The 57,671-nt window shown below is 36.9% G+C and carries 59 protein-coding genes, 1 tRNA gene and 1 pseudogene (1 of these 61 running past the window's edge); 27 read left to right on the forward strand and 34 right to left on the reverse strand.

The features are described from left to right. Positions 1-666 (forward strand): hypothetical protein (locus tag PVV64_RS04830; protein WP_273760007.1); only part of this gene is annotated, 666 nt, incomplete at its 5' end. Between the two features lie 1,406 nt (positions 667-2,072). On the opposite strand, the pseudogene PVV64_RS04835 reads toward PVV64_RS04830, so the two are convergent. Next, a pseudogene (locus tag PVV64_RS04835) lies at positions 2,073-2,255 on the reverse strand (hypothetical protein); the annotation flags it as partial. A gap of 307 nt (positions 2,256-2,562) precedes the next feature. Here PVV64_RS04835 and PVV64_RS04840 point away from each other — a divergent pair. Together PVV64_RS04840 and PVV64_RS04845 are read left to right on the forward strand one after the other, a co-directional pair. After that, positions 2,563-3,036 (forward strand): hypothetical protein, encoded by a 474-nt coding sequence (locus PVV64_RS04840; RefSeq protein ID WP_273760008.1) that lies wholly within the window; start codon positions 2,563-2,565, stop codon positions 3,034-3,036. 72 nt (positions 3,037-3,108) lie between these two features. Next, entirely contained in the window at positions 3,109-3,543 is a 435-nt protein-coding gene (locus PVV64_RS04845; RefSeq protein ID WP_273760009.1) for a hypothetical protein, read from the forward strand. Between the two features lie 70 nt (positions 3,544-3,613). Here PVV64_RS04845 and PVV64_RS10505 read toward each other — a convergent pair whose 3' ends face one another. The 6 genes from PVV64_RS10505 to ssb form a co-directional block, all read right to left on the reverse strand. After that, a complete protein-coding gene (locus PVV64_RS10505; RefSeq protein ID WP_273760010.1) occupies positions 3,614-3,823 on the reverse strand; it encodes a type II toxin-antitoxin system RelE/ParE family toxin in 210 nt (69 codons plus the stop codon). A 2-nt stretch (positions 3,824-3,825) separates the two neighbouring features. Then, positions 3,826-4,053 (reverse strand): DUF6290 family protein, encoded by a 228-nt coding sequence (locus PVV64_RS04855; protein ID WP_273722081.1) that lies wholly within the window; start codon positions 4,051-4,053, stop codon positions 3,826-3,828. 84 nt (positions 4,054-4,137) lie between these two features. Next, complete coding sequence (locus PVV64_RS04860; protein ID WP_208441671.1) at positions 4,138-4,470, reverse strand: type II toxin-antitoxin system PemK/MazF family toxin; 333 nt, start codon at positions 4,468-4,470, stop codon at positions 4,138-4,140. Further along, complete coding sequence (locus tag PVV64_RS04865; RefSeq protein ID WP_273754509.1) at positions 4,470-4,727, reverse strand: AbrB/MazE/SpoVT family DNA-binding domain-containing protein; 258 nt, start codon at positions 4,725-4,727, stop codon at positions 4,470-4,472. The genes PVV64_RS04860 and PVV64_RS04865 overlap by 1 nt, the downstream gene beginning before the upstream one ends. A gap of 94 nt (positions 4,728-4,821) precedes the next feature. Then, positions 4,822-5,316, reverse strand: a complete 495-nt coding sequence (locus PVV64_RS04870; RefSeq protein ID WP_273760011.1) for a hypothetical protein — start codon at positions 5,314-5,316, stop codon at positions 4,822-4,824. A gap of 48 nt (positions 5,317-5,364) precedes the next feature. Then, entirely contained in the window at positions 5,365-5,808 is a 444-nt protein-coding gene (ssb, locus tag PVV64_RS04875; protein WP_273760012.1) for a single-stranded DNA-binding protein, read from the reverse strand. 190 nt (positions 5,809-5,998) lie between these two features. On the opposite strand from ssb, the gene PVV64_RS04880 reads away from it, so the two are divergent. Together PVV64_RS04880 and PVV64_RS04885 are read left to right on the forward strand one after the other, a co-directional pair. Then, positions 5,999-6,280: a type II toxin-antitoxin system RelE/ParE family toxin gene (locus tag PVV64_RS04880; protein WP_273719271.1), complete on the forward strand. Its 282-nt coding sequence runs from the start codon at positions 5,999-6,001 to the stop codon at positions 6,278-6,280. A gap of 16 nt (positions 6,281-6,296) precedes the next feature. After that, positions 6,297-6,596, forward strand: a complete 300-nt coding sequence (locus PVV64_RS04885) for a HigA family addiction module antitoxin (protein WP_273719272.1) — start codon at positions 6,297-6,299, stop codon at positions 6,594-6,596. A gap of 34 nt (positions 6,597-6,630) precedes the next feature. Here the strand turns inward: PVV64_RS04885 and PVV64_RS04890 are convergent, their stop codons facing one another. The 4 genes from PVV64_RS04890 to PVV64_RS04905 form a co-directional block, all read right to left on the reverse strand. After that, positions 6,631-6,957, reverse strand: coding sequence for a hypothetical protein (locus PVV64_RS04890; RefSeq protein ID WP_273760013.1), 327 nt, complete (start codon positions 6,955-6,957; stop codon positions 6,631-6,633). Positions 6,958-7,137: 180 nt separating this feature from the next. Then, a complete protein-coding gene (locus tag PVV64_RS04895) occupies positions 7,138-7,518 on the reverse strand; it encodes a hypothetical protein (protein ID WP_273760014.1) in 381 nt (126 codons plus the stop codon). After that, on the reverse strand, positions 7,502-8,641 hold the full coding sequence (locus PVV64_RS04900) for a YdaU family protein (protein ID WP_273760015.1): 1,140 nt from the start codon (positions 8,639-8,641) through the stop codon (positions 7,502-7,504). The genes PVV64_RS04895 and PVV64_RS04900 overlap by 17 nt, the downstream gene beginning before the upstream one ends. Continuing rightward, positions 8,634-9,110, reverse strand: a complete 477-nt coding sequence (locus PVV64_RS04905; RefSeq protein WP_273760016.1) for a crossover junction endodeoxyribonuclease RuvC — start codon at positions 9,108-9,110, stop codon at positions 8,634-8,636. The genes PVV64_RS04900 and PVV64_RS04905 overlap by 8 nt, the downstream gene beginning before the upstream one ends. 482 nt (positions 9,111-9,592) lie before the next feature. Here PVV64_RS04905 and PVV64_RS04910 point away from each other — a divergent pair, with 482 nt between their 5' ends. From PVV64_RS04910 to PVV64_RS04945, 8 genes are all read left to right on the forward strand, one after another. After that, on the forward strand, positions 9,593-10,210 hold the full coding sequence (locus PVV64_RS04910; protein WP_273721907.1) for a S24 family peptidase: 618 nt from the start codon (positions 9,593-9,595) through the stop codon (positions 10,208-10,210). A 210-nt stretch (positions 10,211-10,420) separates the two neighbouring features. Continuing rightward, positions 10,421-10,837, forward strand: coding sequence for a hypothetical protein (locus tag PVV64_RS04915; protein ID WP_273760017.1), 417 nt, complete (start codon positions 10,421-10,423; stop codon positions 10,835-10,837). 87 nt (positions 10,838-10,924) lie between these two features. After that, entirely contained in the window at positions 10,925-11,617 is a 693-nt protein-coding gene (locus PVV64_RS04920; RefSeq protein WP_273760019.1) for a hypothetical protein, read from the forward strand. A 10-nt stretch (positions 11,618-11,627) separates the two neighbouring features. Further along, a complete protein-coding gene (locus PVV64_RS04925) occupies positions 11,628-11,999 on the forward strand; it encodes a hypothetical protein (RefSeq protein ID WP_273760020.1) in 372 nt (123 codons plus the stop codon). A 77-nt stretch (positions 12,000-12,076) separates the two neighbouring features. Next, entirely contained in the window at positions 12,077-12,925 is an 849-nt protein-coding gene (locus tag PVV64_RS04930) for an ERF family protein (RefSeq protein WP_273760021.1), read from the forward strand. Position 12,926: 1 nt separating this feature from the next. Next, on the forward strand, positions 12,927-13,550 hold the full coding sequence (locus PVV64_RS04935; protein ID WP_273760022.1) for a lambda exonuclease family protein: 624 nt from the start codon (positions 12,927-12,929) through the stop codon (positions 13,548-13,550). A 109-nt stretch (positions 13,551-13,659) separates the two neighbouring features. Then, entirely contained in the window at positions 13,660-13,911 is a 252-nt protein-coding gene (locus PVV64_RS04940) for a hypothetical protein (RefSeq protein WP_273760023.1), read from the forward strand. Between the two features lie 2 nt (positions 13,912-13,913). After that, positions 13,914-14,951 (forward strand): tyrosine-type recombinase/integrase, encoded by a 1,038-nt coding sequence (locus tag PVV64_RS04945; RefSeq protein WP_273760024.1) that lies wholly within the window; start codon positions 13,914-13,916, stop codon positions 14,949-14,951. Between the two features lie 56 nt (positions 14,952-15,007). Here the strand turns inward: PVV64_RS04945 and PVV64_RS04950 are convergent, their stop codons facing one another. The 3 genes from PVV64_RS04950 to PVV64_RS04960 form a co-directional block, all read right to left on the reverse strand. After that, entirely contained in the window at positions 15,008-15,307 is a 300-nt protein-coding gene (locus PVV64_RS04950) for a HigA family addiction module antitoxin (RefSeq protein ID WP_273760025.1), read from the reverse strand. A gap of 18 nt (positions 15,308-15,325) precedes the next feature. After that, on the reverse strand, positions 15,326-15,607 hold the full coding sequence (locus PVV64_RS04955) for a type II toxin-antitoxin system RelE/ParE family toxin (protein WP_273760026.1): 282 nt from the start codon (positions 15,605-15,607) through the stop codon (positions 15,326-15,328). A 199-nt stretch (positions 15,608-15,806) separates the two neighbouring features. Further along, a tRNA-Gln gene (locus tag PVV64_RS04960) sits at positions 15,807-15,881 on the reverse strand. Between the two features lie 1,010 nt (positions 15,882-16,891). Here PVV64_RS04960 and PVV64_RS04965 point away from each other — a divergent pair. Further along, positions 16,892-17,494, forward strand: coding sequence for a superoxide dismutase (locus PVV64_RS04965; RefSeq protein WP_273760027.1), 603 nt, complete (start codon positions 16,892-16,894; stop codon positions 17,492-17,494). Between the two features lie 71 nt (positions 17,495-17,565). On the opposite strand, the gene PVV64_RS04970 is transcribed toward PVV64_RS04965, so the two are convergent. After that, positions 17,566-19,662, reverse strand: coding sequence for a S9 family peptidase (locus PVV64_RS04970; protein ID WP_273760028.1), 2,097 nt, complete (start codon positions 19,660-19,662; stop codon positions 17,566-17,568). A gap of 813 nt (positions 19,663-20,475) precedes the next feature. On the opposite strand from PVV64_RS04970, the gene PVV64_RS04975 reads away from it, so the two are divergent. Further along, positions 20,476-20,913, forward strand: coding sequence for a MucR family transcriptional regulator (locus PVV64_RS04975; RefSeq protein WP_273760029.1), 438 nt, complete (start codon positions 20,476-20,478; stop codon positions 20,911-20,913). 99 nt (positions 20,914-21,012) lie between these two features. Here PVV64_RS04975 and PVV64_RS04980 read toward each other — a convergent pair whose 3' ends face one another. Both PVV64_RS04980 and PVV64_RS04985 read right to left on the reverse strand, forming a co-directional pair. Beyond that, positions 21,013-21,423, reverse strand: coding sequence for a SufE family protein (locus PVV64_RS04980; protein WP_273760030.1), 411 nt, complete (start codon positions 21,421-21,423; stop codon positions 21,013-21,015). Positions 21,424-21,540: 117 nt separating this feature from the next. After that, positions 21,541-21,918 (reverse strand): DUF5330 domain-containing protein, encoded by a 378-nt coding sequence (locus tag PVV64_RS04985; protein ID WP_273760031.1) that lies wholly within the window; start codon positions 21,916-21,918, stop codon positions 21,541-21,543. Positions 21,919-22,855: 937 nt separating this feature from the next. Between PVV64_RS04985 and PVV64_RS04990 the strand changes: the two genes are divergently transcribed. After that, a complete protein-coding gene (locus PVV64_RS04990; RefSeq protein ID WP_273760032.1) occupies positions 22,856-23,692 on the forward strand; it encodes a peptidoglycan-binding protein in 837 nt (278 codons plus the stop codon). Between the two features lie 426 nt (positions 23,693-24,118). Here PVV64_RS04990 and ppdK read toward each other — a convergent pair whose 3' ends face one another. The 3 genes from ppdK to PVV64_RS05005 form a co-directional block, all read right to left on the reverse strand. After that, a complete protein-coding gene (gene ppdK / locus PVV64_RS04995; RefSeq protein ID WP_273760033.1) occupies positions 24,119-26,785 on the reverse strand; it encodes a pyruvate, phosphate dikinase in 2,667 nt (888 codons plus the stop codon). A gap of 182 nt (positions 26,786-26,967) precedes the next feature. Continuing rightward, positions 26,968-27,624 (reverse strand): DsbA family protein, encoded by a 657-nt coding sequence (locus PVV64_RS05000; RefSeq protein WP_273760034.1) that lies wholly within the window; start codon positions 27,622-27,624, stop codon positions 26,968-26,970. Between the two features lie 83 nt (positions 27,625-27,707). Beyond that, the gene (locus tag PVV64_RS05005) at positions 27,708-28,205 is read right to left on the reverse strand and encodes a DUF721 domain-containing protein (RefSeq protein ID WP_273760035.1); all 498 of its coding nucleotides are present in this window, start codon (positions 28,203-28,205) and stop codon (positions 27,708-27,710) included. A 209-nt stretch (positions 28,206-28,414) separates the two neighbouring features. Between PVV64_RS05005 and mutY the strand changes: the two genes are divergently transcribed. Further along, positions 28,415-29,473 (forward strand): A/G-specific adenine glycosylase, encoded by a 1,059-nt coding sequence (gene mutY, locus PVV64_RS05010; RefSeq protein ID WP_273760036.1) that lies wholly within the window; start codon positions 28,415-28,417, stop codon positions 29,471-29,473. A 401-nt stretch (positions 29,474-29,874) separates the two neighbouring features. Here mutY and PVV64_RS05015 read toward each other — a convergent pair whose 3' ends face one another. Next, entirely contained in the window at positions 29,875-30,963 is a 1,089-nt protein-coding gene (locus PVV64_RS05015) for a site-specific DNA-methyltransferase (RefSeq protein WP_404978414.1), read from the reverse strand. 372 nt (positions 30,964-31,335) lie between these two features. Here PVV64_RS05015 and PVV64_RS05020 point away from each other — a divergent pair, with 372 nt between their 5' ends. From PVV64_RS05020 to PVV64_RS05050, 7 genes are all read left to right on the forward strand, one after another. Then, positions 31,336-32,031: an HAD family phosphatase gene (locus PVV64_RS05020; RefSeq protein WP_273760038.1), complete on the forward strand. Its 696-nt coding sequence runs from the start codon at positions 31,336-31,338 to the stop codon at positions 32,029-32,031. 972 nt (positions 32,032-33,003) lie between these two features. Continuing rightward, positions 33,004-33,345, forward strand: coding sequence for a hypothetical protein (locus tag PVV64_RS05025; protein WP_273760039.1), 342 nt, complete (start codon positions 33,004-33,006; stop codon positions 33,343-33,345). 192 nt (positions 33,346-33,537) lie between these two features. Next, positions 33,538-33,897: a hypothetical protein gene (locus PVV64_RS05030; protein WP_273760040.1), complete on the forward strand. Its 360-nt coding sequence runs from the start codon at positions 33,538-33,540 to the stop codon at positions 33,895-33,897. A 154-nt stretch (positions 33,898-34,051) separates the two neighbouring features. Next, the gene (locus PVV64_RS05035; protein ID WP_273760041.1) at positions 34,052-34,423 is read left to right on the forward strand and encodes a hypothetical protein; all 372 of its coding nucleotides are present in this window, start codon (positions 34,052-34,054) and stop codon (positions 34,421-34,423) included. 628 nt (positions 34,424-35,051) lie between these two features. Beyond that, entirely contained in the window at positions 35,052-36,449 is a 1,398-nt protein-coding gene (gene thrC, locus PVV64_RS05040) for a threonine synthase (protein WP_273760042.1), read from the forward strand. 78 nt (positions 36,450-36,527) lie between these two features. Then, on the forward strand, positions 36,528-37,802 hold the full coding sequence (locus PVV64_RS05045) for a pitrilysin family protein (protein ID WP_273760043.1): 1,275 nt from the start codon (positions 36,528-36,530) through the stop codon (positions 37,800-37,802). A gap of 445 nt (positions 37,803-38,247) precedes the next feature. Continuing rightward, complete coding sequence (locus PVV64_RS05050) at positions 38,248-41,139, forward strand: EAL domain-containing protein (protein ID WP_273760044.1); 2,892 nt, start codon at positions 38,248-38,250, stop codon at positions 41,137-41,139. A 39-nt stretch (positions 41,140-41,178) separates the two neighbouring features. Here PVV64_RS05050 and PVV64_RS05055 read toward each other — a convergent pair whose 3' ends face one another. Beyond that, positions 41,179-41,763, reverse strand: a complete 585-nt coding sequence (locus tag PVV64_RS05055) for a YqgE/AlgH family protein (protein WP_273760045.1) — start codon at positions 41,761-41,763, stop codon at positions 41,179-41,181. Positions 41,764-41,833: 70 nt separating this feature from the next. Between PVV64_RS05055 and PVV64_RS05060 the strand changes: the two genes are divergently transcribed. Continuing rightward, positions 41,834-42,685 carry a protein-disulfide reductase DsbD domain-containing protein gene (locus tag PVV64_RS05060; protein WP_273760046.1) on the forward strand — a complete coding sequence of 284 codons (852 nt, stop codon included), beginning with the start codon at positions 41,834-41,836 and terminating at the stop codon, positions 42,683-42,685. A 394-nt stretch (positions 42,686-43,079) separates the two neighbouring features. Here the strand turns inward: PVV64_RS05060 and rnhA are convergent, their stop codons facing one another. The 4 genes from rnhA to cyoE all read right to left on the reverse strand — a co-directional run bounded on the left by rnhA (position 43,080) and on the right by cyoE (position 46,694). Further along, positions 43,080-43,547, reverse strand: a complete 468-nt coding sequence (gene rnhA, locus PVV64_RS05065; protein WP_273760047.1) for a ribonuclease HI — start codon at positions 43,545-43,547, stop codon at positions 43,080-43,082. Positions 43,548-43,552: 5 nt separating this feature from the next. Then, a complete protein-coding gene (locus PVV64_RS05070; RefSeq protein WP_273760048.1) occupies positions 43,553-44,512 on the reverse strand; it encodes a homoserine kinase in 960 nt (319 codons plus the stop codon). Then, positions 44,512-45,567, reverse strand: a complete 1,056-nt coding sequence (gene ispH / locus PVV64_RS05075) for a 4-hydroxy-3-methylbut-2-enyl diphosphate reductase (protein WP_273760049.1) — start codon at positions 45,565-45,567, stop codon at positions 44,512-44,514. The genes PVV64_RS05070 and ispH overlap by 1 nt, the downstream gene beginning before the upstream one ends. 191 nt (positions 45,568-45,758) lie before the next feature. After that, on the reverse strand, positions 45,759-46,694 hold the full coding sequence (gene cyoE / locus PVV64_RS05080; RefSeq protein ID WP_273760050.1) for a heme o synthase: 936 nt from the start codon (positions 46,692-46,694) through the stop codon (positions 45,759-45,761). 415 nt (positions 46,695-47,109) lie between these two features. Between cyoE and PVV64_RS05085 the strand changes: the two genes are divergently transcribed. Further along, complete coding sequence (locus tag PVV64_RS05085; protein WP_273760051.1) at positions 47,110-47,649, forward strand: invasion associated locus B family protein; 540 nt, start codon at positions 47,110-47,112, stop codon at positions 47,647-47,649. Between the two features lie 105 nt (positions 47,650-47,754). After that, positions 47,755-49,179 (forward strand): metalloprotease TldD, encoded by a 1,425-nt coding sequence (tldD, locus tag PVV64_RS05090; protein ID WP_273760052.1) that lies wholly within the window; start codon positions 47,755-47,757, stop codon positions 49,177-49,179. Positions 49,180-49,496: 317 nt separating this feature from the next. Here tldD and PVV64_RS05095 read toward each other — a convergent pair whose 3' ends face one another. The 8 genes from PVV64_RS05095 to PVV64_RS05130 form a co-directional block, all read right to left on the reverse strand. Next, positions 49,497-50,750 carry a class I SAM-dependent RNA methyltransferase gene (locus PVV64_RS05095; protein ID WP_273760053.1) on the reverse strand — a complete coding sequence of 418 codons (1,254 nt, stop codon included), beginning with the start codon at positions 50,748-50,750 and terminating at the stop codon, positions 49,497-49,499. After that, on the reverse strand, positions 50,747-51,493 hold the full coding sequence (locus PVV64_RS05100; protein ID WP_273760054.1) for a TlyA family RNA methyltransferase: 747 nt from the start codon (positions 51,491-51,493) through the stop codon (positions 50,747-50,749). The genes PVV64_RS05095 and PVV64_RS05100 overlap by 4 nt, the downstream gene beginning before the upstream one ends. Before the next feature lies 1 nt (position 51,494). After that, on the reverse strand, positions 51,495-53,417 hold the full coding sequence (gene dxs / locus PVV64_RS05105; protein ID WP_273760055.1) for a 1-deoxy-D-xylulose-5-phosphate synthase: 1,923 nt from the start codon (positions 53,415-53,417) through the stop codon (positions 51,495-51,497). 244 nt (positions 53,418-53,661) lie between these two features. Further along, positions 53,662-53,916, reverse strand: a complete 255-nt coding sequence (locus PVV64_RS05110; protein WP_273760056.1) for an exodeoxyribonuclease VII small subunit — start codon at positions 53,914-53,916, stop codon at positions 53,662-53,664. Between the two features lie 7 nt (positions 53,917-53,923). Then, complete coding sequence (gene ribB / locus PVV64_RS05115; protein WP_273760057.1) at positions 53,924-55,030, reverse strand: 3,4-dihydroxy-2-butanone-4-phosphate synthase; 1,107 nt, start codon at positions 55,028-55,030, stop codon at positions 53,924-53,926. A gap of 3 nt (positions 55,031-55,033) precedes the next feature. Further along, positions 55,034-56,134, reverse strand: a complete 1,101-nt coding sequence (gene aroC, locus PVV64_RS05120; protein WP_273760058.1) for a chorismate synthase — start codon at positions 56,132-56,134, stop codon at positions 55,034-55,036. 149 nt (positions 56,135-56,283) lie between these two features. Then, positions 56,284-57,102 carry an enoyl-ACP reductase FabI gene (gene fabI / locus PVV64_RS05125; RefSeq protein ID WP_273760059.1) on the reverse strand — a complete coding sequence of 273 codons (819 nt, stop codon included), beginning with the start codon at positions 57,100-57,102 and terminating at the stop codon, positions 56,284-56,286. A gap of 122 nt (positions 57,103-57,224) precedes the next feature. Further along, positions 57,225-57,671 carry the 3' end of a J domain-containing protein gene (locus PVV64_RS05130; RefSeq protein WP_273760060.1) on the reverse strand. It continues 456 nt past the right edge of the window, so 447 of the gene's 903 nt are visible here — the last part of the coding sequence; the start codon falls outside the window, past its right edge; its stop codon occupies positions 57,225-57,227.

A 57,671-nucleotide genomic window follows, 5' to 3' on the forward strand; every position in this document is an offset into this window, starting at 1 on the left:
GAAGGTGACCTTGGTGGCTTTATCGAAAAGGAAGCAAATCTCTCTCATGATGGCAATTGCTGGGTATATGATGATGCTTGTGCCTATGGTCATGCGCGCGTTTCTGACAATGCAAAAATACGTCATTATTCTCAAATCTGTGGTCAAGTCTATGGGGATTGTGAGGTCTATGGGAGGGCTTTCATCTCTCAATATGCAAATATTTATGACAATGCTTGTGTCTATGGCAATGCCCATGTTTATGGGAATGTGTATGGCAATGCCCATGTGAGTGGGGGCGCCTTTGTTCATGCTGATGCCCATATTTATGACCATGCTCATGTTTCTTATGATGCTGTGGTTTTTAGTTATGCAAGAGTTTATGGGCGTTCCAAGATTTCTGGCTTTGCTCGCATTCATAGCCATGCAAAAATTTATAATTATGCGGTTGTTAATGGGCGTGCCAAAATTTATGGCAAGGTCTATGGCAATGCTAGTGTTGGTGGCTCTTCTGAGGTCTATGGCTCTGTGTATGGCAATGCTAAGGTAACTGATTATACTAAGGTGTGGGGTAAGGTCTATGGCAATGCCAAATTAAACAAGCAAAGCAAAGTAAAGTTGGTACCAAAAAATTGCGAAGTTTATGAAAATGATCATATCGTAAAGATTGTTGATAAAACAGAATAAAGAGCGGCGTGGGGGACGTCTTTTTTGAGAGCTATAAACGCATCATAAAAGAGAGAATTCAAAAAGAAAGCCGTATCAAGTAATATGACGCGGCTTTCTAACCATCCACAATGGAGTGATAAATGCATATATACAAAACGTATCATATTGCAAGCGTTCTATTGTTTTTATGAAAACTTATCAAAAGGATCATAAATAATTGGGTATCATCTTGATAGCATTCATTTGAATGAGAGAAAATATAAACGCTTTATAGCTTTATCAAACCAATCAAAAGCAAATGTGTATTAAGTGAAATTGTCTATAACAAAACCCGTTTTTATATTTATGCGCGTTGGTTTTTAAAGCAGCCTTTCATAAGACAAATAAACAAACGTTTTTATAGAATTTAAGGGTTTCAAGATTTGCTCTGCTGTAAAATCTAGATCTTTGTTTTTCGTAAATGAAACGTTCTTAAGAGCAAATGATAACTAAGTTTATAGCTGTTATAAAACATCAGTTTCAAACGTTTAAACGTTCATTTAAAAAGGTTATCCATAAGCGTATTTTTACTTTTCATTAAAACCTAATTTCTTTAAAAATTAGCCGGCTCAAATTTGAGCTGGTTATCTTTAAAATAGAGATTCTTTAAACATTTCGCTTTTTTCTAAAAATTGAGTAAAACCCTATGCGTTTAGATTTTACAATGGTTTTGAATTTTGCTTGCTTATCTTAAAGAGCTGCCCCCAAATTTGGGGTCACTAAAATTACTCAATCCAAATTTGGATTGCCCCCATTTGGCTTCATATTTTTTAACGATGACTTTTAAAACGTTTGTTGCTCGCTTGCATACGTCATAAAAAGGCTTTTGATTTCATACCTGCTATTTCGCACCTTGGTAAAAAAATACCGCTGTTATAAAATCAATCTTGTCTCTAAATCTTTTTATGCAATCTTATAAATGAAAACCTATAAGCTTATGACAGTTTCAAACGATTACCCTCTTATAGGTAATAAAATATTGCTATAGCATTTTTAGATTTTACGCTTCTCAATTTTAAGAATCATAATCTCATACTTGATAATGCGATTACCAATCCAATCGTTAAAACAAGCTGTGATCTTTAAACGTATGTTATCGATCATTCCAAACGACTAAATTTAAAAACAATGCGATTTTTGAGTGATAAAAACGTATCATAAAATTTATGAACTGTTTAAATGGTAGCTGCTTTTCATTTCATTTGAATACACACATGCGTTATAATATTTACATCATGATTTGCTTTTTATGCTCTATTCATACGTGCCAATCTTTTATAGAAAATGGTCAAATGAATCATGCATAAAAGTATGGATTCTTAAGTGGATTCATATAAAATAATTACACGCAACATATTGACTTTATTGTATTTTTAGGTATTATACCTTTCCAAATAAGAGATCAACCCTTCCTTGCCATACTTATTGCCTGCCAATTCAGCGGCTTTAATAATTGCTTCTTTAAGAAGACGTGTATTCTTATTCGGTACCCCTTTGACACGCCCTTGCCCTGCTTTCGGTGGCATTCTTTTTGGCTGCGAAGTCAACTCTGTATTTTCTGTTGTCATCCAATATTTTCTCCAGATAACAAAAAACCCCGCAAACGCAGGGCTCTAAACAATCATATCATTATAAAAGGGGTTTAACGAGAAACGATCTACTGTAATTTTGGACGCAATTCGACCAGTACAGCGCAGCTATAAAACACCATTATTCACACTATGTCAACAAAAAAAATCATGATATTGTATCTTTTTTTATTTTCTTGCCTAAATCTAGTATCTTTAACAACCAACCACTCACAATTGTATCTTCTAAACGAATCAATTATATGGACGCACAAAGTTATTGATTAGCAAAAAGTGGGGGGAATTAATGTTATTTTTCAAAAAAGCTGCTTTATGCAGAATTAAAAAGAGATTTACACTAATTTTGTTTTTACCGTTCTTTGCTATAATTAGTCTTATAATACTTGCTTTTAATCCCTTCGGATTAGATGACCAACAAGTAGAAAAATTAGTCGTACCAATATTTGTAGCATTTGTATCGTATTTTTTGATACTAAGTGCATGTGCAAGAGAAGAAAAGCTAAGTTTAAAAGATGAAAATATTGACAGCGCATTTTATGAGCTCTTGTCCCTCCAATTCCAAACAGGATGCTATACAGCTATGGCAGCAGCCTTTGTATTTTATCCTGTATTAGGAATAGCATTTTTAGGAGTGTTAATTTTTATTGCTATAATACAAAATTTAGATGAAATTGTAGGGATCGTAGCGATTATAGCATTGATATTAATTTGTCTTATAGCGTTGATAGCGTTAATCAAATTTATTTGGAAAATTGTCTAACGATCAAAATATTTACTAAGCATTTTTCCTTAATCTTTAATATACACTTAAACTCCAGCCATAAAAGAAATAATGAATTATTTATCAGCAAAAAAAATAAGTTACTTATTCGTCATAGTAATCAGTGTGCTTTTTCTTTCTGATTACGCCAATAGTGAACTCCCTATTCATTATCAATCTGCTAATATTGAACAAAGTTTATATGAAAGAATTAAAGTTTTACAAAAGCAGTACGAAGCAGAAAAGATTTTATCAGATAGTGGAATTAATCAATATAACATTTCATTTTCCACTGTCTCTGATTATGAAAAACCTCGGAGGCGCATAACATTCGATGGTTTCATCACTATATTCTTCATTATAATAGGAATATTCATATTTATTAGTATAATGTCCATCATCATTAACTTACTTTGGCGTTTTAAATTGAAAATTCCTGCTTATTTCTTTTTATTAACAACTGCTCTAATTAGTTGCGCGGTATTACTCCTTTTAATCCTTGATTAAGAATCAAAGTATTTTATAAAAGATTTCCCTTAACCTTTATATATATTCTTTCTATGTCCAACAGCCAAAACTAACACGACAAGCTCTTTATCATAAAGATCACACAATATCCTGTAATCTCCACACGATACCTCCATAAACCTGATAATTGACCTCTTAAGGGCTTACCTATTGCACGCACATCCTCAAGAAAAGCAACCTGTTGATCTAAAAAATCAACAATCCGACGCGCTTCTTTTTTATCGCATTTTTTTAAAAAACTAAGAGCTTTTTTTTTCATATCTAATCGTCCAAGCCAAGCTCTTTCCTCACCTCTTCAGAGCTATAAAAAGTAGCCTCTCCCCTTCGAACGCGCTCTCTTACTTGTGAAGCTAAATAATAATCCTCTGCTTCCTCTATTCCACGTTCAATAATCTCACGCAAATAAAAAGACTTTGTACGTCCTGTCTTAGAAGCCAAATTATTCAAACGTGTTTCAAGATCACTTGGCAAACGAATAGATATTGTCATAACGCAATCCTCATATTTGTATTCACTGTAATACAAAAACAACGTATTGTACAGAAAAACGTTTCACGCCATGCCGCAAAAAAACTACGTGAGAAATGTTGCGAGCTTAGCAAGAACCTCGTTCATAACCATGGGGGGAACTGTTTCCATTTTCTTACCCTGACGCGCTCCAATATCAAGAGCACGTGGCTGGTCACAACGTATCACACCTGTTGTATGCAATCCTACTCCCATTAATGAGACAGCAAAACCTGCTGTTCTAGCAAAATTTCCTCCGCTTGTAATAGGTAAGACAATGGGTGTTTTCGTTACACGATTAAACGCTTCTGGTGATACAATCAGTACAGGACGCGTCCCTTTTTGTTCATAACCCGAAGTTGGATCAAGAGATACAAGCCAAATTTCGCCCCGCTTCATCACAAGAGCTCTCTACCAACAGGTTGAGCATCAAACCACTCTATATCCTCATCCGCAAAATCATCTGAAGGATTACATTGGGCTAATAATTCATCAAGAGTGTAACTTGGAAATGTTTGTGGCTTTACAATCAATTGTCCATTATCAACAGCCAAACCTACTTGTGTGTTTTCAGTAAGATGGAGAACATCAAGCAAGGCAGGTGGTATAGAAAGCATCACTGACCCTCCAACTTTACGTAATTTTGTTGTATGCATAAAACACCCTCTCTAAAATATTATATAAAAATATAACATCTTAAAAACTATTTCAAGAGCTTTTGATGCTTTTATAAAAATACTCGTAAAACATTTACCATTTCTTTTTTTGATCAAAATATTTCTGGAGAGCATTCAGAGCAATTCGCAATGAATTCACAAGATGTGGTAATGTTTGGTCTTCTATAACAATATATTGTATCGCTGCATAAAGATTATACTGTCTATAGAGATGTTGTGTTTCTTTTATCACCTCTTGCATATTAGAAAACTGTTCTGTTGCAAATTCAACCCATTTTTCTCTTGCTGTCTCATCAGAAGATGATGGTATTTCATCATACACAGCGCTTGGTAAACCTTTTGCACACGAATAGTCATTTTTTACTTCAAGATATTTTTGTGCAGCATCATACTGATCTTGAGTAAGCACCCCTTGTAAACATAACCGCCCAATATAAGTCCCAGAAAGCGGATTTTTAGCCTCTTCTATGGTCAAACAGAAGCGCTTTGCACGCATTTCAATTGCCAATTGATTAACAGGATCTTGACGTACTTTTACTTGTGAAATGTCAGCATCTTGCTTTCTCATACATCCCCTCATCTATGGAACTTACATTTTTTCTTTTTGCTATTTAAATCAAAATGGCATGCTGTCATGCGCAGATATGCCATAATCATCAGCACCTGAAGCGATAGCATAACTTTGAGAAGTGACAGATGAAGAAGTGGATGGCTCTTTCTTGGCATCAAGTAAATGCAATTCGCCTTTATATTGTGACAAGACAATCTCTGTTGTGTAACGGTCATGCCCACTTTTATCTTGCCATTTACGGGTTTGTAATTTGCCTTCTACGTAAACTTTTGAACCTTTGTTTAAGTATTGAAGAGCGATTTTTGCCAAATGTGGATTAAAAATCACTACGGAATGCCATTCTGTTTTCTCTACTTTTTGATGAGTATTTTTATCTGTATAGCTTTCAGAAGTTGCCAACCGAAAATTGACCACCTCAGCTCCAGAAATCATTGTTTTGCTTTCGGGGTCATCCCCTAAATAGCCAATGAGTATCACTTTATTCAACATGTTTGTAAGTTCCATTCGATTTGCATTTTATATACGTAAAACCCTATCATAATTTGTTTGTTTTTTCAATTATTTCAAAAGGATATTATTTTTTATTAACATATAACATTATGTTCCACATAACAAATTAATAAATAATCGATTGACATAAGTGTATGGTGTATCGTATCAAGTAGCAAAGGGTAATATTATGGCAATCGTTAGTTTTAAGCATAAAGGGTTGAAGTTATTTTTCGAAAAAGGAATTTGTAAAGGAATACAACCTGCACATGCTAAAAAACTAGCTAACATTTTGGTAATTTTAGATACGATATCTGCTCCTGAACAAATGACGATTAGATCCTATCGTCTCCATGAGCTTACAGGCGATTTAAAAGGCTATTGGTCAATGCGTGTTAATGCAAATTGGCGTGTTACTTTTCGCTTTATCGGAACAGATGTTGAACTTGTTGATTATCAAGACTACCATTAATTTTTGAGGTGTTATCATGATGTACAATCCCCCACACCCTGGTGGTATTTTGAAAGAAGAATTGCTTGATGAATTAGGCTTAACAGTAACAGAGGCTGCAAATCATCTTGGTGTTGCACGTTTAACTTTATCACGTGTTTTAAACTGTCATGCTGCAATTAGTATTAACCTTGCTTTACGCTTAGAAAAGGCTGGTTTAAATGATGCGGAATTTTGGCTTAAATTACAACAAAAACATGATCTGTGGCAAGCACGGCATAATAATCCCATACCGGATATTTCGTCTTTAGAGCAAGTAAGCCTCCTTAGCAATTAAGACTTGGCTTGACCGATTTTTCGCTTAAAATACATCAAATGGCTTTTGATAATTTTTTGATTTTCTTGTTGATTTCATCAATGAGCGGTTCGTAATTGAGAACGCTTTTAGGTAAGTTGCCACCATAAACCCATGCTTTTACTTGTGCCTTGGTACTGAAATCCGCATTCTTTGGTATGGTGTAATACTGACCGCCATCAAATTTTTCACACTCTCTCCTGCCATCTTCATATTCGTAGAGGTTGTAAAAATACTCTGCTGCTCCATCTCCCCATGGAACATATCCAACAGCCGTTGCCACAAACTTTTTTTGCATGGGCTGTTTACGGTTTATTAAAGATAAATGTTTTAAAATTGGCATTCTTTAATCCTAACTTTACCAATTGGTCCATTTGCCTCAAATTTGATCATACAGAGCGTTTTATATTGCAGATGTGGATTTCATCATAAAATCTTTAAATCGCTCTGTACGGTGCCATTTTATTGATTTAAACGCATATCTATTCCCAAAATGATCAGCACTTTTCACTATTTTGCTGTTTTAAGCCGCTTTTGAATTGTTATGATGCTCTTCATCGGGCTTACCTATCCTCGTGAATGAAATGCGTTTACCACCCAATGCCTTGTTACGAGTATTTTCAATGGCTATAAAAACTTTCTCAGCAGCTCCAAAAAGCCCGCTTTCTAAATCACGGCAATACTGCACAAGATCAGCACATGAAGGGACAAAGGTTGTTGACATGCCTTTGGCTTCTCCACGTATAAGATTTTTAACAGCCTGCAACAAAGCCCAGAGTGAAATGCCGTTAAGAGCAGCGATATAAGCCTTTGCACGTGCTTGTGCATTGGAAACTTTTTGCATTGTCAAACCACCTTCAAGCACATCAAGAGCCTCTGCAATGTCTTCAACAGACGCTTTCAAGGTAAGTAAGTTTTGGACTGTCTGATAGGTTGTGAAAGCTTGTTCCTCTAGAGCTGGTGTCAATTTCACGCCACTGATCAAGGTCCATGGATACTCCCTTGTGACGTATTGCGCCATCTGTTGTGCAATGTTTTGAAGCGGATTCACTAAATCCTGCGTCACGGATAAGGTTACGGATTGCCTCTCCGGTACCACCACGAGTTTTTTGATCTTTTGAAAAGTTTCCATTGTTTCCACCATTATTGTTTGTGTTTTTTGTTTTTTCTAAATCATCAATCGCCTTGCGTACCCAGTTACGCCATGTTGCTTTCCAATCGGTTTTGCGTGCGTCCTTGCCTGCTTTGGCTTTCCAAAAATCTCGAAACTTTGCGATCTCGATTTTGATACGCTCTGGAGGCAAGCCCTCTGCAAGTGCAAAATCATAATCGGGTTCAAAATCCGCAGGCAATCGACAACCTCGATCAGTGTTAACCTGCTTGGCTTTTTTCGGAACGTTTTCTTGCTCGTGAAGGGGAGGTTGGGTTTCTGATGATGTTGCGTTTTGTTCTGATTGGCTTTGGAGGGTATCAACCTCTGTTGGTTCTTCAACCAAATCGTTTGTTTCTAAATTTTCAGAATTAATTTCTTTTTTTGCTAAAACGATAGTTTTAGTTTTTTTATATATATTATTCTTATTCTTTATAGCTTGATTTTGCTTAACGTTTGCTTCAGCAAAAAAAACGTTTTGCTTGTCATTTGCTTCAGTAAAATTGTTAACATGTTGTTTTATTGCGTTTTTTGCTTGCGCACCTTTTTTACCAGCTTCACTACGAACTTGTGATATGTGGTCTTTTTTATCAGCAAAATCTTTTAGCTCTTCTTCAACGCGCGTATTCCATAACCCACTATCTGTCTCAATAAGTTTATCATTCTTCATGAGATATTCGACAATAGCTGCAAATTTTTTCTGCGAACAATGACAAATGCGTGCAAGTGTTTGAAAGTCTGTTTTAAGTGGTTCTTGTTTTTCATACATGCAAACGAGAAGGGTTATATAAACCCCCCGTTGTTCAGATGTCATTCCATTTGTACCACTTATCCAGTCATACAAATGGAATCTTATCCATGGCATTGTATTAGACATGCGCACCCCCTTCTTTCTTTAAATATAAAATTGCTAAAGCATCTGCTTCATTATCATCTTTAGGCGCGTGCCCTTTTGCACGCATTGCCTGTATCATTTCTTCTTTTGAAGCATTACCCTTCCCCGTTGTCGCTTTCTTAATCGTACCAACTGGAATGCCTTCATACGGTATCTGATGATGTTCACACCAAGCCGTTAAAGTTGCTAGAAAGCCACCGTAAACATGCGCTGCATCAGTCCCCACATGCCGGCGTACTTCTTCAAAATACACCGCGTCAATGCCATCTGCTGTCTGCTTTATGTCTGTAAGCCATCTCTTAAAGCGTAAATAACGCATCCCACCGCCTTCAAAACGGCGTGATTGAAAATGTTCTGTATCGCTTGTTATGTGACCATCAGCACCACATATAGCCCAGCCAGTCTTGCTACCTAGATCAAGACAGAGAATGATTTGTGCATGCGTGATCATAATCCCCCCTTAAGGCTGTTGCGTATTTATCTGCACGCCATGATGACATGCATAGTGATTAAGCTTTTAAAAATTGTGCTGCTGGTGCTCGTTATTATCTGTAGGATTGGCTGTATTAAACTTCTCCATTAGATGGCGCATATCTTTTTTAGATTTTGTCATTAGATGAGTACCCCTATGGTATTTATTCGCATAATTATGAAGAAACCAATCTAATGTAACCCAAGATAGGCCTTTGGATTTAGACACTTGGATAATTATGTTCCAATATTTTGGAGAAATACTATTGCGGTCACGCATTTTACGCGCAGCTTCATAGCTACATCCGATTTCTTCAGCAAATCGGCGTATAGATCCCCAAGATTCAATCAAATTTTTGACACAAAAATTATTAACCATGGTAATAATAGTACATTACGTACAATTTTAAATCAAGGTAAAATAGTACACAATGAATGAAAAAAATAGTGGATAATGTACGAATGACTTATTTGCCAAAAGATAGACTTAAAATAGCACGTAAAAACGCTGGATATGCAACACCAAGCGAGGCGGCACGCGCTATACCAGCTCTTAATCAAAATACTCTTATTAGTCACGAAAATGGAAATCGTCCTGTTTCGCGCCAAAAAGCCGAGCTCTATGGACAAGTATTTAATGTAGATCCTGGATGGATTTTATATGGCGAATCTCCTCAAGAAAATCCTAGCCTCAATATAAATATTCCTCTTATTTCATGGATCAGTGCTGGAGAATTGAGTGAGCAAGATGGGATAATGGATTTTTCAGATTATCCTATGACAGAAGCTGTTAACCTTCCTGCTGGTGAATGGATTGCGTTACGTGTAGATGGTGCATCTATGAATAAAATTAGCCCTCCAGACTCTATAATATTTGTAAATATGCAAGATAAAAAGCTTGTGCCTAATGCCTGCTATGTAATTGCAGATGAATCTGGCCGAGCAACATATAAACGATACAGACCCAATGATAATCCTCCTTTTCAGCCTGCTTCATACGATAAAACAATAAAAGCCCCAAAACTTGAAGGTGCTATCTCTATAATAGGTCGTGTACGACGTACTATTCTTGATATGTAAGCAGTACAGCTTTCTGTTTACGTTATTAATTAGATACTATCAACGGCTTATGGCGGGGTATTGATTCTCAAGATACGTACTGATTCGCCATTTTTTTATTTTTTAAAAAAAATAGTACAATTTGTACTTGACTATGTATCGTTCATAATGTACTAATATATCCATAAATTAACACAAGCAATTGCCAAGAGGCGTTGGGGAGGGGAAATTATGGAAAAGCCAATTCTTATAAATTCTAATGAAATTTTATTAGTTACCTACGATGATGATCAAAACATTGCAGAGTCTGGACCGCTTGATGCAAGCCAAATTCTAAGCATTGTTGATGAGGGATATGATGCTATCCAAATCTTTCGCATAAATCCTTCTGAAAAGAGTTGTGAAGATATCTCTGAAGAAATCGCTGAATTCTATGTAAACGAAAACAGAGAGCACCTTAATGAGGACTCTAAGATTCATAGCTTTATTCGCGAAAGTGAAGCTTTCAATCAACTTTTAGATGACTTAGCTAAAGAAGAATACATTGATAAAGTCTACGGCACTTATGAAGAGCAGAACCGTTTACGCCCTTCTGATGTCCTTCCTAACTATCCAAATTACTCAATATACTCAAAGCGCCTCTCATAGCGCATCCTTTTGCAAAAAATTACAACAAACCAATGCCGTTCTTTTCAAGAGCGGCGAAGGGGGAGTCTAACTTAAAGGAAATAAATCATGGAAAAAAAATACGAACTCACTGATGAGACAATCAAAATTAATGGAAGAACACTTCACCGAATTAGAGCATTAAGAGACTTTGGAGATATTAAGACTGGTGATATAGGCGGTTATATAGAAAAAGAAGACAACCTATCCCATAAAGGTGAATGTTGGGTTGGAAATAGTGCCAAAGTTTTTGACAATGCTGAAGTCTGTGACAATGCACTAATCAACGATAGTGCATTAGCGTATGATAATGCAAAAATCTCCAATGATGCTAAAATTAGTGATGGTGCACGCGTTTTTCAAAATGCACGCGTTTCTGGTAATGCCCATATTCAAGTTCTTGCAAAAATTTATGGGAACGCAAAAATCTGCAATAACGCAAATATTTCTGATAATGCCAAAATATACCATGATGCACAGATTGATGGTAGCGCAATAATTTCAAAAAATGCAGAAATTTTTGACGATGCTTACGTTTTTGAATTTGCATGTATTTCAGATGACGCACGTGTTTTTGGAAAAGCTAAAGTTTATGGCTTTGCGCGCGTTCACCAAGGCGGACATGTTTCTGAAAAAGCTAAGGTTGGCGGCTGCGCAGAGGTCTCTGGTAATGCCCGTGTTTTTGGTGGTTCTATTGTTTGTGATAGTGCCAAAGTAACCGGAGATACAAAAGTATCCGGAAATGACACCGTTTTAAGGTAGGGCGATAATCATGTATAGCTATGAAATTAAACCTACTTGGTGTGTACAGACAGTTGTGAAAAGTGCTCAAAACCTCGGAGAACTTTGTATTACTATCTCTGGATATGAAGATGACCCCTATGTAGATACCATAATTCCTAAAGACGTCATGAAGGACCTTTTAGGTGAAAATAATTTTAAGAAAATGATATCAAATCACACACCTAAATGTACATATTCATCGTACGTAGGCAAAGCATTTAGATGTACTGGACTTGAAATAGAACGATTTTCTAATGCTAAAGAAAAAATCTTTATTGCACTTAAGTCTAATGATGGACGTAGATTTATATTAATATTAGAAGTTGATGACATCATACCGCCTCTGAAATTCAATTTTTAACAACCAAACAAAACAACTTTTAACACATGCGTGATTCACGCCACGGGTGAGTTGCGCTTTAAATGGAGGAAATCAAGATGAATGAACAAAGTACCACACAAACGGAATTAATGGAAAAAACAAAAGCTTGTAAAACCAACTCTACAGCTATGGAACTTATTTTAGAAAGAGCTTTACAAAGTGATGTTGATCTGGAGCGTCTCAAGAGTCTTCTCGAATTGCGAGAAAAGGAGATAAAACGACAAGAGCGCCAAAACTTTGTCCATGATCTTTCCACTATGCAAATGGAATATAAAGAAATACAAAAAAACGCTACAAACACCCATACAAATAGCCAATATGCTAAGCTTGATCAGTACATTGATGTCGTAAAGGTTACTCTCTCAAAATACCGTTTTGCTTTGTTTTCTCGTATCAAAGAACAGGATTCAAATGGCATAACCATGGAAATGACTTTAAAGCATATATCGGGACATGAAATATCAACACAAGGAACATTTCCCTTTGACGCTACAGGGAGCAAAAACAGCATACAAGCGGTTGGCTCCACTATCACCTACGCACGCAGATATCTCTTAGGCATGCTTCTTAATGTCGCAAGCAAAGAAGACGATACAGATGGAAACCCGCCTATTAAAAAGGCTTTTCCGCAGCAAATCAATGAAATCAGAAGACTCATAGTGCAAACCCAATCAAAAGAAGCAAAGGTACTTAATTATGTTAAAGTCAAAAATCTTACTGATATGTCTGAGGGACAAGCCCAAATCGTTTTGCATCTTTTGAAAGATAAACAAAACAAACAAAAGGCTCCAAAAGAACAATCTCTTCCACAACAAGAGCAAACAGATGCCTCTATACAAGATGCCGAATATATTCATATCCAAGATATTGAATATGCACCAAAACAGCAAGAAAAGGCGGTGTGAAATGGAACAAAGAACAGCAGAATGGTTTCAAGCCCGTTTAGGTAAAGTCACCGCTTCAAATGTTTATAACGTACTCAGTAAAACAGCCAAGGGAATGCCTACAAGCAAATATGAAGACTACAAAATAAAGCTTATGACAGAGCGATTAACAGAGGAAATAAGCCAATCTTATACGACACCGGCTATGCAATGGGGCATTGAACATGAAGAAGATGCCTTGAGAGAATATGAATTCATTTATGATACAGAGGTCACAAGGTGTGGTTTCATTCAACATCCCACAATCCAAATGGCTGGTGCAAGTCCTGATGGGTTTATTGATGAAGATGGTTTAGTAGAGGTTAAATGCCCGCAACCACCAAACCATTTACGCTTTTTTATAGATGACACTATCAAGCCTGAATATATCGCACAAATGCAATTTCAAATGGCTTGTACGGGACGTAAATGGTGTGATTTCATGAGCTATAATCCAAACTTTGTAGGCAAATCTACTGGTTTGAGAATGAAGATCAAACGCGTCAATCGTGATGAAGAACAAATCGAACAAATCAATCAAGAGGTCGAAATTTTTTTAGCAGAAATAGAAAAAGAGATGCAAAAGATTTTGACGAAAGCCGCTTGATGTTATGGGGGTGCTCTCTCCTCCCAGCACCCCCACCCTTTCATAATCATTTTAATCAATACGTGATTCACAACACGGGTGAATTGCACCTAAATTAAGGGGAATAGACATGGCACACCGCCCACCTACCATAACACAACCAGCCATTGCACGCGCTTTAAGAGAAGCAAAAAAACAAGGCGCAGAGGTTGTAGAAATAAAACCTACTGGAGAGTTATTCATTCATATCAATAAAACTATAACACCAACAACAACAAGGAGTAATGCTTACAGTATTGAAGATTTTCCACCTCTTGAAAACGAACAAGAAGAATGTAGTACAAATCCATCCTGCCCCTCTGTTGACGGCATAGAATTCTAACCATGCCAAAGCGTCGTCCACCCTATCTTGTTCGTGAACGTACACGCCATGGTAAAGTCATATGGTATGTCCGTATTGGTCATGGACCACGGTTTCGCATTGAAGGAACTTACGGAACACAAGAATTTGTTGACAATTATACACTTGCCCTTAAGCACGTGCAAAATGGCTCTTCTAAGATAATGAAACGCACTAGGCTTACGGAAGGGTCTTTTGACTGGTTATTGCATCAGTATTTACAAAGCATGCAATGGCATAATCAATCAGAGTCAACGAAAAAAGTTAAATATAGAATTCTCAACAATATTTCTAAACATATTGGTGATCGCGCCTATAAAAGCATAGAAAAACAACATATTCTTGATGCTGTAGAAAGAAGACGCAATACTCCCGCAGCAGCAAGACACTTTTTAACGGCTTTAAATGGTCTTTTTAATTGGGCGGTTGATAATGCTCTTTTAAACAGAAATCCTGCTTTTAACATAAAACCACCAAAATCCTTTAACGCAGAAGGTTTCGCCCCATGGTTGGAAGAAGACATAGATAAATATTATCATCATTGGTCTGTCGGTACCCATGAACGCGTTTGGATTGATGTTCTTTTGTATACCGGCTTGCGCCGTGGTGATGCCGTTCGTATCGGTTGGAAAGATGTCAAAGATAATATCATCCATCTCAAAACAGAAAAGAGCCAATTTAAAACAGACGTTTTTCTCCCGATTTTGCCAGAACTTGCAGAAACCCTTAAAATTGGACCTATTGGAGATGAAACATTTATTTGCGGAAAAGAAGGTAAAAAACTGACTAAAGAAAGTTTTGGCAACCTATTTCGTAAAGCTTGCAATGCATCAGGGATAAAAAAAACAGCCCATGGATTGAGAAAATTAGCAGCAACACGTGCTGCTAATGCCGGTGCTACAGTTTCACAAATGAAAGCGCTTTTTGGCTGGACAGAAGATAATATGGCATCTCTTTATACCAAAACAGCCGATAGAAAACGCTTAGCAATAGAAGCGATTAAAAAACTTCAAAAAAGTTAGGGACATGGTTGACAGTAAAAAAACAAACCAAAGCCCCGTCAAAATTATGAATGAAATTAATGCGGCGTTTGAGATGCATCAGAAACAAGAGGAGAAATAGGTGGTTGTGCCTGTTGCATTGTTTGCCATAAATTATAGTTTGTTTGTATATCCAACCAAAATTTTGCTTTACTAAAACCAGCTAATTCTAATTTAATTGCAAGATCGGTACTCATAGAAGCATGACCGTTAATCACTCTTGAGAGAGAAGCTCTTGTCATATGGAGATGATCAGCTAATTTTTGTATTGTTATCCCCATTTCTTCTAAGAAAGCTACTTTTAGAACTTCGCCCGGATGTGCGGGGTTATACATCATTTGTTTTCGTTCCTTTCATCAATGGTAATCTTGATAATCAACAAGCTCTACATCTGTTCCTATAAAGCGAAAAGTAACACGCCAATTTCCATTCACCCATATGGAATAATATCCCGTAAGTTCACCTTTAAGAGGATGTATTTTAAAAGCAGGTGCTCTCAACATTTCAGGCGTCGTAGCGCTTGTTAAAGCTGTCAAGATAACGCGTAATTTTTTTACGTGATCTGGTCGAATAGCTTTTGTGGAACCTGTTGTATAAAATAATTTTAAGCCCTTATGTTTGAAACTCACAATTGCCATTACCGCCCCTTATCGTATACCATGACTATACGATCAATAAAAATAAGAGTCAAGCACCCTGCTAGCAAATCGAGTTATCTAGATAAAATGATCGGGTATAAGCTATAAAAAAGTTAGGGATAGGTGGAAAATAAGTTAAAATAATCAACGGAATCAAAATTCCCGTACTTTCTGATAACTCATTGATTTCATTAAAGTATGGCTGGGGTACCTGGATTCGAACCAGGGAATGCCGGTACCAAAAACCGGTGCCTTACCGCTTGGCTATACCCCAAAAGAAAAAATGTGCTTACAAATATTTCTGCACCTTATAGCGATTCCTGTAAGAGTGTGCAATATCTGAAAATCAAAGCTTTTACTTTTTTATCATAAAGTTTTGAAATCTTATTTGTTGTTAATGCAAAAGTTATAACAAAAAACACATTGGCTTACCATTTTAACATAAAGAATAACTCTGAATCCATCAGTTATTTTGCATTTCTCGTATTTTGCTATTTTATTTAGTTTTTATGGCTATAACAATGCTAATTCTGTACTTCTCTGAGGTATTTATGGATTACCATGAAATTATATGTCTTCTTGATACAGCCAAATCTAGGCTGTTTAATAAGAGAGGAGCCAGAGGAACTCTGTGTGTTGATGCTTTTTACCTTCTTAATCACATTCTCGATTTTGAGTCCTTCAATGTACAGTAATCTTCTTCTGCTTACTGTACATTGCAGCATAATGCATGATAAATACAATGAGCTGATTATAGAAAAACGCATTTGGGCATCAATATTTGCAAACGAGAAAGTGTCATTGAACTTATAAAACTTTTAAAGTCTGAATCAAAAGACAAACTCTCTGCAAAAAATAATCACAAGCGTTTCTATTAAACTCACTATGAGAGAAGTGCCTATACAGCTTATAAAGAGAATAGCAAAAATTTTACAAATATCGAAGACATTTTATATCGCCCTGAGAAGAATGTTTTAGATAACAAAACAAGGTTTTATAACTATCTCAATTCCTCTTTACGATCCTTAATGAAGAGGTCTCTCACTGTTAAAAATAATCATTGGATTTTTTTATGGGTTATAGATGGAAAAAAATCTTCAAAAGTCGTATATAGATTAATGCTATTTTGCTTACTCGAGTACGCACACTCAGAAACACCTTTATGAAGGAATAGTTATCAAAATTAAAATACAAATAGATACTCAATATTTGCTTTTAGTTTTTGTAAATGGCAAATTAGGTTTGTGGAGTGAGCTTAACAATTAGAATCAAGGAGACTTTTAAATGGCTTTTGAATTGGCCCCATTGCCTTATGACTATGATGCCCTTTCCCCTTATATGTCACGCGAAACGCTTGAATATCATCATGATAAGCATCACCTTGCTTATCTTACCAATACCAATAACTTTGTGAAAGAGTTAGGCTTAGAAAATGAAAGCCTTGAAGATATCGTCAAAAAAAGTTTTGGAAAAAATATTGGGTTGTTTAATAATGCAGCACAATATTACAACCATAACCATTTTTGGCTTTGGATGAAAAAAGGCGGTGGTGGTCAAAAAATTCCGGAAAAGTTAGCAAAAGCTATTGATGCTGATCTTGGTGGTTATGATAAATTTCGTGCTGATTTTATAGCTGCTGGCATGGCACAATTTGGTTCTGGATGGGCGTGGGTTGCTTTTAAAGATAGTAAACTTGAAATTATGAAAACACCTAATGGTGAAAATCCTTTAATTCATAATGCTCAACCTATTCTAGGTGTCGATGTGTGGGAACATTCCTACTACATTGACTATCGCAATGCTCGCCAGAAATATCTTGAAGCTTTTGTCGATCATCTCATTAATTGGGATTATGTTTTAAAACTTTATGAAGATTGTGAATTTTAAACCTCGTCTTCCTTTTATTAAAAGCTCCATAATCCAAGAATTATGGAGCTTTTTAAAAAGATAAAGATGTTTCAACTAACCATCGCTTTTTCCGCTATTTTTAAGATATATGCATAGATATATGCAATTTCTTCTAACTTTGAAAAACGTCCAGCTGCTCCTGCATGCCCTGAATCCATATTAATGCGTAATAAAATCGCATTATCGTCTGTTTTTAAATCTCGTAATTTTGCTACCCATTTCGCAGGCTCCCAATAGGTTACACGAGGATCTGTTAATCCCGCGATTGCGAGTATAGGGGGATATTTTTGAGCTTTAACATTATCGTAGGGTGAATAAGAAGCAATAAGTTTATAATCCTCTTCTGACTCAAGAGGATTGCCCCATTCTGGCCATTCGGGAGGCGTTAGTGGCAATGACGCATCTAACATGGTTGTTAAAACATCAACAAAGGGTACACTCGCCACAATTCCAGCAAAATCCTGTGGAGCTATATTGGCAATAGCCCCCATCAACATCCCTCCTGCTGAACCACCATGAGCAATGAGGCGGTCGTGTGAAGTGAATTTATTCTTTACAAGATAACGTCCACAAGCAATAAAGTCTGTAAATGTGTTGTATTTAAAGGAGTGCTTTCCTTTCTCATACCATTCAAATCCCTTTTCTTTTCCCCCACGAATATGGGCAATAGCATAAATAAAACCTCTGTTAACCAAGGAAAGTATATTGCTATTAAAACTGGCAGGAATAGAAATTCCATAGGCACCATAACCGTAAAGTAGACAGGGAGCATTACCATCAAGAGCAGTGGTTTTGTGATATAAAAGAGAAATAGGTATTTTCTCGCCATCATCTGCTATTGCTGTAATACGTCGTGTTTCATACTCATCTTTATTATGCCCAGAGGGAATTATTTGTGTTTTTAAAAGCACTTGTTTGCGATTTTTTAACTCATAATCAAATACTTGATCAGGTGTTGTCATGGATGAATAAGAAAAGCGAATGGTTTGACTGTTATATTCTGCAGCACCTTGTAGACCTAAAGAATAAGCCTCTTCAGCAAAAGCAATGGAATGGATTTGTTTCGTGTTACGCTCCATTACTTTTATACGAGGCAGCCCCTCAAAACGTTCGAGCCAGATAAAAAAATCCTGATAGGCATCATGGGATAATATAAGGCACCCAAGCTGATGTGAAATAAGTTCAGACCAATTCTCTGATTGTGGAGATATAGCTGGTGCCACCATAATCTTGAAATCTTTTGCGTCGTCTAGGTTGGTTAAAATATAAAAGACATCACCACCTTCTGTCAGTGAATATTCTATACCTTTTTGTCGTTTCCTTACACATTGGGGAGCAGTAAGAGGTGCTCCAGCAGGGATCAACCAAACCTCTGATGTTTCATGATCATGAATATTAACATAAATAACATCATTAAGCTTCGAACCACTTACATATAAAAAAAATCCTGGATTATCTTCACGGAAAATGAGTTTATCTTGCGATTGGTTGGTGTTCAATCGGTGATAATAAAGCTCTGAAGGTCGATGGTTTTCATCCATCTTCGTATAGAAAAAACCTTCAGATTTAGCATCCCATACAATCTGGCCGGATGTGTCCGTAATTATATCCATATGGTCGGACAATGTTTCAAAATTACGAATTTTAGCTGTGTAGAATTCTGATCCTTTGTCATCATAGGTCCATACAACATATTTATGATCAGGAGATTCTTGAACTGAACCAAAGTGAAAATATTCTTTACCTTCAGCCAAAATATCACCATTGAGATAAATATTTTTTTCTCCACCATTCCTTGGTGTCCGAAAATAATGTGGTTGTTGACCTCCAGTAACATAAGAGAATCCATAAGCAAAAGGCCCATTTTTTATGGGAACTGAACTATCATTCTCTTGAATACGATTTTTCATTTCAGTAAAAAGTAAATTTTGTAATGGCTTTGTATCAGACATTTGAGCAGCCTGATAAGCATTTTCCTTTTCAAGATGAAGTCGAATATTTGCATCAAGACAATTAGGGTTTTTAAAAACATCTTGCCAATTAGATGCGCGTAACCAATGATAGGGGTCATCACGACAAATACCGTGATGCATTTCTTTATAAATAATTTTGGATGCTTTGGGAGGAAATACAAAAGAGCCAGTCATATATAATCCTATGTTAAAAGATATTGAGGATTTCGTCTATATGTTAGAATCATATTATTTATGCAAGTGTGTACTTGCATAACTCCCGCTTATAGCTGCAACAATTTCCACAATGACATTATATATTTCCGTTATTATATGTCAGCAAGATCCTCTTCTATGAAGAGCATGACACTGGTACAGAAATGTAAAAACTAGAGAAAATAAGGCTATTTAGTAGCAGAATTGAATTTTTCTTTAAATAATGAAACTGGCTTTAAGATATATAAAACATTAGTATTATAACCTAAAAAGAAAAAGATATTTCTATATTATGCTAACATGTGCCCCTTCATTTTCTTTAGTTTATTTTTGAATTTTAAAAATTTTTTAATTTACTTTTTATATCCATAGTCTAATCTTTATGAAAGGTAATTATAATTCTATAAAATAAATAATAATTTATATATTTATAATTTAAAAATACTAAAATAAAGTTATATTTTAGTATTTTTATTTATTTAAACTCTGTCAAATACATAACTTTGTGCTATATATTTCTATTGTTATGATATATTTTATTTTATACGTAAAATTTTGTAGAATAAATCTATATTCTAACAGGTGCGTTATTCGCTCTTCTTATTGAAGATTATGACTAAAAAGAGGTATTTATTTGATTTTTTTGTGTTTTAGCAATTTTATAGAATAATTGAATTGACAAAAAAGATTTTTGTACAATATGAAGCCTGTGTGCATGAGATCTCTATATCATGAGTATATGTGCTGTATCTCGATTTTTAATTACTCGATTTTAAATTAAAGGAAACAAGAATGGAACATCGTCCAGTCTTAGAGACTGAAAGCAATTTAGTTATTACATTAGTTGCTGATATTGTTGCTGCCTACGTGAGTAATAATTCTATTCGACCGACTGAAGTGCCAAGTTTGATTGCTGATGTTCATGCCGCTTTTCGTAAAGCGGGGAATGCAGATCTCATAGAAACTGAAGTTGAAAAGCAAAGACCTGCCGTTAACCCAAAACGTTCGATCTTTCCAGATTATCTTATTTGCCTTGAGGATGGGAAAAAGTTTAAATCTTTAAAACGTCACCTCATGACACATTATGGAATGTTACCAGAGGAATATCGTGAAAAGTGGCAGTTGGACAGTTCTTATCCTATGGTGGCACCTAATTATGCAAAAGCACGCTCAGCTTTAGCAAAAGAAATGGGACTTGGGCGCAAAAGTAAACGGAAAAAAAACAAGTAAGTGTGCTTTACAAAAAAGTGGATGACTCTGGTACATAAAGTTTTTTATCAGATATTTTTTCTATGAGAATTTTTGCATGGGTTTGCTACGAGATGTTTTTTATACATAACTTTCATTACGAATTCGTTCAATCATCGATTTAAGTCCATTTGATCGTTGTGGTGTAAGATTTTCATTTAAACCAAGTGTTTCAAAGAGTCCTTCAGCATCAGCCTCGCGAATTTCGGAGGCTTTTTTCCCTGAATAGAAGGCAAGAAGAATATAGATAAGTCCGCGTACAATATGCGCATCAGAATCACCTTGAAACGTTATTATTGGATTTTCTGAATTATTACGTGAAGACAAAAGCCATACTCGGCTCACACAACCAGATACTTTATGCGCATCGTTTCGGGCACTTTCAGGAAAAGGCGGTAATCCATAGCCAAGTTCAATCACATAACGATAACGATCTTCCCAACTATCCAAGAGAGAAAAATTTTCTATAATATCATCGATCGTATCTGTCATAATCTCAGTCCTATCTTGTCTCGATAATCCTATTAAATGCAATTGCTTGATGGATATGCTCATAAGTACTTATTCTTCTTAGCATAACAGCAAGGGTAAAGATTGAAAGTTTGTATTTCAAGGGAGTGCTTGGGGCGGGTGTTTTTGCGTAGGCTCCCATGTTTCTGTCTTAGGAGTCATATCTGAAGGAGCTATTTTATCCTTGTTATCCAGTACCCCCCCTAAATATTCGTAAGTTGCTCTCGCACCATAATAGGCGCGTTCGCCAAGTGAACTTAAAAACGACTTTCCAACTTTGCAAGCTTCTATATTACGATCACAGAATTTTCCTAAATCCTTCAAAGCTTCCTTAAAAGCAATAACCACCTCACTTGTTGTTGTCTCGCTATTTCTTTGCGTAGAGGAATGGTTATTGCTCGGCTTTGCTACAAAAAATGAAATGATGACAAAAACAGCAAACAAAAATAATAATAATTTTATCAAAAAACGTATCATAGGCAACCAATGTACCGTAAATGTAAACGAAATAGCAGTCTATATTCTTCTTCTTTATAAAAAATTTATAAAATAAGCATTTTATGAAATCGACCATTTGTTAAGAAAATTTACAGGATTCATGATGTGGATGTACAATAATTAAGAAGCATTCTCTTTTTATATAAAAATTAACGTCAAAATTGCACAATCAAAAAAAGCGTTGAAAATAGGGATTTTACACTTCCATGATATATAATGAAGACAAATGCGGCAGGAAAACTATGTTGTGATAACCAGATAATAGGTGAGAGAGACGATACTGTACAAAATATGTTGCCATTTTTTGTTTTATAAGAAAGTGCAGTTATCAAATTATAAAGATTAAGCTGCTAGCTTATTCTCTTACAGATATTTTTAAAATTACTTTTGTTAAAATTTATAAAATGTTTATAGGAGGATTTAGACTCAAACATATATAAAGTTGGGAAATTATGTGCATAACACCACTCAAATATACCCTTCCTGTACATATGAGATATTTGGAAAGGATACACACTGCTATGAGCTCTACAGGGTGATAAGAAAATGTGTTTTTATTCGATTTCAATGTTGCCCCATATTAATATATTGCACAAGAAAAATGAGGAAATGACGGAGCAGCTTTTCGTTTGATACACGATGTAATGATATGATTTATGCGTATAAAAAGTGACATCGCTTAAGGAGAAGTCCTTGTTATGCATACTAAAAATGCTAGAGAATATAAACTTTAAGAAAATTGGATGAGGGCTACAGTTAATTTGTCAGCTAGTACATTTAAAGGATAATTTTACTCATTTTCATAATTTGTAAGGAAGAAACAACGATAGAGATGTAATCTCCTCTCATAACATGAGAGTAATTTACATTTGTTGCTCCGTAGGAAACAATCACAATTGGAATAAAAATAAAAATAATGACAAAAAAACGAAAGACGCACAGAATAAAAAATGTGAAAAAGCGTAAACACTATAGTAGTTTTATTATAACCCTTTTTCTTATCAGCGGTCGTTTTCTTTTTTGGATAGTAAAAACATTTTATTTTTATACACGAAAAAATACTTTGTTTTTCATTGGAGCTTTTCTTTTTATCATTAGTTTTGGCTTTGTTTCATTTAATGCTTTATTTTTGCAAATGGCAATGCATCAAGATATCTTCACTAAAATGAAATTCCCCTATGTTCAAAAGATAGAGAAAAAGTCTATTTTGTCTGAAAAAGAAACAAACCTTTATGCAGGTTCTCGTGTTATTTCTGTAGCGTCTCCAAACGACCTCCGCAAAAGTTCATCTTCGCATTCTACATCAGAAAACATACTAAAATTACAAAAGACGTTAGTAAAGCTAGGACTTTATGATGGTCCTTTAGATGGACTAGAAGGTCCTAAAACACGTCGTGCCATAGCATTATGGAAACAACAATCGGCTCAGAAACTGCCAAGTAATCTTTTATCCAACTCTACAACAGATGAAATTGCGATATTAATTCAACAAAGCGAAATGGAAATGGACAATGAAACAAAAAATATTCCGCACTCAAAAAAAACTGTTTTAGAGCCTCTTGTGGAAGATATTATACAAGTGCAAAAAGCTTTACGTATTTTCGGTAACAGGGAAGTTGTTGCCACAGGTATAGAAGATCAAAAAACGAAAGAAGCCTTAGAACAATTTCAAAAAATGTTCGATCTTCCTATAACAGGGAAAATTGATCAAATCGTTTTGATAAAAATGCGCGAAGTTGGTTTGTTGCATTGAAGGTAAACATTTATCTTGTAAAGCAAATACTGAAAATATGGTAATATTGTATGATTTTATCCTATGCTTGCTCTCAGAATTTTATCAAAGTCATGCTTTCCTTTTTCCCATACATACACAACTCGTAGTCTCTCCTAAAACTTCCACTTTTTTAGAGAAAGAAATGCAGGCTAGATACAATTTATGCTCCATATCTAAGTTAAAATATTGATTTGTAAAGATACCGTCTTAAATCTGCACGAGCTTACCTCATACAGTAGAATTCTTTGACCATCACCCCCTGATTATAAATAACAAAAAACATCTTCTTGCAGGTTACAAGAGGGAGGAACCTATCCATAAAAATATTGAGGAAAGCAGCAATATCCTCTTATGAAGCATATAAATATAAGAATAACTGCCACACAATGAAATAACTCAAAACTTTTATATCTTTTTTGTAATAGCCGCCTGCGCTGCTGCTAAACGGGCAATTGGGACTCGAAAAGGAGAACATGATACATAATCCAGAGCATTCTCTTCGCATAAGGCAATGGAAGCAGGATCACCTCCGTGTTCACCACAAATTCCCAATTTTATTTTTGCACGCTGTAAACGACCACGCTGTACAGCAGTGGCAATAAGCTCCCCTACTCCATCACGATCAATGGATACAAAAGGATCTTGTTCTAAAAGTCCTTTTTGAAAATACGTTGCCAAAAAAGGAGCAGCATCATCACGTGAAATTCCAAAAGTGGTTTGTGTCAAATCATTTGTTCCAAATGAAAAAAACTCTGCAGTTTCTGCAATTTCACCTGCTCGAAGAGCGGCCCTTGGAAGCTCAATCATTGTTCCAACCATATATTGAATATTGCTTCCCTTTTCCTTCATCACTTCATCAGCGACCTGATCAATACGCGCTTTTACAAAATCAAGCTCAGCTTTAAGCGCAACAAGTGGCACCATAATTTCAAGTATAACAGGAGATCCAGATTTTTGAGCAGCTTCTGCTGCTGCTTCAAAAATAGCTCGTGCCTGCATTTGTGCAATTTCTGGATAAGTAATAGCTAAACGGCATCCTCGTAAACCAAGCATAGGATTAAATTCATGCAACTGCTGTGCACGTTCAAAAAGTACATCAGCAGCAACGCCCATAGCCGTTGCAACTTCAAGAATTTCTGCATTCGTTTTTGGTAAGAATTCATGCAATGGTGGATCCAGCAAGCGAATAGTGACAGGCAACCCAGACATAATTTCAAACAATTCACTAAAGTCTGAACGCTGCATAGGTAAAAGCTTGTCTAATGCTTTACGACGACCACTTTCATCATTACTTAAAATCATTTCACGCATGGCAACAATACGTTCACCAGAAAAAAACATATGTTCCGTACGACAAAGTCCAATGCCTTCAGCTCCAAAGGAACGCGCCATACGCGCATCAGACGGTGTTTCAGCATTGGCGCGAACCCTTATACGCCGCATTCCATCCGCCCAATCCATCAATTTTGCAAAATCTCCACAAAGCTCAGGTTGCAGCATCGCAACCTTGCCTTTAAAAATTTCCCCACTTCCACCATCAATGGTAATGATATCACCCTTTTTAAAACTTTGTCCTGAAGCAAACATTGTGTTTGTATTATAATCAATTCGCACACTACCAGCACCAGCAATACACGGCTTTCCCATACCACGCGCAACAACAGCAGCATGACTTGTCATACCGCCACGCGTCGTTAAAATCCCTTCTGCTGCATGCATACCATGAATATCTTCTGGACTCGTTTCTACCCGTACCAAAATAACTTTGCGGCCTTCTGCAGATAGATTTTCTGCCTCTTCTGAAGTAAAAACAATTTCACCCGTTGCCGCTCCTGGAGAAGCAGGTAAACCACGTGCGATGATAAAACGCTCTGCCTTAGGATCAAGTGTTGGATGGAGAAGTTGATCAAGCGATTTTGCATCAATGCGCTTCACCGCCTCTTCACGGCTTATCAGCCCCTCTTCAACCATTTCAATCGCTATCTTTAAAGCCGCACGAGCTGTTCTCTTTCCTGAACGCGTCTGCAACATCCATAATTTACCTTTTTCAATGGTAAATTCGAGGTCTTGCATGTCCTGATAATGCTGCTCCAGCTTTTGTGCAATCTGACATAGCTTCAAAAAAGCCTCTGGCATAATCTTCTCCAAAGATGGCTTATTTGAACCAGCAACAATACGTGCATTTTCTGTGATATTTTGTGGGGTTCGAATACCCGCTACCACATCTTCACCTTGTGCATCTACGAGAAATTCACCATAAAGTTCTTTTTGTCCTGTTGATGGATTGCGTGTAAAAGCAACACCCGTTGCTGAATCTTCCCCCATATTACCAAAAACCATAGCTTGCACATTAACTGCCGTGCCCCAACTTTCAGGAATATTATGTAAACGGCGGTAGGTCACTGCACGCGCTGTCATCCAACTTGAAAAAACTGCTCCAACCGCCCCCCACAACTGTTGTTCAGGATCTTGCGGAAAAGGCTCTCCTAACTGTTCTTCCACATATGCCTTATAAGAAAGAATAACATCTTTCCAATCATCCGCTGTCATTTCTGTATCAACAGTATAACCATTACGCGCTTTTGATTCATCAAGTATCTCTTCAAAATACGAGTGCTCTAACCCTAAAACAACATTAGAATACATTTGAATAAAACGACGATAACTATCATAAGCAAAACGTTCGTTCTTCGTTTGTAAAGCAATTGCTTTTACAGTCGCATCATTCATACCAAGATTTAGTACTGTATCCATCATTCCTGGCATCGAAGCTCTAGCGCCTGAGCGCACAGAGAGTAAAAGAGGCTTTTTTTCATTACCAAATTCACGCTCTGTTTGTTCACCAACACGTTTTAGTGCTTGCTGTACCACTTGCTGTAATTCTTCCGGATATGATTTGTTATGTGCATAATAAAAATTACAAACTTCTGTAGTAAGAGTAAATCCAGGAGGTACAGGCAAACCAAGATTACTCATTTCCGCCAAATTAGCCCCTTTGCCACCGAGAAGATTGCGTTCACTCGCATTCCCTTCTGCGCTGCCATCCCCAAAACTATAAACCCATTTTGCCATCCCACAAGTCCCTCTTATATCAGCATCACAATATTATGTGTCCCAGATTCACCATTAAAAGCAATGATTCGATTCATCATGAGCCCAACCAAAGCAAATATCGCTTTATCAATGCACAAAACTAATTCTTTCAAAAGGGCAATGACAATAACTATTCATACCCTTCTTCACATGGAGAAAATTTAGTTTTTAAGAAAACTATCAATTATCGAAGAAAACTCTTCTACCGACATAATACCTTCATACTTATTCCCATTGATAAAAAAAGTAGGAGTTGCTGTAACACCAAGCTCTTTACCACGCTCATAAGATGCATTCACTTCATCTAAAATAGTCTGATTTTTTAGACAAGAGGTAAAACTCTCATCTGTAAAACCTGCCATGAAGCTAATGGCCTTTAATGGTGTTAGAGCATCTTTTGCCCAAACCCACTCCTCTTGTTTTTGAAATAAAACTTCTATTAAAGGAAAATAGCGATCTTCTGGTGCACATCGTGCCAACATAAAGCCTGCTGTTGCTCGGGGATCAAAAGCATATTCTCGAAAAATAAGTTTTACTTTTCCTGTTTTTATATATTTTTTACGAATTTCTGGAAGTACATCATTATAATAATGTGCACAATGAACACAAGTCAACGAGGCATATTCAACAATTGTTACTGGAGCATCATCCTCTCCCTCAAACCGATCCTTCACTTTTCTCGATTGAAGGACTTCAGCCATATCAACAGTTGAAACGAGTTTAGCACCACTCGCTAACGTGATCGTTGCACTGGTTTGTACAGTTATCGTTAAGAAAAAAATTATCCAGAAAGACAAAAAAGAACGATAGTTTATCATAAATAATACTTTTCTGTTGTTATTAAACGAATAAGAATCCAATACTCTCTCATATATTAAAGGAAAATATATAAAATATCTTGTTATTTATTTTTTTCTGCAAAAATGCAACAGCCAAGTTTATAAAGTGATTGGCGTAAACTCTTATTTTCAATCTTCTCAAGCATTTTAGCTATATGTTTTTTGTCTTTTTCATTCAAATTTGATTTCAACGTCAAATGATTTTCTGGAATAGATATAGATCTTTGCTCAATCTTGATACGATCAATAGCAATATAGCCAAAAAAAACATTAATTCTATGGAGCAACTCTTTTGTTTCGTGCATTAATTTTAATGCTGTGAATCCTTCACATGCTATAACAAGTGTTGCAGGTTGAAAAACTTCATCTTGAACCGCACGACATTTCCAAATAATTTTAAGGGGCATTGTATATTCACTCATATCATCACCTACAATCTGTGGCCAATGCTCTATAAGAGCAACATTTAACCCTGTCCGTTTACGTAAAACCGGATCAAGCATTTTGGATACCGTCTCAGAAAGAGAATAAAAATGGCGTTTTTTAAATTGTTTGCTCATTTCCCTAGATTACATCTTCAGCCATGGACTCAATTACAAAATTTCTGTTATCTCAAAACTATTTCCCAAAACATTTCATCCAATATTTAAAAATTCCAATTCTCTCCTCACCAAAATTTCTATAATAAAAAGGCAAAAACGGAATATAAATTGCAAAAAACACGCTTTTTTCTTTTGCATTTTATATCTCCCTATGGTTGAAAACAATCATGCATGAGATTTCTTTGCGCCTTCTCTCTTGGTACGATAAAAATCACCGGCATTTGCCATGGCGTATTACTCCTGCCCAACAAACTCAAGGTATTCGCCCTGATCCTTATCGCGTTTGGCTTTCTGAAATCATGCTTCAACAAACAACTGTTGAAGCTGTAAAACCTTATTTTCAAAAATTTATAAAAGTTTGGCCTAGCCTTTCCTCCTTAGCAAAAGCCTCACAAGAGGATATCATGAAAGCATGGGCTGGACTTGGCTATTATTCACGCGCACGTCATCTTAGCAATTGTGCTAAGCAGCTTGTGGAAAATTATGAAGGACAGTTCCCACAATCTATAAAAGCATTGCGTACTCTCTCAGGCATTGGAGATTATACTGCTGCAGCCATTGCTGCAATTGCTTTTAATCATCCCGTAGCAGTTGTTGATAGTAATGTTGAACGCGTGGTAACCCGCCTCTTTGCTATCGCTTCCCTATTGCCAAAAGCAAAAGTTGAAATCAAAGAAAAAACACAAGAAATTACTGATTTAAATCGCCCTGGTGACTTTGCTCAAGCAATGATGGATCTGGGAGCAACCATTTGTACACCACGCAAACCCTCTTGTTGCCTCTGCCCTCTTCAAATTTTTTGCCAAGCAGCCAAAATGCAAAGAACAGAAGCTTTTCCAGTTAAAGCGCCTAAAAAAGAGCGCCCTTCAAAAATGGGGGCTGCTTTTGTTGTCCTTAATGAAAACAAACAAATATATCTGGAAAAACGACAAGGCAAAAAACTCCTTGGTGGAATGACGCAAATTCCTAATAATATTGGAAAGAACAACGAAAACGATCTGCAAAATGCCCCCTTCACCGCCAACTGGCAATTTAAAGGACAAATTACACATGTCTTTACCCACTTTTCTCTGAAACTGAATGTTTATTATGCTCATAATGTCCCCAAAATGAACCATGAAAATGGCTGGTGGTGCGATATCCAAAATCTTGCCGAAGAAGCTCTTCCCACTGTTATGAAAAAAGCCATTTCCGTAGCGATTCCTCATTCCTTTAGATTAAAATAATTCTCATCACACGCAAAAACGAATTGTTTAATTCAATACATCGTATTTGTTTTATAAAACACATTGATTTATAATGATAATATATCGTCTCGTTTCTTGAACGAAAACCTTCAATACAGTACGTTTTCTCGTTTCAGATTATCATGTCATCTTGCTTGCGTTCAATAGTTACAAAACCATGTTGCAAAAGTTTGGCAACAACAGCTGTTATTTGGAACCTCAAACGGAAGCTAGAATCATATCATAAGCCTACAAGATGAATCAAAAAACATTCTCTTATACATCACAAGAAGGATGCATGTATGCATAATGAACAAACAAATACGTCTCTTTACAAATTACCTCATATAAAAACGTAACATTTAAAAGCTTAATCGATATAATAATATTACCTGCTCGGTTTATAAAATACCTGTTTTTAACATCTGTGAACGTATAATAATTCTTAAATTATCGATAGGTTTCAACCGTCCATTTTCCTCATAATACCAAAAGGTCCAACCGTTACAGCTTTGCGAATCTTGGGCCTTTCTGCCCATTGCATGAATAGAACCAGCTTCACCACCATGCATGATCGTACCATCCGCCCTTACAATAGCAGATACTTGCTTCTTGCGATCATAAAGCACTTCTCCAGGATAGAGTAAACCTGCTTCAAGCAAACTGTTAAATGCTACACGCGGTTCGGCTTTTTTTCTATCCAAAATTGCCAATTCTGGTTTGTCTAAAGGTGTGATCGCTGCAATCCTCTCACATGCTGCATCAATATAATCCTGCTCACGTTCAATCCCCACAAAATCACGTCCCAAAAGTTTGGCCACAGCGCCTGTTGTTCCCGAACCGAAAAACGGGTCAAGAATGACATCACCAGGCTTACTAGAAGCCATAATAATACGAGCTAATAACGCTTGTGGTTTTTGTGTTGGATGCAATTTCCGCCCTGCCTGATCTTTTAAACGTTCAGCTCCCGTGCAGAGAGGGAAGAGCCAATCTGAACGCATTTGTAGATCTTCATTTGCAGCTTTTAAAGCATCATAATTAAATGTGTATTTTTTATCCTTTTGATCTCGAACAGCCCAAATCAGCGTCTCATGAGCATTTTGAAAGCGTCGTCCCCGAAAATTAGGCATGGGATTATTTTTGCGCCAAATGATATCATTAAGCACCCAAAAACCTAAATCTTGTAATGCCGTACCAACCCGAAAAATATTATGGTAAGATCCTATAACCCAAAGCGTCCCATTGGGTTTTAATACACGACGACAAGCAAGCAACCATGCACGCGTAAAAGCATCATAAGCAGCAAAACTTTCAAACTGATCCCATGCATCATCAACTGCATCAACAAGTGAATGATCTGGACGATAGAGCGCACCATCCAATTGCAAATTATAAGGAGGATCCGCAAAAATCATATCAACTGAGTGTTTGGGAAGTTTTTCTAGTACCGCAACACAATCTCCTTTGAAAATTTTATTGCGCCATGGCATTTGGGAGGGTGTACGAATGAAATCTTTTTGAAGATGAATAACTGTCATGAAAAACCCAACAAAGTGAACTGAACTTACCCTATAATCAATCAAAATGGTTTATAGGCCCGCATTATCAGCGTATATTTACAAAATAGAGTAAACGTATCGTTAAACTTCTAAAAAATTGATGTTCATTTTTGTTTTTTTTAAGTAAAAAAAATTCCTATTGATACGTCCCTCTTTTCTTCCCTTCAATGCACGACCCCCATACTTTTTCTCTATGAAAGCAATAAGAATTACTTTCAAAGTATATTTTTATGAAATAAAGTGTTCTCCATGGTATTTTCATAAAAATTTTCAAGCTATCAATTGGATGTAAAGGAAACTCTCATGCCTCAGATAGATCTCATTATTTTTGATTGTGATGGAGTTCTCGTAGACTCTGAATATCTCGCAGCAAAAATTGGATCTCAGTTACTGAAACAAACAGGATATGAAATATCGCCTGAAGAATTGAGTAAGCGTTATGCGGGACTCATCTTTCGCGATATTCTTCAACAAATTGAACAGGAAACAGAAAAACCAATTTCTGCTCAACTCATAGATCAAATGTCAGATCTTTTTCGAGCACAAATAAAAACTGAACTCCGTGCTATTGATGGCGTAAGAGAAGCGGTGGAAATCATTAAAACGCGCTATCCCTACTGCATCTGCTCTAATGCAAAAAGTAAAGATATAAAAGAGATGCTCACTGCCGTTAATCTCTACGATCTATTTCATGATAAAATATTTTCTGCCCCTGAAGTTGGAACAACAAGAACAAAACCCGCTCCTGATGTTTTTCTTTTCGCTGCACAACAATTACGTGCGAAGCCAAAAAACACCATTGTTATAGAAGATTCACTGCATGGCGTCCATGCTGCATCAGCAGCAGGCATGCGTATCATTGGTTTTTCAGGGGGCTCACACAGTTATCTTGGACACTCTAATGCACTCGCAGAAGCTGGTGCTGAAACAGTTATTACCCAACATATTCATTTAGGAGAAGTTTTAGAAGCAATGGCAATATGGCAAGATCCATCATAAAATATCGCGTAGACATACTTCAATGCATAAACTCTCTGCATAACCTTTTTATCAATATATTTTTACCTCTGTTAAGGCACATCTATAAAAGCTAGGATATAATCCCATTGGTTAAGTCTGATAAATGACTCGTGTGTCTCTAAATAACTCGTGTATATCCATTATCATAATTTATGAAAACTTATCTCTACTCAATATGCATTCTGCTTATTGTATATAAAAACTACACACTTTTCTACATATCTTCAATAAAATATCCTTGATAAAATTAAAAATGAAATCTTCCCTTGTAATCGTATAACTAAACATAAAATTGAGATAATATAAAAACAGATTTTATAATATGCTTCCTTAAAAAAACATCATAGTGAATAAAACTTCATCAAAAAATAGCATTTTATTTTAAATAATATATTTTTTAAAATATCATATCAAAAGTTTTTATATCTATGTCTTAATACATATTGAATAATAACTAATAATCTATAAGTTTACTACTAGCTATTTTGCAATATGTCTTACAAAATCATTTTTATAAATGATAATCAAGATTCACAATTATACGATATAAGTTATATTTTTATAGTGTAGTTTAATTATATATTATTAGTGTAAGTGAAAAAATATTTATAAAATTTTAAATGATAAAAAAACATAATAGATATCCTCTGATATTATATCCAAATGAAGATTTTTTATAATTTATATCACTTTAAATACATAATATGTATTTAGTAAGTTTATAAGACACTTATCTTAATAAAATTAAACTTACACTGCTTATGCTTTTGTAGTAAAAAATACAAAATGCTTATATTTTTTATTGACTATAAATTCATAATGAAGTATATAACCGCAGATAATGCAATCTGTGATCACGCTTTGTATTCATTATGCTATACGCAGCAGATATTTTCAGATGTATTTCTCTATTCGTATCTATGATAGTAAAAAGTATTTGAGGTAAAAAATATGGTAAAAGTATTCAATATTCTTATTGCAGCTACTTTTTTTCTTTCACAAGCTGTGAATGTAAATGCAAGTCATTTAGGAAATGCTCCTCATGAAGAGGAAGTAGCAAATTATGCAAGGGAACAAGTGAACGATACAATATCTACAGCAATTCGCATGGCTGCTCTCCATGTTCCGGCAGTAAGCTACAGCACGACGACTGAAACCGCCAGCGAAGGAAAATTTGAAAAGGTAGTGGATCCCATGACTATCACAGCAATGGTCATGCTAGGTGGATTTGTATTAAGCAGCATCACTTCAGTAATAGGATGGGTTAAAGATATAGTCTCAATCTTTAAATAAAAATTCCTATAATTAATCTTCAGAAAAGAGATTTATTATGTTTTTTAAGAGATCAATAAAATACATAATAGAGTAATTTTTCTCACTCTAAATAGCAAAACACTACGAAAGACATTCTATCCTCTCTCTTCACTATGACGCTGATAGATCACCCTATTAGCGGCGAGGATAGAATGTATTTGAGGTGAAATTATGACAAAAATGTTTAAAAATTACATATTAAATATTTTTATCGTAACAGTTTTTTTCCTTTCACAAATTATAAATGTTGATGCAAATTATCTAAAAAATATCTCTCAAAAAGAAGAAATTGCTCATTGTGTAATGGAAAAAAATAAAACGTCCCGTATCATTGCATTTGATTTTCTCAATTCAAATCATAAAATAAAAAATAAAGATAATTTTGAGGTCAAAATTGAAAAAGTCCTTGAACCCGTTACAATAGGAACCTTTGGGATTGGAATTGCACTTGGTTATGCATCAGGAACATTAGGATTGCTCTTAGGATGGTTCATAAAAAAAATAGCAATGATTTTTAAATCATCTCGTTAAAATTAAAACTTTATTATAAATCGTAAGAATACGATAATCTATCTATTCATGAATTATCTATAATAAAAGTTAAAATATTAAAAATCATTTATATATTTTTAAAAATTACTTTCCTTATGATTGTATTAATAAAAATATAAATTGAGGTCAAGTTATGATCAAAATAGTTAAAAATAACTTACTACGTGTTTTTATAGCAGCTGCTTTTTTTCTTTCACACGTTGTAAATACTCATGCAAATCATTTCAAAAGTGATCATCAAAGAGATAATATTGCTGTTGCTGTCATGGAACAGGGAAAGAAAAAAGCTATCAATATTGCCTCTCTCTTCTCTGCACCAAATGTCTTTCATGAAACAAAAAATGACGTTACTTTTGAAGGAAAAATAGAAAAGGTTTTTGAGCCTATTACGTTGGGATTTTTAACGACAGCAGGAGCTCTTGGTGTGGGTTTTGTAACCGGACTTCTTATGTCCGTAGTGACTGGGATAATCGGATGGGCAGTAGGTATAACTAAAACTAAATAAGCAAAAATTATTTGCTTACTTTTCTCTACTTTCAAAGTAGCAACTAAATTGCAGTCTGTCTTATATAAATAGGCAGACTGTTTTTGTGCTTTCTATGTATAATCTAACCTCTTACAAATAATATTGTGGAGTAAATATAATATCTTCTAAGATGAAAAATGATCTTGAGATGGCACAAAAATTGCTCTAGATGCATAATTTATGTATAGAATGCCATGAAGTTACCTCATAAAGTTTCCAAGATAAATCATAAGATACTCTTTAAAGAAATTAATTTCATATAAATTGTTAATTAAAGTAAGAATAAACAATACTTATGAACAATTGTGTTTTGGCAAGACAAGTTCTCGATGAACGCTTACCTAAATATTGATCTTATGTTGGTAAGTGTGATGGTGAGTATCAACTGCAAAACAAGCGAAGGAAAATAGAAAAATATTTCTCATCCATGACAAAATTTTATGAATATTCAACGTATTATGTCTTAATATTTGAAAGAGAAAATCCTACTGATTTGTTTATAAAAATAAGAACACAAACTTCTCTTCATTTCATAATTTAAATATTATTAAAAACATGAAATAAATAAATCCACCAAATTTCTGGAACTAACCGAAGGAAAAAAACTATGAAATATATCAGCACGAGAGGTGAGGCTCCTGCTTTAGGCTTTACTGAAACTATTATGACTGGGTTGGCTAGTGATGGAGGGCTTTATCTTCCAGAAAAATTTCCCCAATTATCCTTTGATGCATTACGAGCGCTTCGTGGTCAATCCTATGCGACAATTGCTAAAACCATTCTTTGGCCTTTTGTGAATAACGAAATTGAATATCACTCTTTTGAAAAGATGATTGCTGAATCTTATGCTGTTTTTCGTCATCCAGCAGTCTGTCCGTTACGACAAACTGGAACAGATGAGTTCATCCTTGAGCTTTTTTACGGCCCTACTTTAGCATTTAAAGATGTTGCAATGCAGTTTCTTTCTCGACTCATGGATGACATTCTGACTAAAAAAAAGAAACACGCTACAATTATCGCTGCCACATCAGGCGATACAGGAGGTGCTGCGATACAAGCCTTTGCAGGAAGAGAAAACTCAGATGTTTTTATTTTATTTCCCAAAGGATGCGTATCACCCGTTCAACAAAGGCAAATGACAACCAATCAAAGTACCAATATTCATGCCATCGCCATTGAAGGAAATTTTGATGATTGCCAAGCGCTCGTCAAAGCAATGTTTAATGACCATAATTTCCGACAAAAAAAAGCACTTTCAGGAGTTAATTCTATAAATTGGGCGCGTATTATAGCGCAAATTGTTTATTATTTCTCATCTGCACTTTCCTTAGGTGCTCCTGATAGAGCTGTCTCCTTTACTGTTCCTACTGGAAACTTTGGTGATATTCTTGCAGGTTATGTTGCTGCCCGTATGGGATTACCCATTGCCAAACTCGTCATTGCAACAAATGATAATGATATTCTTGTGCGCACATTAACCAGTGGTATTTATAAAATACAACCGATAACCCACACAACATCACCTTCTATGGATATTCAAGTCTCTTCTAATTTTGAACGTTTACTGTTTGAGAGTGGTGAACGTGATCCATTGTGGATCCGCAAGGCAATGGAAAACTTGAAAAAAACAGGATGTTTTAATCTTCATGAAAAGCAGCTTAAAAATATTCGTTCTCTTTTTTCTGCTGGGAAAAGTAATATAACGGAAACAGCACAAACAATTGATAGTATTTATAAGGAAAGTGGTTATCTCGTTGATCCACATACAGCTGTTGCGCTTAAAGTGGCACGCGAAAATAAACAACCCCATATTCCAATGATCATTCTTGCTACCGCACATCCTGCTAAATTTCCTGATGCTATTAAAAATGCCTGTGGATTCAATCCCCCTCAGCCTCCTTGTCTCAACGATTTAATGGAACGCGAAGAACATTTTATAGGTCTTGCTAATGATGAAAAAATAATAAAAGATTACATTTCTCTTAAATCGCGTGCATCTTATTAAATTTAGCTGCATTAATTCAAGTCAATAATATTCCAATATTCTTAAGGTATTGGTTCTGTTTAATGGAGTAATGAACACATGGGTGTAGATATCAGTCGCCTTAGTAATGGTTTGACTATCGCCACACATACAATGCAACAAATTGAAAGTGTAGCACTGGGGATATGGGTTAAAGTTGGCTCACGCAATGAAAACTTCACACAACACGGTATCGCTCATCTGCTTGAACATATGGCTTTTAAGGGAACGGAAAATCGTACAGCTTTCCAAATTGCAAGTGAGATTGAAGATGTTGGTGGTGAAATTAATGCCACAACCAGCACTGAAACAACAGCCTATTTTGCCCGCGTACTCAAAGGCGATATCCCACTTGCTATTGACATTCTCGCTGATATTTTGATGCATTCAAAATTTGACGAAGAGGAATTAGAACGAGAAAAACAAGTCATTCTTCAAGAAATTGGTGCCGCTCATGATGTTCCTGATGATATTGTTTTTGACCACTTTACTGAAACAGCCTTTCGTCACCAATCACTTGGGCGCTCGATTTTAGGAACGCCAAGAACAATTCAATCATTTACTTCTGCGGACCTTCATAATTTTATGAATAAACAATACAGTGCAGACCGTATGATCATCGTAGCGGCAGGAGCTGTGCAGCACGAAAACTTTTTGCGAGAAGTGGAAAGCCGCCTTAGTACTTTTCGCCCTCATTCAACAGCCCCTCTTACAAACCTTGCCAATTACGTTGGCGGGGACTTTCGCGAATATCGCGATTTAATGGATACACAAATTGTTCTAGGGTTTGAAGGACGTGCTTATCATGCACGCGACTTTTATGCTACACAAATTCTTTCCATTATTCTTGGCGGTGGCATGTCCTCACGCCTCTTCCAAGAGGTAAGAGAAAAACGCGGATTATGCTATTCTATTTATGCTTTTCATTGGGGATTTTCCGATACTGGACTGTTTGGCATTCATGCTGCCACCGGACAAAAAGGACTCAAAGAACTGCTTCCCGTCATTCTTGATGAGCTCTCTCAGGTAGGAAAAAATATTCATGCCAATGAACTCCAACGTGCACAAGCACAATATCGTGCAAACCTTACCATGTCGCAGGAAAATCCATCTAGTCAAGCACATCTCATTGCCCGTCAAATGCTTCTTTATGGTCGACCAATTCCCATATCCGAAACAATTGAACGCTTAGATCTCATTACTCCTGCAAGATTAACAGATTTAGCACATCGCCTTTTTATCAATTCCACGCCAACATTAGCCGCGGTAGGTCCCGTTGGGCTCCTCATGAATTTTGATGATTTAACATCAATCCTTTCCTACAAAATAAAGTAAGATTAATAATATTCTCAATGGGTCCGCGATATGAGATCTATAGAAAATGACTTTTAAAAGCAGCAGCATAATAACATACATAGATTTTATGTTAAAAATTTTTCACAAAAGCTCTTTTTGCTAAATAAGTTTGGGAAATATTTATCAAACAGCTGTACCAAACTACCCAACCCCCACTTCATGTGATAAAGTATTTAATAAGCAAAAGTATATCTATGAAATTTGATAACTCATAGCTTAATTTTGCCCTACAAAAATGTAAATTGCCATAAGCTTCAAACTTCCTTGAAGCAATAAGTGGGAATTTGTTTTTGTATCAATAGGACAACTTTTCAAAAGAAAATAATAACCGTTTATTATGTAACACAAATGATAAAAGGTGGATGTTTTTTCTCGAAAATCTAATTTAAAATGAAATATCCTAAAATATTGAGAGTGGGACATTGTGAAGAGTTTGCGTAAAATCATTGACATCATTTTCATTATCGTCATCAGTTTTTTTGTCCACCTTACATCAGCACAAGCAATTGAGCCCGTTAAAATTTCTCCTCAAGATGCTGCTCTTGACCTTTCAAAAGCAATCGAAATCTACCATACAAATAGTTCTATCTTTCAAACCAGTACAGCACCAGGACCAGACGGTGTTGTGTGGCGCATTGAGGTGCAGGCAAAAAGTGAAAAATTTTCTGGAAACTGGGCTGTATTTTCTCTTGCAAACCCAACGGATGAACAAATCGATCGTCTTATCGTTGCCCCCCATTATCGCATGGCTCATTCAGGCTTTCTTTGGCCAGACCTTGGTTCGGCACGAATTCAATCCATCACTCCCAGTGAAGGTTTTTCTCTCGACCGCCAGCCTAGTGCAAACTCTGATATTTTTCGTATTACCCTTAACCCTGGTGCTGTCATTACATTTGTTGCCGAACTTAACTCTGCAAATCTACCACAAATCTATTTATGGCAACCTGAAGCCTATAAGGATTCCATTAATTCTTATACGCTTTACCACGGTATTCTGCTTGGCATATCGGGTCTTTTAGCTCTTTTGTTAACTGTTCTCTTCGTCGTTCGTGGAACAGGACTTTTTCCCGCAACAGCGGCTGTTGCTTGGGCCGTACTTTTTTATATTGGCATCGACTTTAACTTTTTAAATAAATTCTTTGCAGTGACGCTCACAACACAACCAATCTGGCGTGCTGCTACAGAAGTAGCACTTGCCGCTACACTCTTTATTTTTCTTTTTACCTATCTATGTCTTAACCGTTGGCACTATCACTTTAGTTATGGTGCGATTGTATGGACTATCGCTTTTTGTGGTCTTGGAGCATTTGCTATTTATGATCCAACCAGAGCAGCGGGTATCGCCCGCCTGTCATGTGTCCTCACCGCTGTGCTTGGTATCATTTTAATCAGCTATTTTTCACTCCGAAGCTATGACCGCGCCATCATGCTTATCCCTACATGGCTGCTCATTAGCTTTTGGTGTGTGGGAGCTTATGCCTGCATCGCAGGATCTTTAAACAACGATATTATTCAGCCAGCACTCGCTGGGGGATTAGTGCTCATTGTCCTTCTTATCAGCTTTACTGTCTTGCAACAGACTTTTTCCAATGATGCTTTCCACGAAGGAATATTTTCTGACCTTGAGCAACAAGTGCTTGCCGCAAAAGGAGCTGGGAATATTATTTGGGATTGGAATGTTGAGCGTGATCGTATTGTCGTACACCCAAATATGACAACCCTTTTTGGGATTGAAACCCATAAACTCAATGGTCCTATGCGTAATTGGATATCAGCCTTGCACCACGATGATCGTGAGCGCTTTCAAGCCATTTTGGATATCATTCTTAAAAATAAAAAAGGACGTATTGATCAAATTTTTCGACTGTCTTCTGGTGGTGGCTATTACCATTGGTTTTCCCTTCGCGCACGCCCTGCTATGCAAAAAGATGGGAAAATTACACGTGTCATTGGAACCATTGTCAATATTACCAACCACAAAAAAGCCGAAGAACGCTTATTGCATGATGCTATTCACGACAGCTTAACGGGACTGCCTAACCAACAAATTTTCTTCGACAGGCTACAAAACTATACCTCTTTGGCTAAAGCAAATATCAAAATTAGACCAACCGTCTTTATGATTGACTTTGATAATTTTCGCCAAATTAATCGTAAATTAGGCATAGCGGTTGGTGACACTGTTCTGCTTATCATTGCACGTCGTTTAAGCCGCCTTATTCATTTTCAAGATACTTTGTCACGTCTTTCAGCAGACCGTTTTGCAATCATTCTACTCAGTGAAACTGAACCACAGAAAATTGCAGCCTTTGCAGATCATCTGCATAAAACAATCTCTGCACCTATTTCACTTTCAGAAAAACAAATAACGCTTTCAACATCAATTGGTTTGGTCACATGGAATGAAAATCGATCAACCGCTCAAGATATTTTACATGATAGCGAATTGGCAATGATCCGTGCAAAACAAATGGGTGGGAACCATATTGAACCTTTTCGTCCCAATTTCCGTACGTTAGGCATTGAATATAACACAATGACGAAGGATATTCATTATGCCATAAAACGTGATGAAATAAAAATCCTCTATCATCCTATCCTTAATTTATCAGATGGACACATTATTGGTTTTGAAACAATTGTAGAATGGCATCATCCCAATTATGGAAATCTCAATGTCTCTGATTTTATCAAGATCGTCGAAAATGAACAAATCGTTATGGATTTAGCACAATTTATCATTGATAATGTCGTTATTGATCTTACCAATGTACAGGAAAAATTTTCTCAACAATCTTTCTTTATTTCCATCAATTTACCAAGCACGGAAATGGTTCATCCTCGCGTCATCAGTCAATTGCGCTCTGCTCTGCTTCGTCACCCACTGAATAAAGGCGCTTTGATGATAGAAATATCCGAATTTGTCTTAAGAAAAAATCCCGAACAATCAGCACATTTTCTTGAACAAATTAAAGCTCTTGGAATGAATCTTGCACTCGATAATTTTGGAACAGGTTATTCATCACTTGCTTATCTTGTGCGCTATCCATTCGACATGGTAAAATTAGATCGTTCGCTTATCTCAATCGATTCTGTTAAGAAAAAACTTGTTCTCAAATCTATTATTAACATGGCAACTGATCTTAATTTGCAGATCATCGCAGAAGGTGTTGAAAATGAAAAAGAAGCACTTTTCCTCCGCCAAGAAGGTTGTAAATACGTGCAAAGCACATTGGTTACTAAGCCAATTGCCATTGAAGAATTAATTACTCTCATGCAAAATCATTTCCCTTATACAATGAAACATAATGGATAGGGCATTGCTCAAATCAAAAAGTTAGGCAATAGTGGAATTCTATGCATGCCCCATTTCAGAAGCGAGATAGGCTGGGTTAATCCCCATGCGAACCAAGCTTTCATCATATTTACGGCTTAAATCACTTTCAAAAAGAAAACTCGGTGATGTGGGGCTTATCAACCAACCATTTGTAGAGATTTCTGCCTCAAGCTGCCCAGCTTTCCAGCCTGCATATCCTAAGGCTATGAGTGCATGTTGAGGGCCTTTCTCACAACTGATTGCTTTTAATATATCAATGGTCGCAGTGAAACAAATTTTATCTGCAATAGAAACAGTTTCTTCACAAGCATAATCATCAGAATGCAGGACAAAACCACGTGAGGGATCAACTGGTCCACCATAACGTACTGGAAAGTTTTTTATTGGATCAGAAAGACAATTTTTTTGACCACTGTTTATCACCCCAAGGTGAAGCAAAAGCTCTGGAAAATCAATATGATGCAATTGATTGAGAATAATTCCCATAGCTCCGGCATCAGAATGTGCACAAACATAAATAACAGAACGAATAAAGCGTTTGTCATTCATCCCTGGCATTGCTATGAGCAACTGTCCACCCAAAAAGCCATTACACTGCTTCATCAATCTGTTATTCTCCATAGTTCACATGATAAGCTTCACTTTAGTTAGTACATAGGAAAATAAAGCTCCAATGAAAAAAATTCAAATATTTACAAATTTAAAAAATATTATCATGCACCTTTATAAAAAACTCTTGGTTACTTTAAGCTTAACATTCATAATTTTAGAACTCTTTAACATACCCATCAGTGCTCAAACTGAACAAAACACATCTCTTTTTACAACATCTTGGTATGAATCGGAAGGTGCTCGCATCAGATTAGCTATGACTCAACCCTCGCCTTCTGGAATAAGAGAGGGCTTTATCGAAATCGTTCTGAAACCAGGATGGAAAACATACTGGCGTAATCCAGGTAATTCAGGCATAGCACCTTCTTTTCATTTTAACCAACAGGCGTCTTATGAAATTTTTTACCCCACACCACAGCTTTATGAAACAGAAAATAACTGGTCATTAGGCTATAAAGATAAAGTGGTATTGCCTTTTAGTATTTCTGGTGTAAAAAAAGACTTAAGTGGCATTTTAACTCTTGGATTATGTCACAAAATCTGTCTTCCGGTTACGATCAACTTTGATTTTTCTCCATCTGTTCAAAAAAACATTCCCCTCCCTTTATCCTTGTTAAAAAAGGCTCAAGATGCCTTACCTAGAACTATCCATCATGAATTTAAAATAAGTGCTGAAAAAGAGACAAATACTCTCCTCATCAAAATACAAAATAATAATAAAATCTCCCCTTCTTCTCTCTTTTTAGATGGAGGCGAAATGCAAATTGGACCAGCAAAAAAAGTCCGTGAGAACGCAGAATACACACTCTTTAGCGCCCCACTCTCTTTCATACCAGATGGAGGAAGTCGCACCATTTTTTACACAATTTCTTTTAAAGATCTTGCTTTCAGTGGAACATTTACACTCTTATAATCAACATATTGATTTATAATGATCATCAATATTTCTATAGCTTTAATGAAAAGCTCTCATATGGTAAATTTTTCTCATTTTAAGCCTGTTCATGATGAATCCATACAATTATTCCGGGCATGTCACAAAAAGAAACAATATGTCGCTAAAAAACCTTTAAGAAAAAAGTAAAAATATCTCTTATGAACCGCCTTTCTGCAAGAACTGATGTAACATTTTGAATGAACAAAGAGTATGATAGTGCCCATAAACGTAAAAACAGTGATGCCTCATGGTTTTTACGTTATAGTCTTATGAATCGCGTTGTGAAGTGTATTGGAAAACATGAAGAGATATTTCTTATAGCAACTCACCTTTTTCTACTCCGTGATAAAAGAAAAAAGCTTGTAAAAAACTATTTTGGAAAATATCCGTTTTCACGATATTGCGTAATTGCTTTGCGAGCAAGTGCGTCCGCGCGCTCATTGTCTGGATGGCCCGCATGCCCTTTTACCCAATGCCATCTCACAGTATGATGAGAACAGATATCTTCCAGAGCTTGCCATAACTCCATATTTTTCACAGGACTTTTTGATGCCGTACGCCAATTATTTTTTTTCCAACCTTCAAGCCATATAGAGATACCATTTCGCACATAAACCGAATCTGTATAAAGATCCACTGAACAAGGCTCTTTAAGCGCTTTTAATGCATAAATCGCTGCCATCAGTTCCATCTGATTATTGGTAGTGTGCGCTTCTCCACCATAAAGTTCACGTTCATGACCATTCCAGCGCAAAATTGCTCCCCATCCTCCAACTCCAGGATTACCGGAACAAGCACCATCTGTATAAATTTCAACGATTTTTTGTTGATTTAACATAGAATTCAAAAACCTAATTCATTCAATGAACCTACACGACTGAAAAAACAAAGCTTGTGCCAATATTCCCGTGGATCTTTCTTAATGACAAGGCTCTCTGGCGGTGTATTAAACCAATCATAAAGGCGCGTGAGTAAAAAACGTAAAGATGCACCACGTGCCAACAGAATCATTGCATTCAATTCTAAAGAGAGCAATGGTCTTATTTTTTGATAATTTTCTAATAACCTCTGTGCTTTGGTAATATTATAGGAATAGTTTTGTTCAAAACACCAAGCATTTAAGCAGATTGCTAAATCATAAGCAAAAAAATCATTACAAGCAAAATAGAAATCTATAATGCCAGAAAGACGATGATTCAAAAAAAATACGTTATCATTAAATAAATCAGCATGAATAATGCCGGTTGGTAAATTTGATGGCCAATTTTCTTGTAAAAAAAACAATTCCATATTAATTTTTTGTTCAAACTCTCTTAACAACGCATCTTGGCTTGTTTGGCAATGTTCCCATAATAATCTCCAATCCATAATAGAAAGAGTATTTTTACGAGTGCGCGTAAAATCCTGCCCTGCTAAATGCAATTTTGCTAAACCAGTTCCTACTTCACCACAATGAAATACAGTAGGTTGGCGAGTCCACATTCCTTCCAGAAAAGTAATAATAGCAGCAGGGCGTCCTGCTAATTCACCAATTGCTGTCCCGTCAGTTTGCATAACTGGTTGAGGACAAGGAATGCCACGCTGATTTAAATGCTGCATAAGACTGCAAAAAAAAGGTAAATCACCCTTTGAAATACGTTTTTCATAAAGTGTTAGAATGAACCTACCTTCTGTTGTATAGAGCATAAAATTAGAATTTTCGATCCCCTCCTCTATACCGTGATAGGATACAAGCGAACCTATCGAATATTGCGTCAAAAAAAACTTCAAATCATCTTGTTGAACGTCTGTATGAACCGCCATTATTTTACTTTCACTACAGGCATAGGTGTATCCTGATTTTCATTTTTCAGTGTCTCAACTCGACCATTAACAAACGCCATATCTTGAGGTGTTAAAGTGATATCACGTAAATCGCGACTCACCAAAAATGTTTCTGTTTCTACGGCTGTTTCTGCCAATTCTATTGTAACATTATAACACTCTCGAAAAGCGGAAATGATTTCATCAATAATAATTTCAGGAGCAGAAGCTCCAGCTGAAAGACTCACAACAGAAAGAGCTCTAAGGCGATCAAAATCAATTTCATCCGCACGCTGGACTAAAACAGATTGCCGCGCACCAAATCTCTCAGCGACTTCCACTAAACGTCGTGAATTAGAAGAATTTGGTGCTCCAACAATCAAAAATAAATCACTTCCCATTGCTGCTGCTTTCACAGCTTCTTGTCGATTCGTCGTTGCATAACAAATTGATTCGGCTGCTGGAGCTTCTAATGTAGGAAAACGTCTCTGTAGTACATCAAGAACCTCTGCTGTATCTTCAACAGAAAGCGTTGTTTGCGTGACAAACCCTAATTTATCGGGATCGTCTGGCTGATAATGTAAAGCATCTTCAATTGTTTCAATTAATGTCACAGCTCCTTTTTCCAACTGTCCCATTGTTCCGATCACCTCAGGATGACCGGAATGGCCAATCAATATAACATGCCTGCCATGACGTTGATGCCGCATTGCTTGTTTATGAACTTTAGAAACCAACGGACATGTTGCATCAAGATAAAATAAATTATAGCGACGTGCCTCTTCTAGTACAGATTTTGGTACACCATGAGCAGAAAATACAACAGGTTGACGGCGGTGTTGTTCTGGAATCTCATCAAGTTCTTCAACAAAAACCGCCCCGCGTTGCTGTAATCCTTCAACCACATAGCGGTTGTGTACAATTTCATGACGGACATAGACTGGCGCACCATATTTTTTTAATGCAAGAAGAACAATCTGAATGGCACGATCAACTCCCGCACAAAAACCACGAGGAGCGCAAAGACGCATCGTTAAAGGAGGAAGTATAGACATAAACTATCCTTAATATCTCTCACTTTGACCCTATGTTTGAATAGTCCCCCTTTATATACTTATACAAACCAGATAAAGAGGAAAATTGATAATACTGCCCTCTTCTCTAATGACGTGTACCCTATAGCCTATTCTCATAGCATTAATTTTAAAACGAATCTCTTTTAAGTTTGCACTTTCATTCCGCTGTACTAAAAGGCAATAAAGCGCCATACAAGAGATTCAATCAAAAGAATTCCAAAGAGAGCAGCCAAATAAAATAACGAAAAGAAAAACACTTTTTTTGCCATTACAATGGTTGCGTCATACGTATCAGATTTCCATAAACGATAAGCAAAATAAATAAAGATAATACTTAAAACTGTCGAAAAAATACCATAAAAAATTCCCGCAAGACCAGTGATGTAAGGTCCGACTGCAGATATTGCCATAAGAATAGTATAAAATAAGATCTGTTTTTTTGTTGAATACACACCTCGTACATTAGGCATCATAGGAATGCCGGCTGCCTCATAATCAAGAGATGAAAAGAGAGAAAGAGACCAGAAGTGTGGCGGTGTCCACATAAAAATGATTAAAAATAACAAGAAACTGTTAAGACTCACAGTCCCTGTTGTCGCAGCCCATCCAATCATTGGCGGAAAAGCTCCAGAGGCACCACCAATAACAATATTTTGTGGCGTTATACGCTTTAGCCAAATCGTATAGATGACAACATAAAAGAAAATTGTAAAAGCAAGAAAAAATGCTGCAAACCAATTAATAAAGATTCCCATTATCAATACAGAAAGCATAGAAAGAATCATGCCAAAAATAAACGCTCTCTTGGGGGTGATTTTACCCATAGGAATGGGACGATTTTTGGTACGTTCCATCACTGCATCAATGTCAGCATCATACCACATATTCAGTGCCCCTGCACTACCACCACCTACAGCAATACAAAAAATTGCTAAAAAACTATAAAATGGATGTATCGAAACAGGTGACACTACCAGTCCAACCAAAGCTGTAAAGACAACAAGCGACATAACCCGTGGTTTTAATAACGTGATATAATCACCTATACTGGATTTTGGCAGCATTGATTTATCAGCTGCAGCCGATAATTCTCTTGAAACAGACATTCCACTCAAAGACCTTTTTCATTTCTGTCATCCACAAACAAATACGTCTGGCATATGGGAATGACTCATTAATACCACAGCGTTTTAGAGAACATATTAGGATGTTTCTCCTACCTGCATCCTCTAAAAATAGATGGAAATATTTGCAAAAAATACATTTTTCAACATATATTATTTTTACACTACAAATGTATCATAAAAAGTACACCATACCAAATATCATAAAGCAAGGCTAAACACCCACCCTTCTGTGATATGCTGCTTTTTTTATTTTTGCCTTTATTTCGTATATATAGATTAATATGTTTTCGTATATAATGGTTTTGTGTTATAATGCTATGATTGCGGTTTGAGAATTTATTTTTATACAGAGCTGTACAATAAGGCTATAGTGGTGAGGGAGTTAGGGTTTTCTGTGGTACTTTTAAAATTACTAAAAAAAAAATTCTTTGTTAGTGCTGTTATTTGCACACTTTATGGTGTTTCTCACAATCATGCTACTGCACAAACATTTCATGTACAAAATGTCCCTGCCCCACAAACCTATGGTGCATGGACAAAAGTTTGTTCTTTGCCACCTGGCACACCTAATATGCAATGTGAAGTTGTACAAAATATACACACACAAAATCGTCAAGACATTACACTCCGTGTTACCTTTTACAAACTCCCTAAAAATCAAGGAACTCTGATGCGTGTTTTTGTGCCAAGCCGTGTTGAGTTGCGCCCTGGTGTTGGACTTAAAATTGACGATAAAAATATGGGAAGATTAGAATATCGTCGCTGTCTTGGTGATAATTGTGTTGCTGAAGCTGTTCTCAAAGAAGAGATCCTACAGCGCTTTTTTAAAGGTAAAACAGCAACCTATTTTATTTTTACAACTCCTGAACAAGCGATTGGAGGACTCGTTGATCTCAATGGTCTGAGTGACGCCTATGCAGCTTTACCAACATAATAGAAACTGTGCACATCAATAATTAAAACTTTATAATGCACTTTACTGCTTTTTAAATAAAATAAATGGAAACCTTCTCATTACCTCTGAAAATAGGATAATCTTATGAAATCGCTTATCGATCATTTTGATATTGCTGCATCTCAAGTGCAATCACTTGTACAAGAAACGCTTCATCATGCTGATGATGGTGAGCTTTACTTAGAATATACAGAAAGCGAAACTCTTTTATTTGATAATGGACAGCTTAAAAATGGCTCCTTTCATCAAGATATGGGTTTTGGTCTGCGTGTGGTTGCTGGAGAATCGACTGGATATGCGCATTCTAGTGAATTATCCGCTGCTGCACTTAAACGTGCTAGTGAAGCAGCAAAAGCTGTCACCTATCATAATCATGCAGGACCTTATAGTGTTGCACCGCAAAAAACCAATAAAAAACTTTATCAGCCACATAATCCCCTTGATACCCCATCATTTGAAGAAAAAAGTGCACTTTTGCAAAAAATTGATGCCTATTTACGAGCTAAAAATGATAAATTGCATCAAGTGACCGTTTCTCTTTCTGGTTCACTACAGCATGTTGAAATTTTACGGGCGGATGGGTATCTGGTTCGTGATGTGCGTCCTCTTGTACGTCTTTCTATATCTGTGGTTGCTGCTGAAGGTCGTCGGCGAGAAAATGGTTTTTATGGGTGTGGTGGACGACAAGCATTTAGCCAATTTATTCGTGAAGAAAATTGGAAAAAAGCTGCTGATGAAGCTTTGCGTATGGCTCTCATCAACTTAGAAGCAGAAGCAGCACCAGCAGGAACATTTGATGTTGTGCTGGCTAATGGATGGCCAGGCGTTATGCTTCATGAAGCCGTAGGCCATGGTTTGGAAGGGGATTTTAACCGTAAAAAAACCTCTGCTTTTTCTGAACTTTTGGGTCAACAAGTTGCCGCAAAGGGTGTTACAGTTGTTGATGATGGTACAATTCCCCAATGTCGTGGTTCACTTACCATTGATGATGAAGGAACCCCATCAGGATATAACGTCCTGATTGAAGATGGACGACTCATTGGTTTTATGCAAGATAGGCTGAATGCCCGACTTATGGGGGTGAGACCAACGGGAAATGGGAGACGTGAATCCTATGCACATGCACCCATACCTAGAATGACCAATACGATCATGCTAGGAGGCGATAAAACACCCGAAGAGATTCTCTCCTCTCTCAAAAGTGGTATTTATGCTGTTTCGTTTGGCGGAGGACAAGTTGATATTACTTCTGGAAAATTTGTTTTTGAATGTACCGAAGCTTACAGAGTCGAAAATGGCAAAATTGTCGCTCCCATTAAAGGTGCAACCCTTATCGGAAACGGACCAGATGCTATGAAACGTATCACAATGATTGGCAATGATAGCAAGCTTGATAATGGTATCGGTATGTGTGGGAAAGCTGGACAAAATGTTCCTGTTGGTGTCGGACAACCTCATTTGCGAATGAATAATATGACAATTGGTGGAACAGCACTTATGACGTCATAAGCTTGCAGCAGCATTATCATCTCAAAGTGTTGTCTCTTTCTTTTACATTAGGGAGATTTAGAGAAGAGATATATTCATCTTTTCTCAAACAGTTTTTATTTATACGTTACTTCCTCTTATGAAAAGCAAAAAATGCTTTTTTATGTTTCATCACAAAATGAAACAAACAAAAATTCTATTGTATTCGGTGTTCTCATTCAATCTGAAAAGAAACGCACTATTATTGTAAACTAATTTATAAGTTATTTTATAAAAAACAAAAGCAATTTGGTTTTTTAAAATCTTAAACGAAATTTAAGAGAGCTTTTTCATTGAGGTTAAAGTTTCCAGCCAGTCTTTGCTTTGCGCTTGCTTAAAAGAGCAACAATTTCAACATGTGGTGACCATAAAAATTGATCAATTGGTATGACTTGTTCTACCGTATACCCCCCTGCAACAAGGAGAGATAAATCACGAGCAAAGGTCACAGGATTGCATGAAATAGCCACAACATGAGGGATTGTTGTCTTCGCTAATTCACCTACTTGTTCCCATGCACCAGCACGTGGAGGATCGAAAACAACAGCGTCAAAACACTCAAGTTCTTTTACAGAAAGTGGACGGCGGAAAAGATCGCGCCTTTCACAAGTTACTGTTTTTAAGCCGGACGCCAAACGTGCTGCCGAAGCTAAATTTGCTAATGCTGTCTCATTATTTTCTACCGCATGAACATTCATCTTTTTGGCCATAGGTAAGGTAAATGTTCCTATCCCTGAAAATAGATCAAGAGCATTCTTTGCTTTTTTAAAATGATTTAAAATAATATTGCCCATGATATTTTCTGCTTCAGAGGTTGCTTGAAGAAAACCACCAGCAGGAAATTCAACACAGACATTTCCAAAGTAAACCAATGGTTTTTCTTGTTCAACCAAAACTTCTCCTTCAACGGATAAACGTGTAATTCCACATGATAGAGCTGTATAAACCATTTTCTGACGAACTGACTCATGGCGTATAATACAACCGCTTAAAGCAACATCTAAACCATTTGTAATCTGTGTTATGGTAATATGGAATCGTTTAGCATCGCTGCTTAGAAGAGTACAGAGCTTCCTGATATCGTCTAGCTTAGATATAATCTCTAAACAGCTTACTGGACATTCCTCAACAGCTACAATCTCATGAGAAAGATGACGATTAAAACCGATCCTATAACCTTGTGATGTCATAGAAGCTGTTAGGGTAATACGCCGCCGGCTATAAGGCTTACATTCGATTAGAGGCGAAACAACAACATCAAGTCCATATTCTTTTAATGCATCCACAACCAGTTGTCGCTTCCATATGTGATAAGCATCAGCATGCCAATGTTGAAGCGCACAGCCTCCACATTCTCCAAAATGCCGGCAAAGAGCATCAATACGCTCTGGTGATTTTTCTTTTAATGCTATGAGTGTCGCGTATTTGCCATGAACGGCGATTTCGACAGACTCTTTTGGTAAAGTAAAAGGAACATAAACAAAGCCATTCAATGTTTTTGTAACACCATGACCATTCGCTGCCATATGATCAATTATGACATTGTTATTCACTGTTGTTTTTCTCCGAATAACAAATATTCCAAATTACCATCACCCCCCGCAATAGGGGAGAGAAGCAAACCTTTTGCACTCCAGCCTTTTTGAGTATTAAGCCAATCAAAAAGTCTTTCAGCAGTTTTTTGAGCCATTGATGGATCTTTCAATACCCCGCCCTTCCCAAGATAATCACGTCCCACTTCAAATTGAGGTTTTACCAATAAAACGGCTTGTGCGCCTTTTGAGGCTAAAGACAAAGCACGAGGTAATGCAAGTGTGAGAGAAATAAAGCTAACATCTGCAACAATGAGATCAATTTTTCGTCCGTTCAAGTGCTCCTGTTTTAAATCTCTCACATTTAAGCCTTCTAATAAGGTTATCGCACTGTTGTTCGATAAACATGCATCCAATTGATGATGACCAACATCAACAGCAATCACATGTGCGGCTCCACGTTCTAAGAGAACTTGTGTAAAACCACCTGTTGAAGCACCAATATCAAGGGCCGTGACCTTATTTGTGACAATTGGAAAAGCATCAAGTGCACTGATTAATTTTAATGCTGCACGTGAAACATAATTTTGTGCTGGATCACAAACGATAATTTCTGCATCATCGAAAATGATTTGTCCAGCTTTGACAATGATCTCACCATTAACCTTAACAGTTTGACGTACAATGGCATCACGTGCCCTTGAACGCGTTTTAAAAAAGTTTTTTTCAACTAAAAGAATATCAAGCCTTTTTCCGGCAGTCATCTCATACTCGAATTTTCTGTACTGTCCGAATTTTGCGTCCCAAAGCAGCAAAAACCGTGTTGATGGTACCAACTGCATCAAGCCCTATACGCGAAAGAACTTTCTCAGGTGAACCGTGATTTAAATATTCATCAGGAAGTTTTAATGTACGAACTTTCAAACCGTGTTCTAAGAGCCCTTCTTGCGCTAAAAATTGTAATAAATGCGCTCCAAATCCACCCATCGCACCCTCTTCAATTGTCACTAAGACTTCATGCTCACGAGCCAAACAGCGCATCAAATCCTTATCCAAGGGTTTCGCAAACCGCGCATCTGCTACCGTTGTAGATAATCCCTCAGCGGACAACATATCAGCAGCGACCAATACTTCTGACATCCGCGTTCCAAAACAAATCAAGGCTATCCTGTTTCCTTCACGCAGAACACGCCCTTTTCCGATCTCTAATATTGCACCGCGCTGTGGTAAATCCATACCAACACCTTCACCACGCGGATAACGAAAAGAAATAGGACCCTGATCGTAAGCCGCAGCAGTACGCACCATATGCATCAATTCCACTTCATCAGAAGGCGCCATAACAACAAATTCAGGAAGAGTGGCCAAAAATACAATATCAAAACTACCAGCGTGTGTTGCACCATCTGCCCCTACAAAGCCTGCTCGATCAATGGCAAAACGCACCGGTAATTTTTGAATCGATACATCATGGATAATCTGATCGTAAGCGCGCTGTAAAAAAGTGGAATAAATCGCAACAAAAGGTTTATATCCTTCACAAGCAATGCCCGCAGCAAAAGTTACGGCATGCTGCTCAGCAATACCAACATCAAACATTCTTTTAGGAAATTTTTCAGCAAAAGCATCAAGACCTGTCCCCGCTGGCATTGCTGCGGTTATACCCACGATCTTATCATCATGTGTAGCTTCTTCTATTAAAGCCTTAGAAAATACTTTCGTATAGGAAAGAGCATTGCTTGGCGGTTTAACCTGTTTACCTGTTATAATATCAAAACGGTTAACACCATGATATTTATCAGATGACGCTTCAGCAGGAGGATATCCCTTACCCTTATGTGTCACAACATGCAACAATACAGGACCATGAGGATATTGGCGAACATTTTTTAAAACAGGCAATAAATGCTTTAAATTATGGCCATCTATTGGTCCAACATAATAAAAACCAAGCTCTTCAAATAAGGTTCCTCCAACCAAAAAGCCACGTGCAAACTCCTCTGAAAGACGCGCTTTATCTAAAAAGAACTTAGGCAATTTTTCACCTAGTATTTTTATCCGTTCGCGCAAACTACGGTAAGCGGGACGGGAAACCAACTTAGCAAGATGCGCACTCATAGCACCCGTAGGCGGTGCAATAGACATATCATTATCATTCAAAATAACAATCAAACGCGCATCTAAAGCACCTGCATTATTCATCGCCTCATAAGCCATACCAGCAGACATAGCACCATCACCAATAACAGCAATGACGTTCCGCCTTTCTTCTGCTTTCAAAGCACTTGCGACTGCCATACCAAGGCCAGCTGAAATAGAAGTAGAAGAATGCCCTGCACCAAATGGATCATACACACTTTCTGAACGCTTGGTAAAACCTGATAATCCACCTTCTTGACGCAATGTGCGAATTTTCTCTCTACGCCCTGTTAAAATTTTATGCGGGTAGGCTTGATGACCAACATCCCAAATAATTCTATCCTCAGGCGTATTAAAAACATAATGTAATGCAACAGTAAGCTCAACAACACCAAGTCCCGCACCAAGATGTCCACCAGTCACAGAAACCGCATCAATTGTTTCCCTCCGCAACTCATCAGCTAACCCTACCAAATCAGACTCAGGCAACGCCCGCAAATCATGTGGTAAACAAATACGGTCAAGTAATGGCGTCAATACTCGAGACAAAAAAAACTCCTTAATATTCTCTTAATATTATCTCATAAAAAGAGTGTCATGGTAAGAGTATACCGTTTCTCTTTTTCTATTCGTAATTTTACATATTTTTACGAGAAAACATGCTCTATTGGTGATGATTGATGATTTTTCTTATTTATTCACTTCTTTCATAAAAAAAACCGATAAAATACGCTCTCTTAAACTTCATTACTGCATCTCTTACCCTGTAATAAATATTCCCTAAATGACCCAATTATTCAGGATCAAGGGGTTCTACGCCCTCTGGAATACCTCCCTCGGAAAGCTGAATTTTTTCAACTTTAGCTTCAGCGACTTTTAAGAGCTTCTCGCAATGTTTTTTAAGAGCTTCACCACGCTCATAAATATCAATTGATTGTTCTAAAGGAACGTCACCACGTTCTAAATTCTCGACAATCACTTCAAGTTGCTTAAGTGCTTCTTCAAAACTTAACGCTGTAATATCCCCCTTTTTTATCTCTTGTTTCATGTAATCCTCACAAGATATCTGTTCTGGATATACGAATTCCAAAACCTTCCAAACCTACATAATGATGCTCTTTAGATGCATAAAGAATAACAGAACTCATCCCTAAATATTTTAGAATTTGTGATCCTAAACCAATCCTGCGCCATTCTTCTTCGCGTTCAATCGCTTGCACATGTTTTTCCAACCCCTTGATTGCTCGTTCCTGACTGCTAACAGCTGATTGTACACCAACAGATCCTTCACGCAAATAAACAAATACACCACACTTTTCTTTTTGCATCATGCGCTGCATGATAACTGTAATATCTGAAGATTGACCAAAAACATCTTTCAAAATATTTTCACGATGCAAATAGACCGGAATATCCTCACCGTTACGGATATCCCCAAAAATAATTGCAATATGTTGAACGGATTCCCAAGGAAGTTTATAGCTTTGAACGACAGCTGGGCCTGCTGATGTTTCAATAGACATTTCTCCAACATGCTGAATCAATATTTCCTTACGTTGGCGATAAGCAATCAAATCTGCAACTGTTATGATATGGAATTGATTGGCTTGTGCAAATCTTGTAATTTCATCTCCATGTTTCACGCTACCATCATCATTGACCAATTCACTAATAACACCAACGGGCGGTAAACCAACTAATTTACATAAATCAACAGCTGCTTCTGTGTGGCCTGAACGCATGAGAACGCCCCCTTGATGCGCAATCAAAGGAAAAATATGCCCAGGACGAACAAAATCGTCTGCGCCAGCATTTGCATTCGCAAGATTACGCACTGCTAATGTACGATCGTGTGCTGAAATTCCTGTTGTTATGCCATGTTTAAAATCAACAGTAACGGTAAATTGGGTACGATGCGCCGAATCATTATCCGATACCATAGGAACAAGATTAAACCTTTGTGCTTCTTCTTTTGGCATGGGAGCACAAACAATACCTGTTGTATGGCGAATGATAAACGCCATCTTTTCTTCTGTACAATGGGCAGCAGCAAGCGTTAAATCACCTTCATTTTCACGGTCATCATCATCGGTAACCACGACAATTTCACCACGCTCAAAAGCTTGAAGTGCTGAAACAATATTTTTTTCGTCATACGCCATCATTCACCTTCCCAATAACCCAACCTGACCGCGATGTCTTAGATAATGATCAGCAATAGCACAAGCGATCATCGCTTCACCAACAGGAACAGCACGAATTCCAACACAGGGATCATGGCGTCCCTTCGTTACAACGTTTATTTCATTACCATCAACATCAATCGAACGACGAGGAGTTAAAATTGAAGGAGTAGGTTTCACAGCAAAACGGGCGACAATTGGCTGTCCACTCGATATTCCACCTAAAATACCACCTGCGTGATTGGATAAAAAAAATGGTTTTCCATCACTTCCCATCCGCATCTCATCTGCATTTTCCTCTCCCCTCAGGCAAGCTGCTGCAAAACCATCACCGATTTCCACACCCTTCACTGCATTAATCGACATGAGGAATGATGCGATATCCTGATCAAGTTTTGCATAAATAGGTGCTCCTAAACCTGCCGGAACATTCTCTGCAACAATCTCAATAATAGCACCAACAGATGAACCATCTTTGCGTACTTTATGGATATAATCACTAAAAACCTGTACCATCTCTGCGTCAGGCGTAAAGAAAGGATTGTTATCAACCTCTGACCAGTTCCAATGATCACGATTAATCATGTGGGGACCAATTGCTATCACAGCGCCCCGTATAAGCAAATCAGGAACAATTTTACGAGCAATAGCACCTGCCGCAACACGTGCTGCTGTTTCACGCGCTGACGCGCGTCCACCACCGCGAAAATCACGAACGCCATATTTAATATCATAGGTATAATCTGCATGACTAGGACGATACTGATGAGCAATGGAACCATAGTCTTGAGAACGTTGATCTGTATTTCGAATCAATAAAGAAATCGGTGTTCCCGTTGAGATCAATGTGGTTCCATCGTCTTGGGTCATAACCCCTGAAAGTATCTCTACTTGATCCAACTCTTTACGCTGTGTTGTATATCGAGATTGTCCGGGTCTGCGTTTATCAAGATAGGATTGAATGTCTGAAAGGGTAAAAACAATTCCTGGAGGACAACCATCAATGATACAACCAAGAGCAGCTCCATGGCTTTCACCCCATGTTGTTACACGAAACAAATGACCAAATGTATTATGCGACATGCAAAAATGACCCGTTTCTCTGTCAAAATATAGGCAACTACAATCTATGTTGAGGTGTATACAAACAGCTTTTTATTCCAAAAAGACTATGAGCCATTTTAATTTTTTTCATACTACCATTCTCAAAGAATAACCTTGTAAACAAAACTTCACTCTTTAACGACAGAAATATCTGGTGCATCAACAGCTTTCATACCTATAACATTATAACCTGAATCCACATGATGCACTTCACCCGTAACAGAACGAGACAAATCTGAAAGAAAGTAAAGAGCAGAATCACCTACTTCTTCAATTGTTACCGTCCGACGCAAAGGAGCATTATATTCATTCCATTTTAAAATATAACGGAAATCACCAATGCCAGAAGCAGCTAAGGTTTTGATCGGTCCAGCAGATATAGCATTAACACGAATATTTTGGGGGCCTAAATCTACTGCCAAATATTTTACGCTCGTTTCAAGAGCTGCTTTTGCAATTCCCATCACATTATAATTGGGAACAACCTTTTCTGCACCATAATAGCTCAATGTTAAAATTGAACCACCATCTGACATTAATTTCTCTGCACGCTTTGCCAGCGCCGTTAAAGAATAAACAGAAATATTCATGGTCATCATAAAATTCGATTCGCTGATATCAATATAACGACCGCTTAATTCATCCTTATCAGAAAAACCAATCGCGTGAACTAAAAAATCGAGCTTGCCCCATTTCTTCTCTATTTCTCTAAAAACCGCATCAATAGATGCACTATCAGAGACATCACAATGACCGCAAACAAACCCTTTTACTTCCTCAGATAAAGGCTCAACACGCTTTTTCATTGCTTCACCCTGATAGGTAAAAGCGAGCTCTGCCCCTGCATGACTCGCCGCTTTAGCTATCCCCCAAGCGATAGAGCGATTATTGGCCAATCCCAAAATTAAACCACGCTTGCCGCACAATAAACCATTACCCTTAGCCATTAGCACTGCCCCATTGTTACTTAAAATGAATATTATTTATCTGCCTATGGCATAGGTCAACTTTTTCTTCAAGCAATTGCTTTAAAATCAAACAAAAACTATGCTTTTCTATCACTTAAATGTTAACTTTTTTGCATTTGGAAAAATTGTTTTAATCCAGCATCTCCACCTTCCGGCAACATAATACGAACATGTATATAAAGATCATCTCTTGTACCGTTTTTTAAACGAAGCCCTTTTCCTTTCAACCGCAAAATACGATCAGAACTTGACCACGCGGGAATCGTTAAAACCACACGCCCTTCTAAAGTCTCAACTTCTTCTTTTGCTCCCAGAACAGCATGTTTTAGGGAAACTGGTAAATCAAGATGGAGAGCCCTTCCTTCAACGCGAAAACGAGGATGTTTTTGAATGTGAATGGTTATCAGCGCATCTCCTGCTTGCCCATAAAGCACCTCTTCTCCTTGACCCTTTAAACGAATGGTTTGACCATCTTCAACATAGTCTGGAAGTTTAATTTTTAATCTTTTTCCATTAGGAAAAACGGCTTCAACCTTTTCTGCACCAAC

This window comes from Bartonella sp. ML70XJBT.G (assembly GCF_028618575.1).
Lineage (GTDB): Bacteria > Pseudomonadota > Alphaproteobacteria > Rhizobiales > Rhizobiaceae > Bartonella.

What these genes read in the sequence shown, in the direction of transcription:
- PVV64_RS04840 (WP_273760008.1), top strand. Translation starts at nt 2,563, where the DNA reads ATGTTATTTTTCAAAAAAGCTGCTTTATGCAGAATTAAAAAGAGATTT.
- PVV64_RS04845 (WP_273760009.1), top strand. Translation starts at nt 3,109, where the DNA reads ATGAATTATTTATCAGCAAAAAAAATAAGTTACTTATTCGTCATAGTA.
- PVV64_RS10505 (WP_273760010.1), bottom strand. Translation starts at nt 3,823, where the DNA reads ATGAAAAAAAAAGCTCTTAGTTTTTTAAAAAAATGCGATAAAAAAGAA.
- PVV64_RS04855 (WP_273722081.1), bottom strand. Translation starts at nt 4,053, where the DNA reads ATGACAATATCTATTCGTTTGCCAAGTGATCTTGAAACACGTTTGAAT.
- PVV64_RS04860 (WP_208441671.1), bottom strand. Translation starts at nt 4,470, where the DNA reads ATGAAGCGGGGCGAAATTTGGCTTGTATCTCTTGATCCAACTTCGGGT.
- PVV64_RS04865 (WP_273754509.1), bottom strand. Translation starts at nt 4,727, where the DNA reads ATGCATACAACAAAATTACGTAAAGTTGGAGGGTCAGTGATGCTTTCT.
- PVV64_RS04870 (WP_273760011.1), bottom strand. Translation starts at nt 5,316, where the DNA reads ATGAGAAAGCAAGATGCTGACATTTCACAAGTAAAAGTACGTCAAGAT.
- ssb (WP_273760012.1), bottom strand. Translation starts at nt 5,808, where the DNA reads ATGTTGAATAAAGTGATACTCATTGGCTATTTAGGGGATGACCCCGAA.
- PVV64_RS04880 (WP_273719271.1), top strand. Translation starts at nt 5,999, where the DNA reads ATGGCAATCGTTAGTTTTAAGCATAAAGGGTTGAAGTTATTTTTCGAA.
- PVV64_RS04885 (WP_273719272.1), top strand. Translation starts at nt 6,297, where the DNA reads ATGATGTACAATCCCCCACACCCTGGTGGTATTTTGAAAGAAGAATTG.
- PVV64_RS04890 (WP_273760013.1), bottom strand. Translation starts at nt 6,957, where the DNA reads ATGCCAATTTTAAAACATTTATCTTTAATAAACCGTAAACAGCCCATG.
- PVV64_RS04900 (WP_273760015.1), bottom strand. Translation starts at nt 8,641, where the DNA reads ATGTCTAATACAATGCCATGGATAAGATTCCATTTGTATGACTGGATA.
- PVV64_RS04905 (WP_273760016.1), bottom strand. Translation starts at nt 9,110, where the DNA reads ATGATCACGCATGCACAAATCATTCTCTGTCTTGATCTAGGTAGCAAG.
- PVV64_RS04910 (WP_273721907.1), top strand. Translation starts at nt 9,593, where the DNA reads ATGACTTATTTGCCAAAAGATAGACTTAAAATAGCACGTAAAAACGCT.
- PVV64_RS04915 (WP_273760017.1), top strand. Translation starts at nt 10,421, where the DNA reads ATGGAAAAGCCAATTCTTATAAATTCTAATGAAATTTTATTAGTTACC.
- PVV64_RS04920 (WP_273760019.1), top strand. Translation starts at nt 10,925, where the DNA reads ATGGAAAAAAAATACGAACTCACTGATGAGACAATCAAAATTAATGGA.
- PVV64_RS04925 (WP_273760020.1), top strand. Translation starts at nt 11,628, where the DNA reads ATGTATAGCTATGAAATTAAACCTACTTGGTGTGTACAGACAGTTGTG.
- PVV64_RS04930 (WP_273760021.1), top strand. Translation starts at nt 12,077, where the DNA reads ATGAATGAACAAAGTACCACACAAACGGAATTAATGGAAAAAACAAAA.
- PVV64_RS04935 (WP_273760022.1), top strand. Translation starts at nt 12,927, where the DNA reads ATGGAACAAAGAACAGCAGAATGGTTTCAAGCCCGTTTAGGTAAAGTC.
- PVV64_RS04940 (WP_273760023.1), top strand. Translation starts at nt 13,660, where the DNA reads ATGGCACACCGCCCACCTACCATAACACAACCAGCCATTGCACGCGCT.
- PVV64_RS04945 (WP_273760024.1), top strand. Translation starts at nt 13,914, where the DNA reads ATGCCAAAGCGTCGTCCACCCTATCTTGTTCGTGAACGTACACGCCAT.
- PVV64_RS04950 (WP_273760025.1), bottom strand. Translation starts at nt 15,307, where the DNA reads ATGATGTATAACCCCGCACATCCGGGCGAAGTTCTAAAAGTAGCTTTC.
- PVV64_RS04955 (WP_273760026.1), bottom strand. Translation starts at nt 15,607, where the DNA reads ATGGCAATTGTGAGTTTCAAACATAAGGGCTTAAAATTATTTTATACA.
- PVV64_RS04965 (WP_273760027.1), top strand. Translation starts at nt 16,892, where the DNA reads ATGGCTTTTGAATTGGCCCCATTGCCTTATGACTATGATGCCCTTTCC.
- PVV64_RS04970 (WP_273760028.1), bottom strand. Translation starts at nt 19,662, where the DNA reads ATGACTGGCTCTTTTGTATTTCCTCCCAAAGCATCCAAAATTATTTAT.
- PVV64_RS04975 (WP_273760029.1), top strand. Translation starts at nt 20,476, where the DNA reads ATGGAACATCGTCCAGTCTTAGAGACTGAAAGCAATTTAGTTATTACA.
- PVV64_RS04980 (WP_273760030.1), bottom strand. Translation starts at nt 21,423, where the DNA reads ATGACAGATACGATCGATGATATTATAGAAAATTTTTCTCTCTTGGAT.
- PVV64_RS04985 (WP_273760031.1), bottom strand. Translation starts at nt 21,918, where the DNA reads ATGATACGTTTTTTGATAAAATTATTATTATTTTTGTTTGCTGTTTTT.
- PVV64_RS04990 (WP_273760032.1), top strand. Translation starts at nt 22,856, where the DNA reads ATGACAAAAAAACGAAAGACGCACAGAATAAAAAATGTGAAAAAGCGT.
- ppdK (WP_273760033.1), bottom strand. Translation starts at nt 26,785, where the DNA reads ATGGCAAAATGGGTTTATAGTTTTGGGGATGGCAGCGCAGAAGGGAAT.
- PVV64_RS05000 (WP_273760034.1), bottom strand. Translation starts at nt 27,624, where the DNA reads ATGATAAACTATCGTTCTTTTTTGTCTTTCTGGATAATTTTTTTCTTA.
- PVV64_RS05005 (WP_273760035.1), bottom strand. Translation starts at nt 28,205, where the DNA reads ATGAGCAAACAATTTAAAAAACGCCATTTTTATTCTCTTTCTGAGACG.
- mutY (WP_273760036.1), top strand. Translation starts at nt 28,415, where the DNA reads ATGCATGAGATTTCTTTGCGCCTTCTCTCTTGGTACGATAAAAATCAC.
- PVV64_RS05015 (WP_404978414.1), bottom strand. Translation starts at nt 30,963, where the DNA reads ATGCCATGGCGCAATAAAATTTTCAAAGGAGATTGTGTTGCGGTACTA.
- PVV64_RS05020 (WP_273760038.1), top strand. Translation starts at nt 31,336, where the DNA reads ATGCCTCAGATAGATCTCATTATTTTTGATTGTGATGGAGTTCTCGTA.
- PVV64_RS05025 (WP_273760039.1), top strand. Translation starts at nt 33,004, where the DNA reads ATGGTAAAAGTATTCAATATTCTTATTGCAGCTACTTTTTTTCTTTCA.
- PVV64_RS05030 (WP_273760040.1), top strand. Translation starts at nt 33,538, where the DNA reads ATGACAAAAATGTTTAAAAATTACATATTAAATATTTTTATCGTAACA.
- PVV64_RS05035 (WP_273760041.1), top strand. Translation starts at nt 34,052, where the DNA reads ATGATCAAAATAGTTAAAAATAACTTACTACGTGTTTTTATAGCAGCT.
- thrC (WP_273760042.1), top strand. Translation starts at nt 35,052, where the DNA reads ATGAAATATATCAGCACGAGAGGTGAGGCTCCTGCTTTAGGCTTTACT.
- PVV64_RS05045 (WP_273760043.1), top strand. Translation starts at nt 36,528, where the DNA reads ATGGGTGTAGATATCAGTCGCCTTAGTAATGGTTTGACTATCGCCACA.
- PVV64_RS05055 (WP_273760045.1), bottom strand. Translation starts at nt 41,763, where the DNA reads ATGAAGCAGTGTAATGGCTTTTTGGGTGGACAGTTGCTCATAGCAATG.
- PVV64_RS05060 (WP_273760046.1), top strand. Translation starts at nt 41,834, where the DNA reads ATGAAAAAAATTCAAATATTTACAAATTTAAAAAATATTATCATGCAC.
- rnhA (WP_273760047.1), bottom strand. Translation starts at nt 43,547, where the DNA reads ATGTTAAATCAACAAAAAATCGTTGAAATTTATACAGATGGTGCTTGT.
- PVV64_RS05070 (WP_273760048.1), bottom strand. Translation starts at nt 44,512, where the DNA reads ATGGCGGTTCATACAGACGTTCAACAAGATGATTTGAAGTTTTTTTTG.
- ispH (WP_273760049.1), bottom strand. Translation starts at nt 45,567, where the DNA reads ATGTCTATACTTCCTCCTTTAACGATGCGTCTTTGCGCTCCTCGTGGT.
- cyoE (WP_273760050.1), bottom strand. Translation starts at nt 46,694, where the DNA reads ATGTCTGTTTCAAGAGAATTATCGGCTGCAGCTGATAAATCAATGCTG.
- tldD (WP_273760052.1), top strand. Translation starts at nt 47,755, where the DNA reads ATGAAATCGCTTATCGATCATTTTGATATTGCTGCATCTCAAGTGCAA.
- PVV64_RS05100 (WP_273760054.1), bottom strand. Translation starts at nt 51,493, where the DNA reads ATGACTGCCGGAAAAAGGCTTGATATTCTTTTAGTTGAAAAAAACTTT.
- PVV64_RS05110 (WP_273760056.1), bottom strand. Translation starts at nt 53,916, where the DNA reads ATGAAACAAGAGATAAAAAAGGGGGATATTACAGCGTTAAGTTTTGAA.
- ribB (WP_273760057.1), bottom strand. Translation starts at nt 55,030, where the DNA reads ATGGCGTATGACGAAAAAAATATTGTTTCAGCACTTCAAGCTTTTGAG.
- aroC (WP_273760058.1), bottom strand. Translation starts at nt 56,134, where the DNA reads ATGTCGCATAATACATTTGGTCATTTGTTTCGTGTAACAACATGGGGT.
- fabI (WP_273760059.1), bottom strand. Translation starts at nt 57,102, where the DNA reads ATGGCTAAGGGTAATGGTTTATTGTGCGGCAAGCGTGGTTTAATTTTG.